Source organism: Pseudomonas sp. NBRC 111127, from assembly GCF_001320345.1.
GTDB lineage: Bacteria > Pseudomonadota > Gammaproteobacteria > Pseudomonadales > Pseudomonadaceae > Aquipseudomonas > Aquipseudomonas juntendi.
On sequence record NZ_BCBD01000021.1, the window covers coordinates 1 to 49258 of the forward strand.

Annotated in this window: 43 protein-coding genes, 4 tRNA genes and 2 pseudogenes; 21 read left to right on the forward strand and 28 right to left on the reverse strand. The window is 62.0% G+C overall.

The window, feature by feature from the left end:
* The 3 genes and pseudogenes from APH30_RS06190 to APH30_RS27575 all read left to right on the forward strand — a co-directional run.
* Positions 1–1132 (forward strand): TonB-dependent receptor domain-containing protein (locus APH30_RS06190; protein WP_082416116.1); only part of this gene is annotated, 1132 nt, incomplete at its 5' end.
* Between the two features lie 151 nt (positions 1133–1283).
* Positions 1284–1703 (forward strand): annotated as a pseudogene (locus APH30_RS29430) (IS630 family transposase); the annotation flags it as partial.
* A pseudogene (locus APH30_RS27575) lies at positions 1704–2073 on the forward strand (transposase); the annotation flags it as partial.
* A gap of 337 nt (positions 2074–2410) precedes the next feature.
* On the opposite strand, the gene APH30_RS06200 reads toward APH30_RS27575, so the two are convergent.
* From APH30_RS06200 to APH30_RS06285, 18 genes are all read right to left on the reverse strand, one after another.
* Positions 2411–2486: transfer RNA gene (locus APH30_RS06200), tRNA-Lys, on the reverse strand.
* A gap of 57 nt (positions 2487–2543) precedes the next feature.
* Positions 2544–3218, reverse strand: a complete 675-nt coding sequence (gene queC, locus APH30_RS06205) for a 7-cyano-7-deazaguanine synthase QueC (protein WP_009684061.1) — start codon at positions 3216–3218, stop codon at positions 2544–2546.
* A gap of 17 nt (positions 3219–3235) precedes the next feature.
* The gene (queE, locus tag APH30_RS06210) at positions 3236–3883 is read right to left on the reverse strand and encodes a 7-carboxy-7-deazaguanine synthase QueE (protein WP_009684060.1); all 648 of its coding nucleotides are present in this window, start codon (positions 3881–3883) and stop codon (positions 3236–3238) included.
* 168 nt (positions 3884–4051) lie between these two features.
* Positions 4052–4855: a tol-pal system protein YbgF gene (gene ybgF, locus APH30_RS06215; RefSeq protein ID WP_029887417.1), complete on the reverse strand. Its 804-nt coding sequence runs from the start codon at positions 4853–4855 to the stop codon at positions 4052–4054.
* A gap of 6 nt (positions 4856–4861) precedes the next feature.
* Positions 4862–5362, reverse strand: a complete 501-nt coding sequence (pal, locus tag APH30_RS06220) for a peptidoglycan-associated lipoprotein Pal (RefSeq protein ID WP_029887416.1) — start codon at positions 5360–5362, stop codon at positions 4862–4864.
* Positions 5363–5416: 54 nt separating this feature from the next.
* Entirely contained in the window at positions 5417–6718 is a 1302-nt protein-coding gene (gene tolB / locus APH30_RS06225; protein WP_009684057.1) for a Tol-Pal system beta propeller repeat protein TolB, read from the reverse strand.
* Positions 6715–7824, reverse strand: coding sequence for a cell envelope integrity protein TolA (tolA, locus tag APH30_RS06230; protein ID WP_054911978.1), 1110 nt, complete (start codon positions 7822–7824; stop codon positions 6715–6717). Before tolA ends, tolB begins: the two co-directional genes overlap by 4 nt.
* Complete coding sequence (gene tolR / locus APH30_RS06235; RefSeq protein ID WP_003254760.1) at positions 7824–8276, reverse strand: protein TolR; 453 nt, start codon at positions 8274–8276, stop codon at positions 7824–7826. The genes tolA and tolR overlap by 1 nt, the downstream gene beginning before the upstream one ends.
* Positions 8277–8290: 14 nt before the next feature.
* Positions 8291–8986, reverse strand: coding sequence for a protein TolQ (gene tolQ, locus APH30_RS06240; protein ID WP_009684054.1), 696 nt, complete (start codon positions 8984–8986; stop codon positions 8291–8293).
* Positions 8987–8988: 2 nt separating this feature from the next.
* On the reverse strand, positions 8989–9441 hold the full coding sequence (gene ybgC / locus APH30_RS06245) for a tol-pal system-associated acyl-CoA thioesterase (RefSeq protein ID WP_054911979.1): 453 nt from the start codon (positions 9439–9441) through the stop codon (positions 8989–8991).
* 125 nt (positions 9442–9566) lie between these two features.
* Positions 9567–10613 carry a Holliday junction branch migration DNA helicase RuvB gene (gene ruvB, locus APH30_RS06250; protein WP_029887414.1) on the reverse strand — a complete coding sequence of 349 codons (1047 nt, stop codon included), beginning with the start codon at positions 10611–10613 and terminating at the stop codon, positions 9567–9569.
* Positions 10610–11227 (reverse strand): Holliday junction branch migration protein RuvA, encoded by a 618-nt coding sequence (ruvA, locus tag APH30_RS06255; protein ID WP_054911980.1) that lies wholly within the window; start codon positions 11225–11227, stop codon positions 10610–10612. The genes ruvB and ruvA overlap by 4 nt, the downstream gene beginning before the upstream one ends.
* A gap of 109 nt (positions 11228–11336) precedes the next feature.
* Positions 11337–11861: a crossover junction endodeoxyribonuclease RuvC gene (ruvC, locus tag APH30_RS06260; RefSeq protein WP_029888028.1), complete on the reverse strand. Its 525-nt coding sequence runs from the start codon at positions 11859–11861 to the stop codon at positions 11337–11339.
* 188 nt (positions 11862–12049) lie between these two features.
* Positions 12050–12796, reverse strand: a complete 747-nt coding sequence (locus APH30_RS06265; protein ID WP_054911981.1) for a YebC/PmpR family DNA-binding transcriptional regulator — start codon at positions 12794–12796, stop codon at positions 12050–12052.
* A gap of 113 nt (positions 12797–12909) precedes the next feature.
* A complete protein-coding gene (gene aspS / locus APH30_RS06270; RefSeq protein ID WP_029888030.1) occupies positions 12910–14685 on the reverse strand; it encodes an aspartate--tRNA ligase in 1776 nt (591 codons plus the stop codon).
* A 93-nt stretch (positions 14686–14778) separates the two neighbouring features.
* Positions 14779–15000: an FmdB family zinc ribbon protein gene (locus APH30_RS06275; protein WP_003254776.1), complete on the reverse strand. Its 222-nt coding sequence runs from the start codon at positions 14998–15000 to the stop codon at positions 14779–14781.
* Between the two features lie 92 nt (positions 15001–15092).
* Positions 15093–15422, reverse strand: coding sequence for a ribbon-helix-helix domain-containing protein (locus APH30_RS06280; protein ID WP_009684046.1), 330 nt, complete (start codon positions 15420–15422; stop codon positions 15093–15095).
* A gap of 297 nt (positions 15423–15719) precedes the next feature.
* Positions 15720–16193 (reverse strand): Dps family protein, encoded by a 474-nt coding sequence (locus APH30_RS06285; RefSeq protein ID WP_009684045.1) that lies wholly within the window; start codon positions 16191–16193, stop codon positions 15720–15722.
* A gap of 281 nt (positions 16194–16474) precedes the next feature.
* Here APH30_RS06285 and APH30_RS29790 point away from each other — a divergent pair, with 281 nt between their 5' ends.
* On the forward strand, positions 16475–17068 hold the full coding sequence (locus APH30_RS29790) for a cold-shock protein (protein ID WP_009684044.1): 594 nt from the start codon (positions 16475–16477) through the stop codon (positions 17066–17068).
* 88 nt (positions 17069–17156) lie between these two features.
* Here APH30_RS29790 and APH30_RS06295 read toward each other — a convergent pair whose 3' ends face one another.
* On the reverse strand, positions 17157–17363 hold the full coding sequence (locus tag APH30_RS06295) for a SlyX family protein (RefSeq protein WP_029885229.1): 207 nt from the start codon (positions 17361–17363) through the stop codon (positions 17157–17159).
* 1 nt (position 17364) lies between these two features.
* Positions 17365–17784: an HIT domain-containing protein gene (locus tag APH30_RS06300; RefSeq protein ID WP_054911982.1), complete on the reverse strand. Its 420-nt coding sequence runs from the start codon at positions 17782–17784 to the stop codon at positions 17365–17367.
* A 690-nt stretch (positions 17785–18474) separates the two neighbouring features.
* Between APH30_RS06300 and APH30_RS06305 the strand changes: the two genes are divergently transcribed.
* The 3 genes from APH30_RS06305 to APH30_RS06315 all read left to right on the forward strand — a co-directional run bounded on the left by APH30_RS06305 (position 18475) and on the right by APH30_RS06315 (position 22607).
* Entirely contained in the window at positions 18475–19758 is a 1284-nt protein-coding gene (locus APH30_RS06305; protein ID WP_054905824.1) for an OprD family porin, read from the forward strand.
* Positions 19759–19917: 159 nt separating this feature from the next.
* Entirely contained in the window at positions 19918–21633 is a 1716-nt protein-coding gene (locus tag APH30_RS06310; protein WP_054911983.1) for a proline--tRNA ligase, read from the forward strand.
* A gap of 20 nt (positions 21634–21653) precedes the next feature.
* Positions 21654–22607 (forward strand): hypothetical protein, encoded by a 954-nt coding sequence (locus APH30_RS06315; protein ID WP_054911984.1) that lies wholly within the window; start codon positions 21654–21656, stop codon positions 22605–22607.
* A 135-nt stretch (positions 22608–22742) separates the two neighbouring features.
* Here the strand turns inward: APH30_RS06315 and dinB are convergent, their stop codons facing one another.
* The gene (gene dinB / locus APH30_RS06320) at positions 22743–23801 is read right to left on the reverse strand and encodes a DNA polymerase IV (RefSeq protein WP_177333713.1); all 1059 of its coding nucleotides are present in this window, start codon (positions 23799–23801) and stop codon (positions 22743–22745) included.
* Positions 23802–24022: 221 nt separating this feature from the next.
* On the opposite strand from dinB, the gene APH30_RS06325 reads away from it, so the two are divergent.
* The 5 genes from APH30_RS06325 (at position 24023) to APH30_RS06345 (ending at position 28697) form a co-directional block, all read left to right on the forward strand.
* Positions 24023–24099: transfer RNA gene (locus APH30_RS06325), tRNA-Met, on the forward strand.
* Between the two features lie 135 nt (positions 24100–24234).
* Positions 24235–24311 (forward strand) — tRNA-Met (locus APH30_RS06330).
* A gap of 121 nt (positions 24312–24432) precedes the next feature.
* A tRNA-Met gene (locus APH30_RS06335) sits at positions 24433–24509 on the forward strand.
* A gap of 253 nt (positions 24510–24762) precedes the next feature.
* Positions 24763–27405, forward strand: coding sequence for a bifunctional lysylphosphatidylglycerol flippase/synthetase MprF (mprF, locus tag APH30_RS06340; protein ID WP_054911986.1), 2643 nt, complete (start codon positions 24763–24765; stop codon positions 27403–27405).
* Positions 27405–28697 (forward strand): virulence factor family protein, encoded by a 1293-nt coding sequence (locus APH30_RS06345; protein ID WP_054911987.1) that lies wholly within the window; start codon positions 27405–27407, stop codon positions 28695–28697. The genes mprF and APH30_RS06345 overlap by 1 nt, the downstream gene beginning before the upstream one ends.
* Before the next feature lie 34 nt (positions 28698–28731).
* Here APH30_RS06345 and APH30_RS06350 read toward each other — a convergent pair whose 3' ends face one another.
* Positions 28732–30642, reverse strand: coding sequence for a potassium transporter Kup (locus tag APH30_RS06350; RefSeq protein ID WP_009682553.1), 1911 nt, complete (start codon positions 30640–30642; stop codon positions 28732–28734).
* A gap of 235 nt (positions 30643–30877) precedes the next feature.
* On the opposite strand from APH30_RS06350, the gene rimO reads away from it, so the two are divergent.
* From rimO to tsaA, 5 genes are all read left to right on the forward strand, one after another.
* Positions 30878–32209 carry a 30S ribosomal protein S12 methylthiotransferase RimO gene (gene rimO / locus APH30_RS06355; RefSeq protein ID WP_009682554.1) on the forward strand — a complete coding sequence of 444 codons (1332 nt, stop codon included), beginning with the start codon at positions 30878–30880 and terminating at the stop codon, positions 32207–32209.
* 156 nt (positions 32210–32365) lie between these two features.
* Positions 32366–32833, forward strand: a complete 468-nt coding sequence (locus APH30_RS06360) for a GNAT family N-acetyltransferase (RefSeq protein ID WP_054911988.1) — start codon at positions 32366–32368, stop codon at positions 32831–32833.
* A gap of 108 nt (positions 32834–32941) precedes the next feature.
* Positions 32942–33652, forward strand: coding sequence for an rRNA pseudouridine synthase (locus APH30_RS06365; RefSeq protein ID WP_054911989.1), 711 nt, complete (start codon positions 32942–32944; stop codon positions 33650–33652).
* A 49-nt stretch (positions 33653–33701) separates the two neighbouring features.
* On the forward strand, positions 33702–34163 hold the full coding sequence (locus tag APH30_RS06370; protein ID WP_029887591.1) for a DUF1456 family protein: 462 nt from the start codon (positions 33702–33704) through the stop codon (positions 34161–34163).
* A gap of 6 nt (positions 34164–34169) precedes the next feature.
* Complete coding sequence (tsaA, locus tag APH30_RS06375; protein ID WP_054911990.1) at positions 34170–34862, forward strand: tRNA (N6-threonylcarbamoyladenosine(37)-N6)-methyltransferase TrmO; 693 nt, start codon at positions 34170–34172, stop codon at positions 34860–34862.
* A 202-nt stretch (positions 34863–35064) separates the two neighbouring features.
* On the opposite strand, the gene APH30_RS06380 is transcribed toward tsaA, so the two are convergent.
* The 4 genes from APH30_RS06380 to APH30_RS06395 form a co-directional block, all read right to left on the reverse strand.
* Positions 35065–36387 carry a dicarboxylate/amino acid:cation symporter gene (locus APH30_RS06380; RefSeq protein WP_054911991.1) on the reverse strand — a complete coding sequence of 441 codons (1323 nt, stop codon included), beginning with the start codon at positions 36385–36387 and terminating at the stop codon, positions 35065–35067.
* A gap of 297 nt (positions 36388–36684) precedes the next feature.
* Positions 36685–38031 carry an ATP-binding protein gene (locus tag APH30_RS06385; protein WP_054911992.1) on the reverse strand — a complete coding sequence of 449 codons (1347 nt, stop codon included), beginning with the start codon at positions 38029–38031 and terminating at the stop codon, positions 36685–36687.
* Entirely contained in the window at positions 38028–38705 is a 678-nt protein-coding gene (locus APH30_RS06390; RefSeq protein ID WP_054911993.1) for a response regulator, read from the reverse strand. The genes APH30_RS06385 and APH30_RS06390 overlap by 4 nt, the downstream gene beginning before the upstream one ends.
* Positions 38706–38854: 149 nt before the next feature.
* Positions 38855–39460 carry an outer membrane protein gene (locus APH30_RS06395; RefSeq protein ID WP_054881146.1) on the reverse strand — a complete coding sequence of 202 codons (606 nt, stop codon included), beginning with the start codon at positions 39458–39460 and terminating at the stop codon, positions 38855–38857.
* Between the two features lie 129 nt (positions 39461–39589).
* Between APH30_RS06395 and APH30_RS06400 the strand changes: the two genes are divergently transcribed.
* Together APH30_RS06400 and APH30_RS06405 are read left to right on the forward strand one after the other, a co-directional pair.
* A complete protein-coding gene (locus APH30_RS06400; RefSeq protein WP_054905937.1) occupies positions 39590–40381 on the forward strand; it encodes a dienelactone hydrolase family protein in 792 nt (263 codons plus the stop codon).
* Positions 40382–40537: 156 nt separating this feature from the next.
* A complete protein-coding gene (locus tag APH30_RS06405) occupies positions 40538–41239 on the forward strand; it encodes a 4'-phosphopantetheinyl transferase (RefSeq protein ID WP_054911994.1) in 702 nt (233 codons plus the stop codon).
* Between the two features lie 3 nt (positions 41240–41242).
* On the opposite strand, the gene APH30_RS06410 is transcribed toward APH30_RS06405, so the two are convergent.
* Entirely contained in the window at positions 41243–42850 is a 1608-nt protein-coding gene (locus tag APH30_RS06410) for an ATP-binding protein (protein WP_054911995.1), read from the reverse strand.
* Positions 42847–43545, reverse strand: a complete 699-nt coding sequence (locus APH30_RS06415; protein WP_009682568.1) for a response regulator — start codon at positions 43543–43545, stop codon at positions 42847–42849. The genes APH30_RS06410 and APH30_RS06415 overlap by 4 nt, the downstream gene beginning before the upstream one ends.
* Before the next feature lie 746 nt (positions 43546–44291).
* Between APH30_RS06415 and APH30_RS06420 the strand changes: the two genes are divergently transcribed.
* Together APH30_RS06420 and APH30_RS06425 are read left to right on the forward strand one after the other, a co-directional pair.
* On the forward strand, positions 44292–47171 hold the full coding sequence (locus tag APH30_RS06420) for a ribonucleoside-diphosphate reductase subunit alpha (protein WP_054905934.1): 2880 nt from the start codon (positions 44292–44294) through the stop codon (positions 47169–47171).
* A gap of 648 nt (positions 47172–47819) precedes the next feature.
* Complete coding sequence (locus APH30_RS06425) at positions 47820–49070, forward strand: ribonucleotide-diphosphate reductase subunit beta (RefSeq protein WP_029885549.1); 1251 nt, start codon at positions 47820–47822, stop codon at positions 49068–49070.
* The last annotated feature ends 188 nt before the right edge of the window (positions 49071–49258 follow it).

The following is a 49258-nucleotide window of genomic DNA, read 5'->3' on the forward strand; positions in this document are numbered from 1 at the left end:
CACCAGATTCCTCAACAACAACACATACGACCAAAGCCATGCTGAGTTCGACAAAGTGGGCGCCAAGTTTAGCGTGACCTCTCCCGGCTTCTTGGATGACAGCATGCGAGCTACTGTGGGCCTGGACATGATGCACGAAAAGTCCAGCCAATCGCTGCTCTACAGCAAGCTTGCCTGGGTGCCCAATATTGTCTACAACGATGTTTCACCCTTTGCACAACTGGAATACTCGCCCACATCGACCGTGAAAATCCTGGGAGGAGTCCGCCATGAACGCGCCAATATCGACGTCGACAGCTTTACCACCCTGCCGCGCTATGGCAGCCGATATGTCGAAGGCGCGGACCTCAGCTTCGGCAAGACGCTTTACAACTTCGGAGCCTCTTGGTCACCGCTCGAATCGCTAAACCTGTTTGCCAATTACTCTCAGGGTTTCAAGGTTCCGGACATGGGCAAGGCCATTCGCGGCATTTCGGTGAACGGCGCCAAGCTATCCGAGGTGTCCTACTTTGAGCCAGATATTGCCGATAATTATGAAGTCGGCCTGCGCATAAACAAGGATAAACTGGCACTGCAAGCCAGCTACTTCCATACCACGGTCAAGCCCGGCACGGTCATCTCTTACAGCAACGACCAATGGGTTGCAAATCGCTACAGAAGTGAAATCGACGGGGTAGAACTGGCAGCGACCTACCAACTCACTGACAAACATCAGGCGGGGCTCAGTTACTCCCACTCGCAAGGCCGGTATGACCTCGATGGGGACAGCAAGGTCGACACCAAACTGGATGGTTCCAACATCGCGCCGGACCGGCTGGGCCTGAGCTGGAATGCGAGCTGGAGTGAGCGCCTGAGCAGTCTGGTACAGGCTAACTGGTACATGAAACGCAGCTTTGACGGCAATAATGTGGTCAACACCTATGCGCCTCAGGACTATCATTTCTCTGGTTATGTGCTGGTCGATGCGGCCATGGGCTACTCGCTTCCTTATGGCAAGTTGACGTTCGGCGTCTCCAACCTGCTCGACAAGCAGTACATCACCTACTACTCGCAGAGTGCGATTGTTGGTGATGACTACTACTTCTCCGGTCAAGGCCGTACCGCAACGGTGGGTTATAGATATGACTTTTGAGCCCTCGATCCTCCAGCAGAGGTGAAGGGCCTGAGTAACACCTGAAAAAAAACATTTGAAAGGAAACGTGTTACTTTTTCAGAAGTTAAATCTCAGGAATTCTCCGCTCAAGTCAGCATAGGTGAAAACCTGTGCTGACACATCGCACACGATTTCGCGTTGGCAAGTACGACTCAGTCGGCTGCGACTCGATGGTATAAATGACGAACATCGCTCAGGTCGGAGTCGCAGCATTACTGATGAGAAAGTACAGACCGTGGTCAATCAGGTACTGCAATCCAAACCCGAAGATGCCAGTCAATGAAACACCCGCTCGATGAGCCAGGAAACCGGGATTTCTCCACCCAGCGTCATGCGAATATGGCACGCCTTCGGGCTCAAGCCTCATCTGGAAAAGACTTTCAAGGCGTAGACCGATCCGCTGTTTGTCGACAAGGTTTAGAGTATCGTTGAGCTCTATCCCAACCCACCCAAAGAGACCCTGTAGCTCTGTACCGACGATGGAAGCCACATTCAGGCCCTGAACCATATCCAGCCAGGCTTACCCCTTCCACCGGACAAGCCCGTCACTATACGGCAAGAAAAGGCGGTACCGGTGATATGCATTGCATGCCTGGATGGTTGCCCAGCGCGATATTGTGCACACCGGTTCGGCCATGAGACGGCGTTGTCGCGCTACCTCAATGACGGGGCTGTATCCATTGATAATAATTGGTGTGAGAACCAGATACGGCCTTGGGCGCTAGGAAGCAAGAACTGGCTCTTCGCGGGGGGGGCTACGCAGCGGTAAACGCGCCGCTGCGATCATGATTTTGATCCAGTCGGGGCGGAACAACGGGCACGACCAGTACGCCTACCTGAAGGATGTGCTAATGCGCCTGCCTACGCAGCGGGCACGTGAGATTGCTGCGCTGCTGCCGCATAGGTGGCGTCCGGCTTAGTGGTGCAAGACGGTTTGCCCGTACGCTTACGTTCAATCCCCCTACCAAAGGGGATCAATCCACCTCACCAAAGCGTGACCGGCTTAGAGGAAAAAATTCCACGTACCTCAGATAACTATTTTTTGAGGCACCCCTCCACCTAGTCTCGGCATCCTGACGCCCACAGTCAGTATTGCCAGAGCCCAGCCGTGAAAAAGCCCGCGAACCTGTGCAGGCTGCGGGCTATTTCATATTGACATCACGCTGAAGCGCGCCTAAGGTTCGCTCCAGACGGCAGCACGACTAGATTGGCTGTGACAGGCCTTCCCTTCCTAGTACATACGAACCGCTGTGAATATGGTGGGTCGTGTAGGATTCGAACCTACGACCAATTGGTTAAAAGCCAACTGCTCTACCAACTGAGCTAACGACCCGTTGGATGGCGCGTATAATACTGATTTCTAACGGGAAATCAATACCCTCTGATCAGTTCAAGCGTAGCGCGTCGGATCGTCGACACCGGCAGCCCTGAAGCCATCGGCACGCAGGCGGCAGCTGTCGCACTTGCCGCAGGCACGCCCTTCATCGTCGGCCTGGTAGCAGGAAACAGTCAGGCTATAGTCCACGCCGCGGGCCATACCGGCCTGCACGATTTGCGCCTTGCTCATGTTCTGCAGCGGCGCCTGGATCCGGAAGCCCTGCCCTTCGACCCCGGCCTTGGTCGCCAGGTTGGCCATGCGCTCGAACGCTTCGACGAACTCAGGGCGGCAATCCGGGTAGCCGGAATAGTCCACGGCGTTCACGCCAATGAAGATATCACGCGCCTCCAGCACTTCTGCCCAGCCCAGCGCCAGCGACAGGAACACGGTATTGCGCGCTGGCACATAGGTCACCGGAATACCTTCACCGGGGGTTTCCGGCACGTCGATGCTGCTGTCGGTCAAGGCCGAACCACCGATACCGTCCAGGTTCAAGCCAATGACCTTGTGCTCGACCACGCCCAGGTCGCGGGCCACGCGGGCGGCGGCGTTCAGCTCGGCGCGATGGCGCTGGCCGTAATCGAAGCTCATGGTATAGCAGCTGTAGCCGTCGGCCTTGGCCATGGCGACCACCGTGGCCGAGTCCAGGCCACCGGACAACAGGATGACTGCGCGTTTTTCTGTCATGTGTATCTACTCCTCAATCAACGCCCGGGTTCGTCGTTCCACAGCAGCTTGTGCAACTGCAGCTGGAAGCGCACGGGCAGGTTGTCGGCGACGATCCAGTCTGCCAGGTCGCTGGCGCTCACCTGATGATGGCTGGGTGAAAACAGCACTTCACCGGCACGCTCGGCCAGGTTGTATTGGATCAGCTTGGAAACTGCCCAGTCGTAATCCTCGCGGGAACAGATGACGAACTTGACCTGGTCGTTGCGGGTCAGCTGGTCGATGTTCGAATAGAGGTTACGGTGCGACTCTTCGGAACCTGGGGTCTTCAGGTCTACCACACGACTGACCCGGGTGTCGGTGCCGGCGATATCCAACGCGCCACTGGTCTCCAGCGACACCTCGTAGCCGGCATCGCACAGCCGCTGCAGCAGCGGCAGCGCATTCGGTTGGGCCAGCGGTTCGCCACCGGTGACACACACGTAGCGCGGCCTGAAGCCGGCCACTTGCTCAAGGATCGAATCGAGGGTACGAACGGTACCGCCACTGAATGCGTAGGCACTGTCGCAGTACTGGCAGCGCAGGGGGCAACCGGTGAGCCGCACGAATACCGTGGGCAGCCCAGCCGTTCGTGTTTCACCCTGCAAAGAGTAAAAGACTTCGGTGATGCGTAATGTGTCTTGCATGCTCGCCACGGGCGTGACAGCTAAACAGGCTGCCCGCCTCCGTCAGGCACTGCCGCGGACTCGACATCGCGTTATCCGCAGCAGCGTGTTTACGAAAAAAGGGCCGTGATTCTAACGAAAAAACCCGCGACTGGCGCGGGTTTATTTCAAACGCTACTGCAAAGGGCCTTAGAGCTTTTGCAGGTCACGCTGTGCCAATTGCGCGGCAGAGGTGCCGGGATACTGGGTGATGACCTGTTGCAGGATGCTCTTGACCTTGTCGGTGTGGCCCATGCGGCGCTCGACGTCGGCCAGTTTGTAAAGCGAGTCTGGCACCTTGCTGTGCTTGGGGTACTTTTGGCTGACTTGGGCAAACGCCTGGCTGGCGCCTTGCAAGTCACCCTTGGCCAGGTTCACCTCACCCAACCAGTACTGGGCATTGCCGGCGTACTGGCTGTTCGGGTATTTGCGCAGAAAGGCGGTGAACGCCTGGCTGGCCTTGTCGAAGTCTTTTTGCTTGATCAGGTCGAAAGCTGCATCGTAGTAGAGCTTCTCTTTCGCCGGATCACCGGGCTCGCTACTGGCGGCCGGTTGTTGCGCAGCAGCACCGGCTGCTGCACCGGAGGCGGCATTGGATGCACCACCGGAGGAATTGTCAGGGGTTGCGGCAGGTGCGGCACCACTGTTGATGCGACGGTCCAGGTCCTGGTATCGCTCCAGGTTTTCCTGCTTCATGCGCGACACATCGTTTTGCAGCTCTTCGATGATGCCTTGCTGGCGGGAAAGCTGGTCCTGCATCTGTTGCAGCTGCATGAACAGCTGGCCCTGTGCAGAGGCAGGGGCCGAAGCCCCCGACCCGGCATAGGCGCCGCTCGTGCCATAACCCGCGGGCGGATAACTGCCTGCGTTGTCATCTACTACAGGGACCTCAGCCCAGGCCGCGAGCGGCAGGCTGAGTGCGAGGACGGTTACTACACGGCGGCACATACGCATAAGAACTTACTTACGCAGTTCTACGCGACGGTTCTGAGCCCAGGACTGCTCGTCGTTGCCGGTAGCAACTGGACGCTCTTCGCCGTAGGAAACCACTTCCAGCTGAGCAGGGGAAACACCCTGCAGAACCAGGTAGCGCTGAACGGCTTTCGCACGACGCTCACCCAGAGCCATGTTGTACTCGCGGGTGCCGCGCTCGTCGGTGTTACCTTCCAGAACAACGCGGTTGCCGTTGGCTTTCAGGTCCTTGGCGTGAACGTCCAGAGCGCGCATGGCTTCTGGCTTCAGGTCCGAGCTGTCGTATTCGAAGTAGAAGGTGGTGATTGCGCGCAGGGCGGCTTCTTCGCTCAGGGAACCGTCGACAGCGCCAGTGTTGGCACCGTAGCCAGCGTTAGGATCTACAGCAGCGCCTTCGCCTGCGTTGTCACCGCCCTTCGAGGAGCAACCTACAGCTACAGCCATGGCCAGAGCCAGCGCAGCAAATTTACCAAACTTCAGCATTTCCATCGTGAAACTCCTAATGAAACCCCAGTGTGTTAAGCAAAACGTATTACGCCGCAATCAGTTCAGGTAAGGGGACCAGGACGGTTCTCTGACTTCGCCTTGAGCGGTAGGAAGTGGGAGCCTCACGCGGCCATTAAGCGACACGAGCATCAAGACTCCCCGGCCCTGCTGGCGGGTGGCGTAGATTAGCATGGTGCCGTTTGGCGCAACAGTGGGAGACTCATCAAGACTTGTTTCCGAGAGAATCTTTACACTTCCGCGCTGCAAGTCCTGTGCCGCCACTTTGAAGTTGGTAAAGCCCTGTTGGCGATGAATCATCACCAGGGTTTTCTCGTCTGCCGAAAGTTTCGGGTTGGCGTTGTAGTTACCCACGAAGGTTACGCGCTCGGCACCACCCCCACTGACCGACTGTTTATAGATCTGCGGTTTGCCGCCCCGGTCGGAGGTGAAGTAAATGGTGTTGCCGTCTTTACCCCAGAACGGCTCGGTGTTGATACCAGGGCCGGCGGTTACGCGGCTGATCTGGCGCGAGGCCATGTTCATCACGTAGATGTCCGGGTTGCCGTCCTTGGACAGCACGAAGGCCAGGCGCGAACCGTCAGGCGACCAGGCTGGCGCGCCGTTCAGGCCCTCGAAGTTGGTCACCTGTTCGCGGCGGCCGGTATCGATGTTCTGCACGAAGATGCGCGGGCGCTTCTGTTCGAACGATACGTAGGCAATACGCTTGCCATCCGGTGCGAACCGCGGCGACAGGATAGGCTCGCGCGATTGCAGCAGGGTGACCGCACGTGCACCGTCGTAGTCCGAGCGCTGCAGGGTGTAGCGGGTATTGTTGGTGGAGAAGCGCTCGGCAGTCACGTACAGCATGCGGGTCGAGAACGCACCCTTGATGCCGGTGAGCTTCTCGAACGACTGGTCTGCAATGTAGTGCGCCATGTCGCGCAACTGGTCGGTGCTGCCCGCCACGCTACCGGTCAGCACTTGCTGCTCGGTGGCGACGTTGAACAGCGCGTACTGCACCTGCAGGCGACCACCCGACGGCACGATGCTACCGACCATCACGTACTGGGCGCCCAGGGCTTTCCAGTCACGGAAGATCACTTCGCTGGCCTGCGACGGCTGGCTGATCATGTTCTGCCGCGGAATCGGTGAATAGTAGCCAGAGTTGCGCAGGTCGTTGCCGATGATGTCGGCAATGTCTTCAGGCAACACGCTACCGCCCTGCATACCGAACGGTACTACCGCGATGGGCGTGGCCCGGTCGCTGCCGCTGGTGACCAGGATGTTCTTTTCCTCTGCCACCGCCAAGCCTGCCACGCAGCAGAGCAAGACCAGCAGTCCTCTCAGACGTTTAATCACAACGCTAGATCCTCAGGTGTAAATGTCATCTTGAACGAACGATAACGATTGAAATCGCTCGGCTTCATACCCTGCATCTCGGTCAAACGACCAATGTTCTTGACCGCAGCCACCGCCGAATTGTCGAACGGGCCGTCACCACTGGAACGGACCACGCTGACACTGGTAACGGTACCGTCCGGCAACATGCTTACCTGCAGGGTCACCGTCATGCCCTTGCGCGCGGAAGGCGGACGCGCCCAACCCTCGGCCGCGCGCATGCGGATCAGGTCGTCGAAATCGCCGGCCACCTGGTCACCTTGCTCGTCAGCCAGGGCCTGCTGCCGCTCGGTGGTATCGGACAACAGCTCGGCCAGGGCCTGGGCTTTCTTGTCTTCTGCCGCCTTGCGAGCCGCTTCCTGTGCCTTTTTCTTCTGGGCGTCTGCAGCGGCCTTCTTCTTGGCCTCTTCAGCTGCCTTCTTCTTCGCGTCCTCGGCCGCCGCTTTCTTCTTGGCGTCCTCGGCTGCTTTCTTCTTGGCCTCTTCGGCTGCCTTCTTCTTGGCGTCCTCGGCGGCTTGTTTCTTCGCCTCTTCAGCGGCCGCTTTCTTGGCCTCTTCTTCGGCTTTTTTCTTCGCTTCGTCCTCGGCCTTCTTCTTGGCGATGTCAGCCTGCTGCTTCTCGGCGGCTTTCTTCGCCTCGTCGGCCTTCTTGGCTTCGGCGGCTTGCTTGGCCTTGGCGGCTTCGGCGGCCTTGGCCGCGTCCTCGGCTTTTTTCGCCTCGGCGGCTTCGCGCGCCTCTTCGGCCTTTTGAGCGGCGTCGGCTTTCTTTTGTTCCGCAGCCTTGATGGCCTCCTGCTCGACCTTCTTCTGCTCCAGCTGCTCGACTTCAGTCTGGCGCGACGCGGTTTTCTTCGCTTCCCCGGCAATCTTCTGGTTGGTCTGGGTGGTCGCCTGGCTCTTAGACTTGAGCTGGTACAGGGTAGCCTGGACGATTGGCTTGGAAGGCGGCAGCTCAGGCGTCATGGCAAAACTGACGAACAGCAAGCCGAACACCAGCACATGCAGACCGATGGCCCAGACACTGGGCCAGAAGTAGCTTTCCGAGGCGGATGGCTCTCGCTGTTGCATCAGGGCGCCTCGGTAATCAGGCCAACGTTACCGACACCGGCCTTCTGCAACCCGCCCATGGCACCCATGACCGCGCCATAGTCGACCGCCTTGTCACCCCGAATGAATACCTGGGTCTGCTTGCCCTGGTCACGGCCGGCGGCAATGATCTTGGTCACGGCATCGGTCATGGCCGGCAGGGTCATGGCCTTGTCCATCTGCTTGTCGGTATCGACTTCGCTGCCGAGGTTCCAGTAATAGGTCTTGTCGGCCTTGATGGAGATGGTGAGGATCTGGACGTTGTTGTCCTGCGGCAAGGCTTCGCTGGAAACCTTGGGCAGGTCTACCTTCACGCCCTGGTTGAGCATGGGCGCCGTCACCATGAAGATGACCAGCAGCACCAGCATCACATCGATGTAGGGCACCACGTTCATCTCGGCGACGGGCTTGCGTTTGTGGCGAACTCGGGCCATGGGCTTCTACCTGATTACTCTTCGCTGGTGTGCACTTTACGGTGCAGGATCGCCTGGAACTCGTCGGCGAAGGTGTAGTAACGGCCGATCAGCACTTCGCTGCGCGCGGCAAAACGGTTGTAGGCAATGACCGCCGGAATTGCCGCGAACAGGCCGATGGCCGTAGCCACCAGGGCTTCGGCGATACCCGGGGCAACGGTGGCCAGGGTCGCTTGCTGGGCGCTGGCCAGGCCGCGGAAGGAGTTCATGATGCCCCATACGGTACCGAACAGGCCGATGTACGGGCTGGTGGAACCGACGGTGGCCAGGAACGGCAGGCTCTGCTCGAGCTTTTCTTCTTCGCGCGAGATGGCCACGCGCATGGCACGGCCCACGCCTTCCATGACCGCATCCGGGTCTACACCCGGCTGCTGGCGCAGGCGCGAGAACTCTTTGAAGCCGGCACGGAATACTTGCTCCACGCCGGAATCCGGGTCTGGGTTGCTGCCTGCCTGACGGTACAGTTTGGACAGGTCGATGCCCGACCAGAAGCGCTCTTCGAAGGCATCCAGCGCACGACGACCGGCGCGCAGCATGGCGCTGCGCTGGAAGATCATGATCCATGAGGTGACCGAGGCGGCCACCAGGGTCAGCATTACCAGCTGAACCACCACGCTGGCATTACTGACCAGACTCCACATGGAGGTATGGTCGACGACGTTAGCTTCCACGCTTATTCTCCTGCGTTCGATTGATTACCCGAGCCGTCCGCCGCAAAAGCGTCGCGCAGCTGGGGGGGTATGGCTCGGGGTTTGAAAGTGTCAGCACGCACTGCGGCCACCAGGAACTGCCCCTCGCAGAGCAGCGTTTCATCGTTTTCGCGCCAAACCTGCTGGACGAAACGCAGGCTGGCGCGATTGAGTTCAAGTACTTGCGCGGTGACCCGCAGTTGGTCGTCCAGCCGCGCCGGCGCGTGGTAGCGCGCTTCGCTGGAATGGACCACGAACAGCAGATTGTCTTCGGCCAGTTGCGACTGGGAGAACCCCAGGTGCCGCAGGCGTTCGGTGCGCGCGCGCTCCATGAATTTCAGGTAGTTGACGTAATACACCACGCCACCGGCATCGGTATCCTCGTAATAGACGCGACAACGGTGTGCGAACGGTTCCAGGCCATTTTGCGCGCGCATACTCTAGTGCTTACTCCTCGGCTTGCCAATCCGCTGTGGCAACTGTTTTTACGTCATTAATGTCTTATTGCCAGCAACCATTCGGCGTGCCTGCGGTAGGACCACGAAAAGTCGGTTTCGATCTGTCATTCATCGCCCGGTTCCGAATAATCTGCGCCCTCCCCCAGGCGCCCTGGAATATTCAGGCCGAAGTGCAGGTAGGCATGCCGTGTGACGACGCGGCCACGCGGCGTGCGCATGATGTAACCCTGTTGAATCAGGTAAGGCTCGAGTACGTCTTCGATGGTATGGCGCTCTTCGCTGATGGCCGCCGCCAGGTTGTCGACGCCCACTGGGCCGCCATCGAACTTCTCGATCATGGTCAGCAACAGGCGACGGTCGGAATGGTCAAAACCGCGCTCGTCGACGTCCAGCAGGTTCAACGCCATGTCAGCCACGGCCTTGGTGATCTGGCCCTTGCCGCGCACCTCGGCGTAGTCACGCACGCGGCGCAGCAGGCGGTTGGCGATTCGTGGCGTGCCACGGGCGCGGCGGGCAATTTCGTAGGCACCCAGGTCCTCGATGGCCAGGCCAAGAATATTGGCCGAGCGGCTGACGATGGTGGCCAGGTCCTTGTCGCTATAGAACTCCAGGCGCTGGACGATGCCGAAGCGGTCACGCAACGGGTTGGTGAGCATCCCGGCACGGGTAGTTGCACCGACGAGGGTGAACGGCGGCAGGTCGAGCTTGATCGAACGGGCCGCTGGCCCTTCGCCGATCATGATGTCGAGCTGGAAGTCTTCCATGGCCGGGTACAGCACCTCTTCGACAACCGGCGACAACCGGTGGATCTCGTCGATGAACAGCACGTCGTGCGGTTCGAGGTTGGTCAGCATGGCCGCCAGATCACCCGGGCGCTCCAGAATCGGCCCAGAGGTGCTCTTCACCGAAACGCCCATTTCATGGGCGATGATGTTGGCCAGGGTGGTCTTGCCCAAGCCTGGGGGGCCGAAGATCAGCGTGTGGTCGAGCGACTCGCTGCGCCCGCGAGCAGCCTGGATGAACAACGACATCTGCTCGCGCACCACCGGCTGACCGATGTACTCGCTCAGGCTCAGCGGCCGGATCGCACGGTCCTGGACTTCTTCACGGTCGCGGCCACTGGCGGCGATCAGGCGGTCGGCTTCGATCACTTGGCAATCATCCCTTTCAGGCTGCGGCGGATCAGTTCTTCACTGCTCAAGCCGGCCTTGTCCTTGATCGCGGCAATCGCCTTGCTGGCTTCCTGCGGCTTGTAGCCCAGCGAGACCAGGGCACTGACTGCATCGGCCTCGGCGCTTGATGCGCTGGCGGCCGGCAACGGCCCATCCGACACCAGGGTAAACATGGCCGGCGAGGTTTCCCAGGCCTTGAAGCGGTCCTTGAGTTCGACCAGCAGGCGTTCGGCGGTTTTCTTGCCGACCCCCGGCACGCGTACCAGGGCCGAAGTATCCTGGGCCTGGACGCAACGTACCAGCTCGTCGACCTCCAGCCCGGACATCAACGCCAGGGCCAGCTTGGGCCCTACGCCGTTCAGGCGGATCAACTCGCGGAACAGCTCGCGCTCGCGCTTTTCGGCAAAACCATAGAGCAGGTGGGCGTCTTCGCGCACCACCAGATGGGTATGCACTGTAACGGTGTCGCCCACTTTGGGCAGACGGTACAGCGTGGTCATGGGCACTTCGAGCTCGTAGCCCACGCCATTGACGTCGATAATCAGGTGCGGCGGCTGTTTTTCCGCCAGGGTGCCGCGCAAACGTCCAATCACGTTCCGATCCTTCCTCTCGGGGAGCCGGTCAACGACCGCTCAACCCTATCAGCAAATGCGGCGGGTGAATGCTTCACCCGGACAAATTTTGTATCTGCGCATGAAGCGCTCAAAGACGCAAGCGCCCGCCGCGTCGGCGTGCGGTGGCCAGGCCATGGGGCACCAGGCTGGAACGGGTATGGGCATGGCACAGGGCAATGGCCAGCGCATCGGAGGCATCGATCTGCGGCTTTTGCGTCAGTTTCAGCAGGTGCATGACCATCATCATCACCTGTTCCTTGTTGGCCCCACCGGTGCCGGCCACGGCTTGCTTGACCTGAGTGGCGCTGTATTCAGCGATTTCCAGGCCGGCTTCGGCAGCGGCAACGATAGCAGCGCCACGCGCCTGGCCGAGCTTCAGCGCCGAGTCGGCGTTGCGGGCCATGAACACCCGCTCGATGCCCATGGTTACCGGGCCGTGCTGGGTGATGATTTCACTGACACCACGAAAAACGATCTGCAGCCGCTCGTGCAGCTCGCCGCTGCCGGTGCGGATACAACCCGACGCCACGTACTCGCAACCACGGGCGGTCTGGCGGACGACGCCGTAGCCGGTGATTCGCGAGCCGGGGTCGATACCTAGAATCAGAGTCATAGTGCCTGTCGTAAAGAACTAACGTTGCAAGACCATAGGGGCCGCTGCGCGGCCCATCGCCGGCAAGCCAGCTCCCACAGGTACAGCACAAGCTTCAAGAAAAGCGCGGTACCTGTGGGAGCTGGCTTGCCGGCGATGGGCTGCACAGCAGCCCCAATAGCAGCCTTGACTCGGCGAGTCTGCAGACCTTAGCCGAGGTTTTCCATGATCTCGTCGGAAATCTGGGCGTTGGAGTAGACGTTCTGCACGTCATCCAGGTCCTCGAGCATGTCGATCAGCTTGAGCACCTTCTCGGCACCCTCCTGGTCGAGTTCGGCACTGGTGGTCGGCTGCATCACGATTTCCGCGTCAGCGGCCTTGAAGCCGGCCTCTTCGAGGGCGTTACGCACGGCATAGAAACTGTTGAACGAGGTGAATACCTCGAACGAACCGTCGTCGTTGGCTACCACGTCGTCGGCATCGGCCTCCATCGCCGCTTCCATCAACGCGTCTTCGTCCGCGCCCGGCGCAAAGCTGAGCTGCCCCTTGCGCTCGAACAGGTAGGCCACCGAGCCATCAGTACCGAGGTTGCCGCCACACTTGGTGAAGGCATGGCGCACGGCGGCGGCGGTACGGTTGCGGTTGTCGGTCATGGCTTCGACCATGATCGCCACGCCACCCGGGCCGTAACCTTCGTAGCTGAGCTCCTCGACGTTGTCGCTTTCGTTGGTGCCAGCACCACGGGCCACGGCGCGGTCGATGATGTCGCGGCTCATGTTGGCGCCCAGGGCCTTGTCCAGCGCCAGGCGCAGGCGCGGGTTGGATGCCGGGTCAGGGCCGCCCTGCTTGGCAGCGACCGTCAGTTCGCGGATCCACTTGGTGAAGACCTTGCCTCTCTTGGCATCCTGGCGCTCTTTGCGGTGCTTGATGTTCGCCCACTTGGAATGACCAGCCATAACGACTCCGTTTTCCTTGAATCACAAACAGCCCCGCCCCATGACGGGGCGGGACGGGAAAATGCCTGCGCCGAAACGCAAAGGCGCATCCATGTGGATGCGCCCGGGACTGCTTATTCGACCTTGGTCTGTTCACGCAGTCGGATGTGCAGCTCGCGCAGGGCCTTGGCGTCGACCAGGCCAGGGGCCTGGGTCATGACACACGCGGCGCTCTGGGTTTTCGGGAAGGCAATCACTTCACGAATGGACTGGGCGCCAGTCATCAGCATGACCAGGCGGTCCAGGCCGAAGGCCAGGCCACCGTGAGGCGGTGCACCGAACTTCAGGGCGTCGAGCAGGAAGCCGAATTTCTCTTCCTGTTCTTCGGCTTCGATACCCAGCAGGCGGAACACGGCCTGCTGCATCTCTTTGCGATGGATACGGATCGAACCGCCACCCAGCTCGGTACCGTTCAGGACCATGTCATAGGCACGCGACAGCGCGGTAGCCGGGTTGGCCTCGAGCTCTTGCGGGGTGCACTTCGGCGCGGTGAACGGGTGGTGCAGCGCGGTGAAGCTGCCGTCTTCGTTCTCTTCGAACATCGGGAAGTCGACGACCCACATCGGTGCCCACTCGCAGGTCAGCAGCTCGAAATCGTGGCCCAGGCGGATACGCAGCGCGCCCAGCGCTTCGCTGACCACCTTGAACTTGTCGGCACCGAAGAACACGATGTCGCCGTCTACGGCGCCAACGCGGTCGAGGATGGTGTTGAGGTTGGCCTCGGGGATGTTCTTGACGATCGGCGACTGCAGGCCTTCGACACCCTTGGCGCGCTCGTTGACCTTGATGTAGGCCAGGCCCTTGGCACCGTAGATGCCGACGAACTTGGTGTACTCGTCGATCTTGCTGCGCGGCATGCTGGCGCCGCCTGGCAGGCGCAGGGCGGTTACACGGCACTTCGGATCGTTGGCCGGGCCGGCGAACACCTTGAAGTCGACATCCTTGAGCTGGTCGGCAACGTCAACCAGTTCCAGCGGGTTACGCAGGTCTGGCTTGTCGGAACCGTAGCGGCGCATGGCTTCTTCGAAGGTCATGTGCGGGAATTCGCCGAATTCCAGGTCGAGCACTTCCTTGAACAGCTTGCGGATCATGCTTTCGGTCAGGCCCATGATCTCGTTTTCATCGAGGAAGCTGGTCTCGATGTCGATCTGGGTGAATTCCGGCTGGCGGTCGGCACGCAGGTCTTCGTCACGGAAGCACTTGGCGATCTGGTAGTAACGGTCGAAGCCGGCCACCATCAGCAGCTGCTTGAACAGCTGTGGCGACTGCGGCAGGGCGAAGAAGCTACCGGCGTGGGTACGGCTAGGTACCAGGTAGTCGCGCGCGCCTTCCGGGGTAGCACGGGTGAGGATTGGGGTTTCGACGTCGAGGAAGCCATTTTCGTCAAGGAAGCGACGGATGCTGCTGGTGATGCGCGAGCGCAGGCGCAGCTTGTCGGCCATTTCCGGGCGACGCAGGTCGATGAAGCGGTAGCGCAGGCGGGTTTCTTCGCCGACGTCGGAGTACTCGTTCAGCGGGAACGGTGGCGTTTCTGCTTCGTTGAGCACGGTCAGCTGGTAGCCGAGGATTTCGATGGCACCGGACGCCATGTTGGCATTCACTGCACCCTCAGGGCGCTTGCGAACCTTACCGGTCAGCTGCACGACGTATTCGCTGCGCACGCGGTCGGCAGCGGCGAAAGTTTCGGCGCGATCCGGGTCGAACACGACCTGGGCCATGCCTTCGCGGTCACGGATGTCGAGGAAGATCACCCCGCCGTGGTCGCGGCGCCGATGGACCCAGCCGCAAAGGGTGACTTCCTGGCCGTCCAGGCTCTCGTTCAGTTGGCCGCAATAATGGCTGCGCATCATGATGGTGGTTTCGCTTCTCGTGATTCGTGTATTCGGTGGAGGCCTTGGCCGCCCGGAGGGCTAATACTGCAAGACCCGGTCACAGCATTCAACTCAGTCGGCCTTGTCGCCGCCTGCCAGATTCTTTTTCGCCCCGGTCTTGAAGTCGGTTTCGTACCAACCATTACCGCTCAGGCGGAAGCCTGGGACCGACAGCAGCTTCTTCAGCGCTGGCGCCTGGCAGGCCGGGCAATCGGTCAGCGGCGCGGCGCTGATCTTCTGCAGCACTTCCATACGGTGCTCGCAGGATGCACATTGATAGTCATACAGGGGCATGGGTGTCTCTCGTCAACCAAAACGCTGGCTGCGGGGGCAGCAAAAAGCGGGATTATATATGGTTAGCAAGCACTGCGCAGCCCGCCAGGCGATCAGCGCGCACTTGGCGGGTTCTGCAGCCACGCCACGCAGATGACCCGGATCAGGCCGCTGAAGTTGCGCACGCCACCCTGGCGCAGGTGGATCTCGCGGTCAACGTAGGACAGCACCGCGCTGACCGAGCAACGGTTGGCAGCGGCAATGCGCTCGAGGATCTGCCAGTAGACGGCCTCCAGGCGCAGGCACGTGGAAAAGCCGTTGAGGCGCACGGAGCGCGACACCGGCTGGATCTGCAACATGTCGAAATCCGCCTTGAACGGATCGATGCACGGTTTCCCCGGCCAACGCCCCTGGCCATTCACACGCTTGCTCGCTTGCATCATGCGCCACACTTCCTCGTCACAGGTACCAGGTGGCCTATGAAGCGCTGATGGGCGCGGTTAAAGCAGCGGCAAAGTGTTCCTGCACAAACACTGATTGTCATGCACGACGCGGCCCCTGTGGGAGCGGACGAGCCCGCGAACACCGGCGTAGCCGGTGCCAGCCACCGCGCTGGATTCTTCGCGGGCACGCCCGCGCCCACAGGGTCCGCGTCGTGCTTATGAATCGAGTTCTCTGCGCGACAGCGCAGCCCGTAGGGCTGTGTTATCTCCCACAGGGTTATGTGACAGCCTGGGTAATTATTTGCCGTCGAGCAGCACCCGCAGCATCCACGCGGTCTTCTCGTGCACCTGCATGCGCTGGGTCAGCAGGTCGGCGGTCGGTTCGTCACTGACCTTGTCGACTACCGGGAAAATACTGCGCGCCGTGCGCACCACAGCCTCCTGCCCTTGCACCAACTGGCGGATCATCTCTTCCGCAGCGGGTACCCCTTCCTCCTCCTTGATGGACGAGTGCCGGGCATAAAATGCGTACGACCCCGGCGCCGGGAAGCCCAGGGCCCGGATGCGCTCGGCAATGGAATCCACCGCCAGCGCCAATTCGTTGTACTGCTCTTCGAACATCAGGTGCAGGGTGCGGAACGACGGCCCTGTGACGTTCCAGTGAAAGTTATGGGTTTTCAGATACAGCACGTAGGTATCCGACAACAAGCGGGACAGCCCATCAACGATGGATTTGCGATCTTCTTCACTGATACCGATATCGATTGCCATGAAGTTCCCCTTTGCATAAGGCTTGAGACTCAAGCGGGCGACGACCACTGTAGCAATACTTGGCGCCTGTCGCATGTGACATGGCGCAACACATCGCCCGCCGGGCGGCCTGCGGTTTGAGTAGCCTGCGGCTTTACTGTTAAATAGGCAGCGTGCCACCCGTGCGGACTGTTATTGCCGGGTGCATAGGCTGGCCTGCCACGTGTTTGCGCTCTACACCTCATGCGCACCGTGCTGCCCGCTCTTCCTGTGATCGGCCTTATCAACTGTGAGCCAACCCCATGTTCAAGATCGTCCATCTGGTGACGGGCGTGGCAGCTTTGCTGCTATCGCTCATACCCAGCCTGAAAACCGAAGCAACCCCCTTCCTCCTGCAACCCGACGCGGTCTACCTGGCACTGCTTGGCCTGCTCAACCTGGTCCTGGCGCCAGTCGTGCCCCTGTATTACCGAGGCGCGCGCCAGCAACTGCAGCACCTGGCCTGCGCCTTGCTGGTAGTTGCCGTGGTGCTACAGACCCTGACGCTGCTGGCCCGCCCGGAAATGGGCAACCTGGCAGCACTGGTCTGCGCCACGCTGGCCGTCGCCTTGCACCTGGCCGTGGGCTTTGCGCGCAGCCCGCGCAAGCCACGCAACAGCCAGCACACCGCCCCAGATACCGGTAACCGCGATACCGGCACCGTGAAGTGGTTCAATACGTCCAAAGGCTTTGGCTTCATTTCCCGTGATTCGGGTGATGATATCTTCGTGCACTTTCGCGCCATTCGCGGGGAGGGTCACCGCATCCTCGTCGAAGGCCAGCGCGTGGAATTCTCGGTGATGCACCGCGACAAAGGCCTGCAGGCCGAGGATGTGGTGGCCGTGACCCGCCGCTGATACCGCCAGCCCCAGCACGAATGCCCCCACAGGCCTGACTACCGCCCTGTGGGGGCCCCTGCAACCGATCAGAACAGTGATCAGCGCATCAATAATGCGGCGGCGGCGCCTCGTCCCCTTCGCTACCGAATTGCCCCACCATCTCTTCATGACGCTTTATCAGCTCGGCCACCTGCAGCTGCAGGCGCTCGATCACCTTCGCCTGCTCGACCACCACATCATTCAATGCCTGGAGAGTGTCATCCTGGAACGCCTGGCGGGTTTCCAGTTCGATCATGCGCATTTCCAGTGACATGTCAGGCCTCCTGATAACCGGCCAGCCCCAGGTCGCGCACACGCTGGCGTAGCGCCTGCAGCTGGGCATCGGTATAGGCCACTGGCGGGCACTTGCCCCAGACCGGGGCGGGCCAGGCAGCGTCGTCACGGCGGCGCACGATCACGTGCATGTGCAACTGGCTTACCACATTGCCCAAGGTTGCCACGTTCATCTTGTCGGCGCCGTAGCTGGCCTTCAACGCTTCTGCCAACAGGGTGGTCTCCTGCCACAGTTGCTGCTGCTCGTGCACATCCAAATCGAACAACTCACTCACCTCAGCACGCTTGGGCACCAGGATGAACCACGGGTAATTGGCATCCTTGCTCAGCAGCAGCTGGCACAGCGCAAACTCCCCCAGCACCAGGGAATCCTGCTGCAGACGCGAATCGAGGACGAACACGGCATATCTCCTTAAGACAAAACGACCCGCATGGCGCGGAAAACATGGGTGGCAAGAATACCCTGCACAATCCCGGTAACACAGCGCTACTTTTCGCACCAAAATGAGGCCATCTACCCACCCCTGCCGCACCTGCCACCCCACAAACGACTCTGGATGAACAAATGGCGGTAACACATTGACTTTTATGAGCGCGCTTTAAATTTTAATGATTCTCAAACTCAACAATACCAAAACGGCGCTCGACCCCGTGTTTACGGCACTTTCCGACCCTCGGTAGGGGGTTTTGTGAAAATTTCATGAACTGTTGCGAATTTTGAGCACGCTTGTTGCATTCCTTTCACGCCAAGTCGGCACGGCATCTGCAATGGCAGGTGTACGCGACAAATAACAACAGCGGCATTGGTTACCAGGGAGTTTCTTAAGCTGGCGTCGGTAGTTACCGATTCATGGCGGCTAAAGAAGCAGCGCTGGGGTTATACGGCCCTATATTGGGGCGTGATTTGCGACATGGAAATACCTGAACGCGACATGGTGGAAAAGTTCCGTAAAGAGTCTCTATCGCCGTATCGCCAAGAACAGTCAGCGTGCTATACATTTTCGCCGACATAACAAGAAAGAGCTGCTCCATATAACTAAAACACTTGCACGCAGCGGTACTCTTCCTAAAAACCAAAGGAGCAAATCACGATGCGCGTGATGAAGTGGAGCATGATCGCCCTGGCCGTTACGGCAGGGACCTCGCAGTTGGCAATGGCCTCCGCACAAGATGAGTCCAAAGGTTTCATCGAAGACAGCAAGCTGAACGTCAAGACCCGCATGCTGTATTTCAGCCGTGACTTCCGCAACAACGCGCCTGGCAGCCAGAGCCGCGTGGAAGAAACCGGCCTTGGCTTCCTGGGCACCTTCGAATCCGGCTTCACCCAAGGCACCGTAGGCTTCGGCGTCGACGCCATCGGCATGCTCGGCCTGAAACTGGACAGCGGCCGCGGCCGCGCCGGCACCGGCCTGTTCCCGACGGGCTCGGACGGTCGCTCGCAAGATGACTACTCGGAAGCGGGCGGCGCGGTAAAAATGCGCATCTCCAACACCGTACTGAAGTGGGGCGACCAGTTCACCGCACTGCCAGTATTCGCAACCGACGACAGCCGCTTGCTGCCAGAAGTTGCCGAAGGTGGCCTGATCACCAGCAACGAAATTGCCGGCCTCACCCTGCACGCCGGTCACTTCACCGCACTGAACGCCCAGGCCCAGACTTACCACGACAGCCTGCGGCTGACCGAAGCCAATGTCTTTGGTGGCACCTACGCCCTCTCCGACAACCTCAGCACCAGCGTTTACTACTCGCGCGTCGAAGACCACTTCCGCAAGTGGTACGGCAATATCAACTGGGCGCTGCCGATCAGCGACAAGCAAGGCCTGGTGTTCGACTTCAACATCTATGACACCAAGTCCATCGGCAACAACCTGACCGGTGCATTCGTCAGCAAGTCCGACGGCAGCAACGAACTGGACAACATCGCAGCCAGCCTCTCGGCCGCGTACAACGTCGGCGCCCACACCTTCACCCTGGCCTACCAGAAGGTCACCGGTGACGGCGACTACGCCTACGGTGTAGACGGTGGCGGCACGGTCTTCCTGGCCAACTCCGTGGCCCGTTCCGACTTCAACGCCGAAGACGAAAAATCCTGGCAGGCTCGCTACGACCTGAACTTCGCTGAGTTCGGCGTACCCGGCCTGAGCTTCATGACCCGCTATGTACGTGGTACCGGTGCAACCACCCGCACCACCGACAGCGGCAAGGAATGGGAACGCGACATCGACGTCAAGTACGTGATGCAGAGCGGCCCGGCCAAGGACCTGAGCTTCCGCGTCCGTCAAGCCACCTACCGTTCGGCCGATGGCGTTTACTACGGTTCGCCTTCGATCGACGAACTGCGCCTGATCGTGGAGTACCCGCTGAGCATCCTGTAAGCCTGGCTTGCAGTGCCCCGCACCTGAAAAGCCCGGCGACCTCGCCGGGCTTTTTCTTGGCTGACAAGCGTCACGCCCTGGGGCATCCTGTACGCCTTCGTTTCACCCCCGTACAATGCGGGGCTATTTCAACGTCTTAGGCAATCGACACGGCTAACCATGCGCACCAGTCAATATTTGCTCGCCACCCAGAAAGAAACCCCTGCCGATGCAGTGGTCATCAGCCATCAGCTCATGCTGCGTGCCGGCATGATCCGCAAACTGGCCTCCGGCCTGTACACCTGGCTGCCGATGGGCCTGCGGGTAATGCGCAAGGTCGAGGCCGTGGTGCGTGAGGAAATGAACGCCGCCGGTGCCCTCGAAGTGCTGATGCCAAGCATCCAGCCCGCCGAGCTGTGGCAGGAGTCCGGCCGCTGGGAACAATACGGCCCGGAACTGCTGCGCCTCAAAGACCGTCATCAGCGTGACTTCTGTGTTGGCCCAACCCACGAAGAAGTGATCACCGACCTGGCCCGTAACGAGCTGTCCAGCTATAAACAGCTGCCGCTCAACATGTACCAGATCCAGACCAAATTCCGCGATGAAATCCGCCCGCGCTTCGGCCTGATGCGTGGCCGCGAGTTCATCATGAAAGACGCCTACTCGTTCCATGCCGACCAGGCTTCCTTGCAGGAAACCTATGACCGCATGCACCAGGCCTACAGCAACATATTCACGCGCCTGGGCCTGGACTTCCGCCCAGTGCAGGCCGACACCGGCTCGATCGGCGGCAGCTACTCGCATGAATTCCACGTACTGGCCGAGTCTGGCGAAGACGACGTGATCTTCAGCGACAGCTCCGACTACGCCGCCAACATCGAAAAGGCCGAGGCCATCCCACGGGAAACCGTGCGCCCCGCGCCTACCGAAGAGCTGCGCCTGGTCGATACGCCAAACGCCAAGACCATTGCCCAGCTGGTGGAAAACTTCGGCCTGCCGATCGAGAAAACCGTCAAGACCCTGATCGTGCGCGGCGCCGAAGAGGGCAAGCTGGTGGCCCTGATCGTTCGTGGCGACCACGAGCTGAACGAAATCAAGGCCACCAAGCTGGAGCAGGTTGCCGACCCGCTGGTAATGGCCACCGAAGCCGAACTGCGCGAGGCGATCGGTGCCGGCGCCGGCTCGCTGGGCCCACTGAACCTGCCGCTGGAATGCATCATCGACCGCTCGGTGGCGCTGATGAGCGACTTCGGTATTGGTGCCAACATCGATGACAAGCACTATTTCGGCGTGAACTGGGAGCGCGACCTGCCAGTGCCACAGGTAGCCGACCTGCGCAATGTGGTTGAAGGCGACCCGAGCCCGGACGGCCAAGGCACCCTGATCATCAAGCGTGGCATCGAAGTCGGGCATATCTTCCAGCTGGGCACCAAGTACAGCGAAGCGCTGAAGTGCCAGGTGCTGGGCGAGAACGGCAAGCCGGTCGTGCTGTCGATGGGTTGCTACGGCATCGGCGTATCGCGCGTGGTGGCAGCCGCCATCGAGCAGAGCTACGACGACAAAGGCATCATCTGGAACGACGCCCTCGCCCCGTTCCAGATCGCCCTGGTACCGCTGCGCTACGAAACCGAAGCGGTTCGCGAGGCAACCGACAAGCTGTACGCCGAACTGACCGCCGCCGGCTACGAAGTACTGCTGGACGACCGCGACAAGAAGACCAGCCCCGGCATCAAGTTCGCCGATATGGAGCTGATCGGCATCCCGCACCGCATCGTGGTCAGCGATCGCGGCCTGGCCGAAGGCAACCTGGAGTACAAGCACCGCACCGAGCAGGACGCCCAGCCGTTGCCGCTCAATGAAGTGCTGACCTTCCTGCAGGCCCGCGTTCGCCGCTGATAACCAATGCACGAGTAATCATGTTCAAGCGAAGTACCTTTACCCGGGGGGGCGCCGCACTGTGCGGTGCCCTGCTCGTCAGCGGCTGCGCCAACCAGATGTCCCAGCGCAGCGACCATGAAGAGCGCGTGGAGCGCAAACTGCTCGCCCACACCCTGCAGATCGATGTCGGCGAGCCGAAGGTGATGGAGCTGCCGCAACGGCGTGTGCGCGTGCATGAGCAAAAGCGTTTCGAAGTGACCGAATTCGAAGTCACCCGCCGCTATGATCGCTACACGCCTTACCAGCCCTGGCGGGAGATCTACGAGATCCCGCTGGGTGCGGTGGCCGTTGTGGCGGGGGTTGGCGCCAACGTGGTCAATGTCTTCGCCTTGGGCAACCTGCCGCAAAGCATGACCCACGACTGGCTCAGCTATGGGGTGGACGGGCTCAACCCGTTCATGAACGTAGCGTCCAATGGCCGCGCCCAGCAGAACCTCGCCGGGATCAGCGAAGTGCAGAAAGGCCAGCGTGAAGAATCCACCAGCATGCCGTGGAGCGAACGCTTGGTCGAGGTCAAGGCTGGCAAAATGACTCACGAGCTGACCACCGACCGTAGCGGCGTACTGCGCCTGAACCTGCTGGACAGCCCGTTTTCGGAGCAGAACCTCAACCACGTCGGCACCCTGCACCTGCAAGTGCTCGACGAGGACAACGGGGTCCGTGGCGACGCCAGCCTGCTGGTCAGCGCCACCCTGCGCAACAAGCTGCATGAGGCCCATGAGCTGATCTTCGATGACCTCGAAGATGACGATGTCAGCCAGTGGGTACACCGGGTCAAGCGCCTGTCCGAGCTGGGCCTTGAAGAAGAAGCCAGCGAAATGGAACAGAGCCTGATCGAGCTGACCCGCAACGACCCGGAACTGCAGCAGGAGTTTCTGCAGTCGCTGACCAAGGCTACCGGGCGATTGGTGGCTGACCCGGGGGCGCAATAACCCGGCCTCTATCGCGATTACCCTGTAGGAGCGGCCTTGCGTCGCGATGGGCTGCGCAGCAGCCCCAGGCATTCGGCATTGCTGCTTGAATTGCCGGGGCTGCTGCGCCGACCACCGCGGCGCAAGGCCGCTTCTTTATATAGGCGCAAACAGCTCCAGCTGTTCATGCGCCCCGCGCAGATCGCGAAACCTTACCCCTACCCCCAACAAACGCACCGGCTTGCCACCGCGGGCGAACGCCTGCCCCAGCAATTGCCGGTAACTTTCCAGGTCCCTGCCCGCCCCGGCCTGTTCCAGCGTGGTTTGGCTGAAGTCATGGAACTTGACCTTGACGAAAGGTTTCTCTGGCCGGTAACTGCTGTCCATGCGGGCGATGCGTTCGTTCAGGCTTTCCAGCAGTTCCGGCAAACGCGCCAGGCAACTGGCCAGGTCCGGCAGGTCGGTGTCGTAGGTATTTTCCACGCTGACCGACTGGCGCCGGCTATCGTTGTGCACCGCACGCTCGTCAATACCTCGCGCCAGCCCCCACAACCGCTCACCGAAACTACCGAACTCGCGCACCAGCGCCAGGCGCGACCAGTCACGCAGTTGCAGGCAGGTTTCGATACCCAGGCGCGTCAGTTTGTCTGCCGTGACTTTGCCCACGCCGTGCAGCCTGGCCACTGGCAAGGCCGCAACGAATGCCTCGACCTCATCGGGGGTAATCACGAACAGCCCGTTGGGCTTGCGCCAGTCGCTGGCGATCTTGGCCAGGAACTTGTTTGGCGCCACCCCCGCCGACACGGTGATATGCAGGGTACGCGCGACTCGCCGGCGAATATCCTCGGCAATACGGGTGGCGCTCCCCGAATACCATTGGCTGTCGCTGACATCCAGGTAGGCCTCGTCCAACGACAAGGGCTCGATCAGCTCGGTGTAGTCTCGAAAGATGGCATGAATTTCCCGCGAGGCTTCGCGATAGGCCTCGAAACGCGGCTTGACGATCAACAAGTCCGGGCACAGTTTCAGCGCGTGGCGCGATGCCATGGCCGAGCGCACACCGTAGGCACGCGCTTCATAATTACAGGTGGCGATCACGCCACGGCGCTCTGCCGAGCCGCCCACTGCCATGGGCCGCCCGGCCAGGCGCGGGTCGTCACGCATCTCGATCGCGGCATAGAAGCAATCGCAGTCAACGTGGATGATCTTGCGCAAAGACATGGATGACCGTCAGCACTGTAAATTCATACAGATAGTATCGCATGGGGCCGCCCGTTCAACAGCTGGCCCGCATGCCCACGCGATAATCGGCCTGAAAGGCCCGCCGCGCCTGAGCCGCATGCGGGTGTGATGCGCTAAGGGTTTGAACAAAAAAGGTTTTTTCAAAAAAATTGCTTGACACCAGCGCGCAAATCCGTAGAATTCGATCTCACAGGCGCGGGATGGAGCAGCCTGGTAGCTCGTCGGGCTCATAACCCGAAGGTCGTCGGTTCAAATCCGGCTCCCGCAACCAGTTTCGAGAAAAGGCCACTGTTAACGCAGTGGCCTTTTTCTTTGCCCATGAAAAAGCGATTTTCCAAAAAGTCTCGGTAAATCAAAAAGTAGCGCTTGACACACACGCTGCAAACTGTAGAATTCGCCCCACTGACGCGGGATGGAGCAGCCTGGTAGCTCGTCGGGCTCATAACCCGAAGGTCGTCGGTTCAAATCCGGCTCCCGCAACCAGATTCAAGATAAGGCCACTGTTAACACAGTGGCCTTTTTCTTTGCGCTTGAAAAAGGTCTCGAGCCAGAGTGTGAAAACACTTGACACCAGACCGGCACACTGTAGAATGCGCACCTCTGACGCGGGATGGAGCAGCCTGGTAGCTCGTCGGGCTCATAACCCGAAGGTCGTCGGTTCAAATCCGGCTCCCGCAACCATATTCGTCAGAACAAACCCCGCCTGTGTAACAGCAGCGCGGGGTTTGTTGCGTTTGTCTCCTGCCACTCGTATGACCGGGTCTACCGACCCAACCTGCGGTGTTGAGGGCTCATCCTCAGGATGAACTATCTTTAACGCTGCCGGACGACTGCAAGTCATGTTGTCCGGAGTAATATCCGGATACGTTTTCCAAAGGGACTTTCACTTGGCCGCACCTCTCCTCCACCTCGCGCTGCTTGCCCGGGGCAATTCATGACTACGCACAACCCCGAACCCCAGGTACCGCTCGCCACGGTGCTGCCAGGTGCGGTACAGCGCCTGCCGTTGCTCGAACGCCTGAGCCGCTACCGCCAGCCCATCGGCCTTGCGGTGACCCTGCTGCTGTTCACCATGGCCCTGATCGCTTGCCGCCACTTGCTCAGCGAGCTGGACATTTACGCCTTGCACGACGCCATGCTCAGTGTGCCGGCGCAGTCGCTGCTGGGCGCTTTTGTCGCGACGGTGGTGGGCTTCGTGATCCTGCTGGGCTATGAGTGGTCGGCCAGCCGCTATGCCGGGGTGAAGCTGCCGGCACCTACCCTAGTGCTGGGTGGTTTCAGTGCGTTCGCCATCGGCAACGCCATCGGCCTGTCGATGCTCTCGGGCGGCTCGGTGCGCTACCGCTTGTACGCCCGCCATGGGCTGGGCGCTGGCGAGGTCGCACGCATGACCGTTTTTGCCAGCCTGTCGCTGGGCTGCGCGCTTCCGCCCCTGGCCGCCCTGGCGACCTTGAGCGACCTGCGGGCTGCATCCAGCGCACTTGGCCTGGCCCAGGGCCTGCTGGCAGGCATCGCCAGTGCGGTGCTGGTCGCCTCTGCCCTGCTGGTCATCGGCTTGTACCGTCGGCGCCTTGCCGAACAGCCACTGGCCAATAACCTGCTGGTACAACTGGGGCGCCGCACCTTGCGCCTGCCGGATGCCCGCCTGACTACCCTGCAACTGCTGATCACTGCACTGGATGTGGCAGCTGCCGCTACCGTGCTGTACCTGCTACTGCCCGAAGCGCCCCCGTTCGGCGCGTTCGTGCTGGTGTATCTGCTGGCCTTGGCGGCAGGTGTGCTCAGCCATGTACCGGGCGGGGTCGGGGTGTTCGAGGCGATCCTGCTGGCGGCCTTTGCCAACCAGCTGGGTGCGGCGCCGCTGGCTGCCGCATTGCTGCTGTACCGGTTGATCTACGTAGTGGTGCCGCTGCTGCTGGCCTGCGTGTTGCTGTTGGCCAACGAAGCCCGACGCCTGCTGTTCGCCCAGCAGGCCATGAAGGCCGCCTCGGGCCTGGCTGCGCCTATCCTGTCGATCCTGGTGTTCCTGTCTGGTGTGGTGTTGCTGTTCTCCGGCGCCACCCCGGAAATCGACACGCGCCTGGAGCACATGGGCTTTCTGGTGCCACACCGGCTGATCGATGCATCGCACTTCGGCGCCAGCCTGATCGGCGTGCTGTGCCTGCTGCTGGCCCAAGGCCTGCGTCGGCGCCTGTCGGCCGCCTGGATGCTGACAATCGTATTGTTGCTGGTCGGTGCCCTGCTGTCGTTGCTCAAAGGCTTCGACTGGGAAGAGGCCAGCCTGCTGACCTTTACTGCCACCTTGCTCGCCGTGTTCCGGCGCTCGTTCTACCGCCCCAGCCGGTTGATGGAGCTGCCGTTCTCGCCGGTATTTCTGGTTGCAAGTGCCTGTGTTGTCGGGACCTCGGTGTGGCTGCTGCTGTTTGCCTACCAGGATGTGCCCTACAGCCATCAGCTGTGGTGGCAGTTCACGCTCGACGCTGACGCCCCCCGTGGCCTGCGCGCCGCCATGGGCAGCGCCTTGCTGTTGGCGGCCCTGGCACTGACCTGGCTGCTGCGCACCGCACCACCGGTGATCCACCTGCCTGACGAAGAAGAACTGCAGCGTGCCAACCGCATTCTGCTGGCTTCCGACCAGCCTGACGGCGGCCTGGCACTCACCGGCGACAAGGCCTTGCTGTTCCACCCACGGGACAATGCCTTCCTCATGTACGCCCGGCGCGGCCGTAGCCTGGTGGCACTGTACGACCCGATTGGCCCGGCCCAGGAACGGGCCGAGATGATCTGGCAGTTCCGCGACCTGTGCGACCTGCACCATGCGCGGCCGGTGTTCTATCAGGTACGCGCGGAAAACCTGCCGTTCTACATGGACATTGGCCTGACCGCGCTGAAACTGGGTGAAGAGGCCCGGGTCGACTTGCGCCGCTTCGACCTCGAAGCCAAGGGCAAGGAAATGAAAGACCTGCGTTATACCTGGAACCGCGGTGGACGCGATGGCCTGAGCCTGGAAATCCACGAGCCTGGCCAAGCACCGCTGGCAGAACTGAAGGAAATCTCCGATGCCTGGCTCGGCGGCAAGAACGTACGCGAGAAAGGCTTCTCGCTGGGGCGCTTCAGCCCGGACTACCTGCAGCACTTCCGGATTGCCCTGATTCGCTTCCAGGGCCGCCCGGTGGCCTTTGCCAACCTGCTTGAAACCCACAGCCACGAGCTGGCCAGCCTGGACCTGATGCGCGCCCACCCCGAGGCCCCCAAGCTGACCATGGAGTACATGATGATCGGCTTGATCTTGCACTATAAAAGCCGTGACTACGGGCGCTTCAGCCTGGGTATGGTGCCGCTCTCCGGCCTGCAGCCACGGCGTGGCGCGCCATTGACCCAGCGCCTGGGGTCATTGGTGTTCCGCCGTGGTGAGCAGCTTTACAACTTCCAGGGGCTCCGGCGCTTCAAGGACAAGTTCCAACCGGACTGGGAACCCCGCTACATGGCCGTGCCAGCCGGGCTCGACCCGCTGGTGGCACTGGCCGACACTGCCGCCCTCATTGCTGGCGGCCTGACTGGATTGGTGAAACGTTGATGACCCGACGCTATTGGCTGTACCTGCTGGTTCCCCTGTTGCTGGCTGCCCTGGGTGGCGGGCTGGCGTTCTGGCTGTGGACGCGCCCTGCCCCAGAGGCGCACCTGGAACAAATGAGCATCAATGACACCCCCATCACCCGGGTGACGCCAGGCGTGCACCCCAAAGTCAGCGTGGCCATCGGCGTGCCTCAGGACCAGGCGCTGAGCGACAAGCAACTGCTGGACCTGGCCCAGGCTGGCGAAGCGCAGCTGGTGCAGGTGATCCTGCCACCGAACGATTGCAGCAAGCAGCAACAGGCGCTGGACCAGGCCCTGAAGCAATTGCCGGCAAAACCCGACGTGGTCGCCGGTATCGGCCCTGGTGCCGCCCAGGCCTGGCGCTGGCTGGCCGGGCAGAGCGATGACAAGGCCCGCGCCATTTCCGTAGGCTTTGCCCTTGAGCAGCCCGGCTGCCAGGCGCCGTTGCCCAAATCGGCGGCGCATGGCCACTGGAGCGTGGCCTGGAACGACAACCCGGACGACGCCAGCGCCGCCTTCGTGCGTGACCAGGCCAATGCCGAAACCAGCATCAGCGATTACGACATCCACCTGCCGCAGGTGCTCAAGGCGCAACTGACCCAGGCCTTGCTCGGCCACGATGGCAACGCGCTGCCAGTCCCGGTAGTCGAGGTGCCGGCCGGGCAAACCACCGATACCGTCACCCTGTTCCTTTCCGGCGATGGCGGCTGGCGCGACCTGGACCGCGACGTCGCCGGCGAAATGGCCAAGCTGGGCTACCCGGTGGTGGGCATCGACACACTGCGCTATTACTGGCAGCACAAAACCCCCGAACAAAGCGCTGCCGACCTGTCCGAACTGATGCAGCACTATCGCCAGAAATGGGGCACCAAGCGCTTCGTGCTTGCCGGCTATTCATTCGGTGCCGATGTACTGCCGGCGATCTACAACCGCCTGCCGACCGAAGACCAGCAGCGTATCGACGCCGTGGTGCTGCTGGCCTTTGCCCGCAGTGGCAGTTTCGAAATCGAAGTCGAGGGCTGGCTAGGCAAGGAAGGCCAGGAAGCGCCAACCGGGCCGGAAATGGCCAAGCTGCCTGCCTCCAAGGTGGTGTGTGTGTATGGCGTCGAGGAAGCTGACGAAAGCGGCTGCACCGATGGCACGGCTGTTGGCGAGCGCATGAAACTGCCCGGCGGCCACCACTTCGACGAGAACTACCCGGCGCTGGCCAAGCGCTTGATTGGCGAAATCGAGACCCGCCAAGGCAAGGCAAGCGTGGCTGAGCAGAACTGACAAAAATCGGGGCCGCTTTGCGGCCCCTTGCCAATCAGATCTCGACCTGGGTCCCCAGCTCGATCACCCGGTTCAGCGGCAGGTTGAAGAAGCGCAGGTTGCCGTTGGCATTCTTCAGCAGGAAGGCGAACAGGTTGCCACGCCAGCGCGACATCCCCTCGAGCCGTGAGGCGATCACCGTCTCACGGCTGAGGAAGTACGTGGTGCGCATGGGGGTGAAGTCCAGGCCATCCAGATGGCACAGTTTCAACGCCGCCGGTACGTCCGGCTCGTCCATGAAGCCAAAATGCAGCAGCACGCGGAAGAAGCCGTCACCATAGGCTTCCACTTCGAAGCGCTCGTGCTCCGGCACCCGCGGCCGGTCCTCGCTGACCACCGTCAACAACACCACCTGGCTATGCAGCACCTGGTTGTGCAGCATGTTGTGCAGTAGCGCATGCGGCACGGCATCGGAACGCGCGGTCAGGAACACCGCCGTGCCTTCGACCCGGTGCGGTGGCTGAATGCGGATACTGCTGATGAACAACGGCAGCGGCAATGCCCCTTCATCGATGCGCTCGACCAGGATCTGCTTGCCACGCTTCCAGGTGCTCATCAGCAGGTACAGCACGCCCCCGGCCAGCACCGGGAAGGCGCCACCCTGGACAATTTTCGGCACGTTGGCGGCAAAGAACAGCCCGTCGACCAGCAGGAAACCGACCAGAATCGGCACCGCCAGCAGCGGCGGCCACTTCCACAGCAGCAGCATCACCGCCGACACCAGGATCGTGGTCATCAGCATGGTCCCGGTTACCGCAACGCCGTAGGCTGCCGCCAGCGCCCCGGAAGACTCGAAACCGATCACCAGCAGTACCACACCCACCATCAGGGTCCAGTTCACCGCACCGATATAGATCTGCCCTTGCTCGTCGCTGGAGGTGTGCTGGATCTGCATGCGCGGGATATAACCCAGCTGGATGGCCTGGCGGGTCAAGGAGAAGGCCCCGGAAATCACTGCCTGCGAGGCGATCACCGTGGCCAGGGTGGCCAGGCCGACCAACGGCAACAGCGCCCAGCCCGGTGCCAGCAGGTAGAACGGGTTGCGGGCCGCATCCGGATCCTGCAGCAGGAGCGCACCCTGGCCAAAATAGTTGAGCACCAGCGCCGGCAGCACCAGGATGAACCAGGCACGGGCGATAGGCTTGCGGCCAAAATGGCCCATGTCGGCATACAATGCCTCGGCACCGGTCAGCGCCAGCACCACCGCACCCAGAATGGCCACGCCCATCCCCGGGTGCACCACGAAGAAGTTGACCGCCCAGCCGGGGTTGAAGGCTTTGAGCACTTCCGGGCTTTGTGAAATGCCATGCACGCCCAGTGCACCGAGCACCACGAACCAGGTGACCATGATCGGGCCGAACAGCTTGCCGATCTTCTCGGTACCGTGCTTCTGCACCAGGAACAGGGCCACCAGCACCACCAGCGAAATCGGCACCACCCAGTGGTCGATACCGTCGAACGCCAGGCCCATGCCCTCTACCGCCGACAGCACCGACACCGCCGGGGTGATCATGCTGTCACCATAGAACAGCGAAGCGCCGATCAGGCCACAGATCACCATCAGTGTGCGCAGCCGCGGGTAGGCCGCCGTAGCCCGCCGCGCCAGCGCAGTCAGGGCCATGGTGCCGCCCTCGCCCTGGTTGTCGGCGCGCAGGATGAACATCACGTACTTGAACGACACCACCCACAGCAGCGACCAGAGGATCAGCGACAGGATCCCCAGTACGCCGTCATGGTTGACCGGCACCCCATAACCACCGGTAAAGACTTCCTTCAGGGTATACAGCGGGCTGGTGCCGATATCGCCATAAACCACCCCGACCGCTGCCACGAGCAGGCCCAGCGACCGCGTCGCACCCTGCTTACCCTCGTGCCCGCCCTCAGCGTGACTGCTTGCCTGAACCATCGACCACTCCCGCAGACGGCCATTACGGCCTTTCAGTATTCACTCTGCGACCAAGCACTCACTGCAGCTTGGCGCAACGGCGCGAAGCATAGCGCAGCGTTCGTCGTATTTCTGCTGGTCAAGCGTCCCTGCGCTCGCTAGAATTGCGCACTTTTTGATCAGAGGCGCCAAAAGCGCCCGTCAAGATCGCCCCCGATTCCGGCCGGGCGACCTGCATTCAATACCGAGGTTAGTCATGTCCACCACGCCCGCCACCCCCAAGGTAGGTTTCGTAAGCCTGGGTTGCCCCAAAGCCCTGGTCGATTCCGAGCGCATCCTGACCCAGCTGCGCATGGAAGGCTATGAAGTCGTGCCCACCTACGAGGATGCCGACGTGGTGGTGGTCAACACCTGCGGCTTCATCGACAGTGCCAAGGCCGAATCGCTGGAAGTCATCGGCGAAGCGATCAAGGAAAACGGCAAGGTCATCGTGACCGGCTGCATGGGCGTTGAAGAAGGCAACATCCGTGACGTGCACCCAAGCGTGCTGTCGGTCACAGGCCCGCAACAGTACGAGCAGGTGGTCAACGCCGTGCACGAAGTGGTGCCACCCCGCCAGGACCACAATCCGCTGATCGACCTGGTACCGCCACAAGGGGTCAAGTTGACCCCGCGCCACTACGCCTACCTGAAAATTTCCGAAGGCTGCAACCACAGCTGCAGCTTCTGCATCATCCCGTCGATGCGCGGCAAGCTGGTCAGCCGCCCGGTGGGCGAAGTGCTGAGCGAGGCCGAGCGCCTGGTGAAGGCCGGGGTCAAGGAGATCCTGGTGATTTCCCAGGACACCAGCGCCTATGGCGTTGACGTCAAGTACAAGACCGACTTCTGGAACGGCCGCCCGGTCAAGACCCGCATGCTTGAACTGTGCGAAGCACTGAGCAGCCTGGGTGCCTGGGTGCGCCTGCACTACGTGTACCCTTACCCGAATGTCGACGATGTGATCCCGTTGATGGCGGCCGGCAAGATCCTGCCGTACCTGGACATTCCGTTCCAGCATGCCAGCCCGAAAGTGCTCAAGTCGATGAAGCGCCCGGCTTTCGAAGACCGTACCCTGGCACGCATCAAGCAGTGGCGCGAACAGTGCCCCGAACTGGTGATCCGTTCCACCTTCATCGTCGGCTTCCCCGGCGAAACCGAAGAAGACTTCCAGTACCTGCTGGACTGGCTGACCGAAGCCCAGCTCGACCGCGTGGGCTGCTTCCAGTACTCGCCGGTGGAAGGCGCCCCGGCCAACGACCTGGGCCTGGATGAAGTGCCGGACGACATCAAGCAGGACCGTTGGGACCGTTTCATGGCCCACCAGCAGGCCATCAGCGCTGCCCGCCTGCAACTGCGCATCGGCAAGGAGATCGAAGTGCTGATCGACGAAGTCGAGGCGCAAGGTTCGGTAGGCCGCAGCTTCTTCGATGCCCCGGAAATCGACGGCAGCGTGTTCATCGATGGCGACCATGGCTTCAAGCCAGGCGACAAGGTTCGTTGCCGGGTGGTAGACGCCGACGAATACGACATGTGGGCCGAGCCGGTCTGACACCCACGCAGTACGCTGCGCACCATCGCCGGCCAGCAGCTCCTTTACCAGGGAGCTGCCTGGCCGATGATGGGCCGCGCAGGCGCACCGGCAATCCTTGGGCCTGTTGCGCTTTTAGCATCTATCGTTTCCTCAGCCCCAGAGGAACGTACCCCGATGCGCCAGCCATTGTCCCTGCAAACCCCGCACCTTAGCGACTACCCCGAACTGGCCCAGGTCTGGGAAGACTCGGTGCGCGCGACCCACGATTTTCTACCCGATGCCTATATCCGGCTGCTGCGTGAGCATGTGCTGTACCGCTACCTCGACGCCGTGATGCTGGTCTGCTGCAAGGACCGCCAGCGTATCTGCGGGTTCGCCGGGGTCGCCAGCAGCCGGGTGGATATGCTCTTCGTTGCCCCGGCCTACCGTGGCCAGGGCGTAGGCAGGCGCTTGCTGCGCTACGCCATCAACGAACTCAATGCCGAAACCCTGGACGTCAACGAGCAGAACCTGCAAGCCCTGGGCTTCTACCTGCATGAAGGTTTCGAGGTGGTCGGCCGCTCCCCTACCGACGGCCTTGGCCAACCCTACCCCCTGCTGCATATGCGCCTGCGGGGCACAGGCCAGTGCAGCGGCGACTGAATATGCCGCAGCAGGTCGCCGAAATGGCGCAAGTGACACAGATTCCCATCATCAACCGCGTAGGGGCAGGTACAATGGTCACCTTTCCCTGCCTCTGCGAATTGCGCCATGTCCGAACCCGTCCGCCTGTCCAAACGCCTCATCGAGCAGCTTGGCTGCTCTCGCCGCGAGGCCGAGCTGTACATTGAAGGAGGCTGGGTCACGGTCGATGGCGTGGTGGTCGAGCAGCCGCAGTTCAAGGTGGGGCAACAGCGCGTCGAGCTGTTGCCTGGCGCCCGCGCCGAGACCCTGGAGCCGGTGACCCTGCTGCTGAACCAGCCTGCCGACATGGACAGCGAAAGCGCCCGCGCCAGCATCAACATGGGCAGCCTCAGCGAAGCCCACCGCGAGGGCGTGCGTGCGCTGCACGGGCACTTTGCCCGGCAGGCTTGCGTCGCCCCACTGGAGCGCGGCGCCAGTGGCCTGCAAGTGTTCACCCAGGACTGGCGGGTGACCCGCAAGATCGAAGCCGACCTGCGCCGCCTGGAGCAGGAATTCATCGTTGAAGTGCGCGGCCAGACCACGCCCCAGGCACTGGAGCGCCTGGCCCGCGGTGCTACGCGCAATGACCGTGAGCTACCCAAGGCCAAGGCCAGCTGGCAGAACGAGACCCACCTGCGCATGGCCCTGAAAAACCCGCAGCCCGGGCAGATCGCCGAATTGTGCGCTTACCTGCGCCTGGAGCTGGTCGGCATGCGGCGCATTCGCCTGGGTGGCGTATCGATGGGCAAGTTGCCGCTGGGCCAATGGCGCTATGTGGCCACTACCGAACGTTTCTAAGTAATAGGCCGCGCTGGAACGCGCGGCACCTGAACAGGATTCAGCAGCAATGAACCACAACGACGTCCTGCGCAGCCTGCGCTACATGCTCAAGGTGAACGACGCCAAGATGGCCGAGATCATCGGCCTCTCCGGCCTCGAAGTGCACCCGCTGGTGCTCGCCACCTACCTGAAGAAAGAAGACGAAGAGGGCTTTGTGCGTTGCCCTGAGCGGGTGATGGCGCACTTCCTCGACGGCCTGGTGTTCTACCGTCGCGGCAAGGATGACAGCCGCCCGGCGCAACCGATCGAGCTGCCGGTGACCAACAACCTGATCCTCAAGAAGCTGCGGGTGGCTTTCGAACTCAAGGAGGACGACTTGCACGCGATCCTCAAGTCCGTGAACTTCCCGGTCAGCAAGCCGGAATTGAGTGCACTGTTCCGCAAAGCTGGCCACGACAACTACCGGCCGTGCGGCGACCAGTTGCTGCGCAACTTCCTCAAGGGCCTGACTTTGCGCGTGCGCGGCTGAGTGACCATGCAGCACACCGTTGCCCCGGTCGGTATCGTCCGTTCATGCTTCAAGGAAAAGTTTGCCATTCCACGCCAACCGCAGCTGGCTCCCGCCGCCCGCGGCGTGCTGGAGCTGCTGCCGCCGTTCGACCAGGGTGAGGCAGTCGAAGGCCTGGAGCAGGTCAGCCATGTCTGGCTGCTGTTCCTGTTCCACCAGGCGCTGGAAGACAAGCCACGCCTGAAGGTGCGGCCACCGCGCCTGGGTGGCAACAAGAGCATGGGCGTGTTCGCGACCCGCGCCACCCATCGGCCCAATGGCATCGGCCAGTCGGTGGTGCGCCTGGAGGGGGTTGAACCGGGGCGGCTGCTGCTGTCCGGGATCGACCTGCTGGACGGCACGCCGGTGCTGGACATCAAGCCCTACGTGCCTTACGCCGACAGCATTGCATGCGCCAGCAACCAGATGGCCAGCGCCGCGCCTGCAGCCATTGCCGTGCACTGGGTCGACAGCGCATTGGCGCAGGCCCGCGAGCATGCATTGCGGCTGGGTGAGCCGCTGGTGGCGCTGATCGAACAGTGCCTGGCCCAAGACCCACGCCCGGCCTACCAGGTACCTGCACCGGAACGGGTGTACGGGGTGAGGTTCTGGGATGTGCAGGTGCGCTGGCATTACCCGCAGCCGGAGGCGATCCGGGTGTTGGAGGTGGTGCTGGCCTGACCCGATTCAGGCTTGTTCGCTGTCCATTGTAGGAGCGGCCTTGCGTCGCGATGGGGCGCGTAGCGGCCCCGGGCCTTTAGCCATCCTGCAAGCTTGCCGGGGCTGCTACGCAGCCCTTTCGCGACGCAAGGCCGCTCCTACAAGGACCGCGCAGGCATGAAAAAGGCGACCCGAGGTCGCCTTTTTGCATTTCAAGCCGCTATCAACGAGCCGGGCCTTCAGCTACACCCAGGTCGTCGGTTGGGCGGGTATCAACCAGCGGTGCACCGCCGGACGCCAGCTCCGAGGCCAGCTTGTCGTTGTCCATTTCCTTGACCCACTTGGCCACGACCACGGTGGCAACGGCGTTGCCGACCAGGTTGGTCAGGGCGCGGGCTTCGGACATGAAGCGGTCGATACCGAGGATCAGCGCCAGGCCGGCAACCGGCAGGTGGCCCACCGCCGACAGGGTGGCAGCCAGCACGATGAAGCCCGACCCGGTGACGCCGGCAGCACCCTTGGAAGCCACCAGCAGCACCAGCAGCAAGGTGATCTGGTGGGTGATGTCCATGGTGGTGTCGGTGGCCTGGGCGATGAAGACCGCTGCCATGGTCAGGTAGATCGAGGTGCCGTCGAGGTTGAACGAGTAACCGGTCGGGATCACCAGGCCAACCACGGACTTCTTGGCACCCAGGCGTTCCATCTTGGCCAGCATGCGCGGCAGGGCCGATTCCGATGAGGAGGTGCCCAGCACGATCATCAGCTCTTCACGGATGTAGCGGATCAGTTTCAGCACGCTGAAGCCGTGGGCGCGGCAGATACCGCCCAGCACCACCAGCACGAACAACAGGCAGGTGATGTAGAAGCAGGCCATCAGGTAGCCCAGTTGCACCAGCGAACCCACGCCGTACTGACCGATGGTGAAGGCCATGGCACCGAAGGCGCCAAGCGGGGCCAGCTTCATGATCATGTTGATGATGTTGAACATGACATGGGCGAAGCGGTCGATCATGTCCAGCAGCGGCTTGCCGTAGCTGCCCAGGCGGTGCAGGGCGAAGCCGAACAGGACCGAGAACATCAGCACTTGCAGGATATCGCCGTTGGCGAATGCACCGACCACGGTGTTGGGGATGACGTTGAGCAGGAAGCCGACCGTGGTCTGCTGCGCGCCGGCGGCGGCATAGGCAGCCACACTGCTGGCGTTCAGGGTGCTGACGTCGATGTGCATGCCAGCGCCTGGCTTGACCACGTTGACGACGATGAGGCCAATGATCAAGGCGATGGTGGAGACGATTTCAAAGTACAGCAGCGCGTAGCCGCCAGTCTTGCCGACCGACTTCATGCTCTGCATGCCGGCGATGCCGCTGACCACGGTACAGAAGATGATCGGGGCGATGACCATCTTGATCAGTTTGACGAAACCGTCACCGAAGGGTTTGAGCGCGACGCCCGTTTCCGGGTAGAAGTGGCCGAGCAGGATGCCGATGGTGATGGCGACCAACACCTGGACATACAGGGATTTGTAAAGCGGCTGACGTGTCGTCATGGCTAATTTTCCTCAAGTGTGCCGGCTCACCCTTCCCAGGGTGATGGGGCACCTGAATCGCTAACCCTCCTGCACTTGGAGGGATTTGTCGTTGTGTTCGAGCTGCCTGGGCAGGCCTCTGCGTAGATCAATAGCAAGGGTGGTGCCAAAGTGCCCAGCAAGGGTGCAAATGCCTTGTGTACCAAGGATTAATGCCCAACGACGGGGCGATAAAGGTGAGGAAAGCTGGCGGATTTCCGCCCGGTGGCGGGTTTTGTACAGGCATGTTGGCGGGAATCCGCCCACCCGGGCCGTGAATCACTCGAGGTTGAAGGTAATCCTGAACGCAGCCCCACCCAGTGGTGAATCCCCCAGGCTGAGCACGGCGTCATAGCTGTCGACGATATCCTTGACCACCGCCAGGCCGATGCCCTGCCCCGGGTGCTGGCTGTCCAGCCGCTCACCGCGCTCGAGGATGCGCTCGCGCTGGTCGGCCGGCACGCCCGGCCCGTCGTCTTCGATGCACAAGGTCAGGCGCCCTGGCACTTGCTCAAGGCTCACCCGCACTTGGCCAAGGCTCAGCCGATAGGCGTTTTCCAGCAGGTTGCCGAGCATCTCCAGCAAGGCGCCCTGCTCCATCGGCACCTGGGCCGCCCCGGGTAACACCCGTTGCACCTCCACGCGTTTGTCCCGGTATACCTTGGCCAACGTGCTGCACAGGCTGTCGAGCACAGGCCGTAGCGGCACACTGTGGCGCACCAGGCCGCTCTTGCGCAGGCTGGCGCGCTGCAACTGGTAGTCGATCTGCTGGCTCATGCGTTCGATCTGGCTTTGCAGCACCCGCGCCTGTTCGCGTTCGCCACTGCGCTGCTGCAGGCTTTCGCCCACCCCCTGCAACACCGCCAGCGGGGTTTTCAGGCTGTGTGCCAGGTCGTCCAGCGAATCCCGGTAGCGCGTACGCTGCTCGCGTTCACTGCGCAGCAAACGGTTGAGCGAGCGGGTCAGGCGCAGCAGCTCGCGGGGGTGCTCGCCGCTCAGGCCATCGCGCGCCCCTGCTTCCACCTCATCCAGTTCGTGGCTGAGCCGGCGCAGCGAGCGCAAGCCCCAGGTCAAGCCGGCCCACAGCAACACCAGCAGCGCCAGCAAGGCAGCGCCGAAGCCCAGGTAGAGCTTTTCGCGCAGGCCGTCGAGGGTGGCCTTGTACTCGCTCACCGGCTGCAGGGCGACAATGCTGTAGGCTGCGCTCTGGCCACCCAGCAGCTTGATCTCGACGTCGTAGACAAAGAACTCTTCACCATCGGCCTGGTGGATGCGGGCAAATTCGTTGCCGCGCCCGTCATAGCGCGGCCGGTAGTTGATGTGCCGGTCGGCGGTGGCGCGGGACTGCCAGACCAGCTGGCCATCGCGGTCGAAGATATAACCGAGCAGGCCGGTGTACGGCAGGTTGTAACGCTCGTCCGGCAGCAGTTCGGGCATCTGCAACTGGCCGCCTTCGATGCGCGCGGCCGATATCAGCGTGGTCACGTCCGAGGCCAGGCGCTGCTCGATCGACTCCTGCAGGGCCAGGCTGAACGCCTTCTGCAACGCGGGCAGCAACCCCAGCATGAACAGCAGCGCCAGCACGGCGGCGGCCAGCATCAGGCGCACGCGCAGGGAACGAATCATCGGCAGCGCTCGGTGAACAGGTAGCCCAGGCCACGTACGGTATCGATGGGTTTGAACCCCTGCTCGCCTTCCAGCTTGCGGCGCAGGCGGCCGACCAGCACTTCGATGACATTCGGGTCACGCTCCTCATCGCCTGGGTACAGTTGCTCCATCAGGCGGTCCTTGGCCACCACTTGCTGATGATGGCGCATGAGGTATTCAAGGATACGGTACTCATAAGCCGTGAGCGCCAACGGCTGCGCATCGAGGCTGGCCTGCTTGCGGTTGAGGTCGAGCACCAGCGGGCCGGCAGCGATGGTCGACTGGGTGAAGCCGCTGGAGCGGCGCAGCAGCGCATTCAGGCGGGCTTCGAGCTCTTCGAACTGGAAGGGTTTGACCAGGTAGTCGTCGGCGCCTGCGGCCAGGCCTTCGACCTTGTCCTGCCAGTTGCCACGGGCCGTGAGGATGAGGATGGGGAAGGTCTTGTCCTGGCTGCGCAGGCGCGTGATCAGCTCCAGGCCACTGATACCGGGCAAGCCCAGGTCGATGATGGCCAGGTCGAAGTGGTACTGCCCGGCCTGGTACAGCGCCTCCTCGGCATCGGCGACCGCCTCGACCACGTGGCCGCTTTCGCCCAGGCGGGTGTAGAGGTGATGGCGAAGCAGGGCTTCGTCCTCGACCACCAGCAGTTTCATATGCAGCTCCTTTTCATCTATTGCCTGTACCGGCCTCTTCGCGGCTAAAGCCGCTCCCACAGGGAGCACACAGGTTTGCTGGACTGTGCGATCGCTGTGGCAGCGGCTTTAGCCGCGAAGAGGCCGGTACAGGATAACCCGGCAGGCCGTCAGAACTTGTAGGAGGCTGCCAGGTAAGTCTGCGCACTGCTGCTCAGGCGCAGGGTGCCATCCTTCGGCCCACCATGCGCGCCCACTTCGGTTGCCGCATTGGTGCGCAGGTAACGGTAGCCCAGCTCCACCGAAGCCTTGTCGGTGATGTCCTGGATCACCCCGGCCTGCAGCCCGTAGGCATAACCGTAGTCGGTATCGCGGCGGGCGCCTGGCGAGTCCTGGGTGAGCTTGGTCATGCCCAGGCTGCCACCGCCAAACAGTTTGGTGGTATCGCCCACCGGCAGGAACAGGTCATAACTGCCCAGCAGGTTTTCCTGACGCAGTTTCAGGCCGCTGTGGTCGCCCGAGACGTTGTCATAGGTCATGTAGTAACGGCCTTGGTCGTTGATCTTGCCCACACGCACACCCCAGGTGTCATCCTTGCCGATGATGCCGTCGGTGTTGAGGTTGTCGGTGTTGCGCTGCAACAGGCCGGACTTGCGGACCTTGTCGCTGGTCTGGCCGTAGGTGAGGCTGGCGAAGTTGTCATCGGCAGCCTGAGCGGTGGTGAGGCCAGCGGCGCAGACGGCCATGGCGGCAAGCAGGGTATTGAAGGTTTTCATGGCAGGTTACTCCAGTTGGGTGCGTTGTTTCGGTCTGGAAGCTAGAGTAAGCAGGGCACCCTGAACCGCGACTGAACCCTGACTGAACCTCGGCTGAACGACCCGATTGCCGAACAAGGAGTAGTACCCATGCGTGTCCTGCTGGCCCTGACCCTGATGTGCAGCGCTGCCCTTGCCCAAGCGGCAGTACAAACCCGCGAAATTCCTTACCAGGACGCCGACGGCAACCGCCTGGTCGGCTACTACGCATACGACGACGCCGTCGAGGGCAAGCGCCCCGGCATTGTGGTGGTGCATGAATGGTGGGGGCTGAACGATTATGCCAAGCGCCGCGCCCGTGACCTGGCAGCGCTGGGCTATAACGCCCTGGCCATCGACATGTACGGCGACGGCAAGCACACCGAGCACCCGCAGGATGCCCAGGCGTTCATGGCGGCCGCACTGAAAGACCCTGCCGCTGCAGCCAGGCGCTTCGATGCTGGCCTTGAGCTGCTGAAACTGCAACCGAACACCAACAAGCACGAGCTGGGTGCGGTCGGCTACTGCTTCGGCGGCAAGGTGGTGCTGGATGCTGCACGCCGTGGGGAGAAACTCGACGGCGTAGTGAGCTTCCACGGCGCACTGGCTACCGCTACCCCGGCCAAACCGGGCGTGGTACGCGCGGATATCCTGGTCGAGCACGGCGCGGCCGACAGCATGGTCACGCCGCAACAGGTCGAGGCCTTCAAGGCCGAGATGGAGGCGGCCAAGGTGAACTATCAGTTCGTCAGCATCGAAGGGGCCAAGCACGGCTTCACCAACCCGGATGCAGACCGCTTGAGCCATGGCGAGCATGGCGGGCCGGACATTGGTTATAACAAGGCCGCGGATGAAAGCTCCTGGGCGGATATGCAGGCGTTTTTCAAGAAGGTATTCAAATAGCGATTGTACGGCCCGCTTTGCGGCCCATCGTCGGCAAGCCAGCTTCCACAGGCACTGCATAGATCGTCGGGCCTGCAGGCTTGCCGCGATGGGCTGCACGGCAGCCTCGGCTATTGCATCTCCCACACCGTCGCCGCGGCTGGCACAATAGCCGCCATGAACACGCTCCCCGCCTGCTGCGCCCCACTTCAGTACCACTGGCCCCTGCCCCGCCCATTACCCGGTGCGGTGCTGGTCAGTTGCGCCTTCGACCCCGCCCAGCTAGGGGCCGACGACTTCCAGCGCGCGGGGGTAGTGCCAAGCGCCAGCCTGCTGCGCTCGGTGCCCAAGCGCCAGGCCGAGTACCTGGCCGGCCGTGCCTGCGCACGGGCCGCGCTGCAGCGCCTGGACGGTCGCTATTATGTGCCTGGCACCCATGACGACCGCTCGCCCATCTGGCCCGCCGGCATTCATGGCTCGATCACCCATGGCCAAGGCTGGGCCGCCGCGGTGGTCGCTGGCGCCCACAGCTGCCAGGGCCTGGGCCTGGATCAGGAAGCCCTGCTCGATGACGAACGCGCCGAGCGCTTGATGGGCGAAATTCTCACCCCGGCCGAGCTGGAGCGCCTGGACCCCGCTCAGCTTGGGCTGACGGTCACGCTGACCTTCTCGCTGAAGGAAAGCCTGTTCAAGACCCTGTACCCCCTGACACGCCAGCGTTTCTACTTCGAGCACGCCGAAGTGCTCGACTGGTCTGGCGAGGGTCTGGCGCGCCTGCGCCTGCTCACCGACCTGTCGCCACAGTGGCAACGCGGGGCAGAGCTGCACGGCCAGTTCAGCCTGCAACACGGCCATCTGCTTAGCCTGGTGAGCGTCTGACGCCTACAGCGGTGCCTGCTGGCGCGGCCAGTTCAGGCTGAAGCAGGCGCCCCCCAACGTCGCACTGCGCCCTACCGTGGCTCGCCCGGCATGCCAGTAGATGATCCGCCGCACGATCGAAAGGCCCAGGCCATGCCCGCCCGAGGCGCGGGTGCGGCTGTCGTCCAGGCGGGTGAACGGCGTGAAAATGCGGTCCCATACCCCCTCCGGGATGCCTGGGCCATCGTCTTCCACATCGATGCGGCAGCGTTGCTGCCCCAGCTGGTAGCTCAGGCGTACCTGCGACTCGGCGTGGCGCATGGCATTGCCGACCAGGTTCTGCAGCGCCCGGTGCAGGTAGCGCGGCTCCGCCTCGACCCAGGCGCCATCGGCATCGGCCCCCTGGCACTCACCCCGCTCGACGCGCACATCGGCACGCAGCGGCGCCAACTCGTCGATCACCCGGTCGAGCAAGGCATCGATGTCGATCCGCTGGAACTGCAAGGCCGGCGCGCCTTGCTCCAGGCGCGCGTAAGTGAGCATTTCGTCGACCAGCTTGTCGAGGTCCTGGATGTCGCCGTCCATGCCAGCCAGGTGCTTGGCGCGCGCCTGCTCGGTGCTGGCACTTTCGATCATCTCCAGGCCAAAGCGCAGGCGCGCCACCGGCGTGCGCAACTCGTGGGATACCGCGCGCACCAGCTCACGCTGCATGGTCAGCGAACGCTGCAAGTGCTCGGCCATGCCATTGAATGCGGCGGCCAGGCGCCCTACCGAGTCGGTGTCGCCAGCCGGTACGCGTGTGTCCAGGCTGCCTTGGGCGATGCGTGTGGCGGCAACTTCCAGGCCCGACACGCGGCGCTCCAGCTGGCGGACCAGCAAGTAGACCACCAGACCGATCAGGCACAGGCCCAGAAACGCGATCAGGACCAGCAACTGCGGCGGATACGGGTTGAGCTGGTACAGCGGGCCGATCTCCAGCACCCAGGGCGAGCCGGTCAACCCGGCGAACACCCGGATCGAATCGCCATCCTTGCCCAGCGCCATCACCGTGTCGCCCTCCTCGACCCTGTGCCGCTGGTCATCGTCCAGGCTGACGCGCTCGATCCGTTGCAATGCAACGCCAAAGCCGAAGCCTTTTTCCTGCGTCAACTGGGCCAGGCGCTGCTGTTGTTCGGTGACCGGGTAGCGCACCAGCTCATCGGCCAGCAGATAAAGCGTCGCGCGTGCCAACTGCTCGCTGATCTGGTTGATCTGCGCCACCAGCATCAGGTCTTCCTGGCCAACCTTGCGCAGCACCTGTGCCGCATGCGGGCCGGTTTTTTCCACCACCACCAGGCCACGGGCCAGGCGCGCCCGCTGGCTGCCATCAAGCCGGCGGGCGCTCATCGGCTGCAGCGCCAGTGGCACGCCGAGCAGGCGCTCCCAGATCAACAGCGAGCGCTTGCGTTCGGTTGCGTTCTGCACCGCCAGGTTGTCCGCCATCAGGCTGAAGGTGCCTTGCGCCAGGCTCTCACGGTGCTGGGCGGCGCGCACCTCGTTGACCAGGTGCAGGCTGAGCACGCCCAGCAGCGCCACCAGTACCAGCACCGCCAGCATGCCGCCATAGATGCGCAGGAAAATCGAATTGTTCATGGCGCCTCGCCGACGAACAGGTAGCCCTTGCTGCGCAGGGTCTTGATCAGCCGCGGCTGCAGCGGGTCATCGCCGATCTTGGGGCGGATCCTGGAAATGCGGATGTCGATGGAACGGTCCTGGCCGTCGTAGCCAACACCACGCAGCGCAGTGAAGATCTGTTCGCGGCTAAGCACCCGCCCGGCATTGCTGGCCAGCAGCCAAAGCAAGTCGAATTCGGCGCCGGTCAGTTCGATCAGTTGCTCACCGAGGCGCGCCTCGCGCAGCCGGTTGTCGATGTGCAGGGCACCGAACGCCAGGTCCTGGCGCTTGCTGTCCAGGGCTTCGCTACGGCGCAGCAAGGCCTGGATACGCGCCAACAGCAGGCGTGGGCGCACCGGTTTGCAGACATAGTCGTCGGCGCCCAGGTCCAACCCGTGGATCTGGTCGAGTTCGTCGCTGCGTGCGGTGAGCATCAGGATCGGCCCAGGGTACTGGTTGCGCGCCCGGCGGCAGATGCTCAAGCCGTCCTCGCCCGGCAGCATCAGGTCGAGAATGACCAGATCAGGTTGGCTGTCGACGATCCGACGCACGGCACGCGCGCCATCGCCCTCGACCGCGACCTCGAAGCCGTTGGCCTGCAGGTACTCGGCGGTCAGCTCGGCCAGGCGCGGGTCGTCCTCGACGATCAGAATGCGGGGTTGGGTCTGGTCCATGGCTTTGGTCTTTTTATTCTCTGGATCGCAATCAGGGCCTTCGAGCGTATGACTGTAGATGTTTGCTGTCCATGAAATCGATCGTGGCCCGCGCGGTGCTCGATCTGACAGGCAGCAACCCGCTACAGCCACGCACCTGCCCCCTTGGCTCAAGCGTTTTTTGTGGTAGGGTGCGCGCCCGCAAAAACTGCGACGGGGCGGCGAACGGCCGAAAAATACTGCAAACCACTTGGCACAAGGCCTACAGCGAATACTCACCTTTCACCCACAAAGTACCCACACGTTATCCACAGACGCTCGCCTTGCAAAGACCCCAATACCGCATTATCTTGTATCCCGATCGCAGCGAACCACTAGATATAGGGGTTCGTGCAAAATCACACACAAAAGTCAACCCGCAAGGTCAAGCGATCTTCGGGGTGGAACTTCAAGTGATTTCAGCAGCCAAACCGCTCCTGCGGAGGCGACCGAGGCAAGCCCACCCAGGGCCTTGTTCGGGCATGGGTGTTGCAGGCCAGCCTGGCACTCATCAGCAACAGTTTTTGGGCCCAGCCCAGAACCTTTGACTTCGGCCAGGGAGCGGCAAGCCATTGCCCCTTATTCCTGAGTCTGTCCCGAAGTCGGTACGCCCGCGCGGGCGGGTGCGCATGCAGTGCGCATCCCCGTGAGGTTATCGAGCAAGTGGACGGAACGGTGGGCGCTCAAAAGGCGCCTGTACAATATAGAAACTGTGGAGACACCCACCCATGCAAACCGACACAACTCGCGAGAACCCGCAGGCCAAGGTGCCGCAGGCCGCCGATTCCCAGCAGGATCTGGCTGCTACCGCCCCTGGCCAACTGCGCGTGATCAAGCGTAACGGCACTGTCGTCCCGTACACCGACGACAAGATCACCGTTGCCATCACCAAGGCGTTCCTCGCAGTTGAAGGCGGCACCGCCGCCGCCTCGTCGCGCATCCACGACACCGTCGCGCGCCTGACCGAGCAGGTTACCGCCACGTTCAAGCGTCGCATGCCATCGGGTGGCACCATCCACATCGAAGAAATCCAGGACCAGGTCGAGCTGGCCCTGATGCGCGCCGGCGAGCAGAAAGTCGCCCGCGACTACGTGATCTACCGCGACCAACGTGCCAAGGAGCGTGCGACCCGCGCCAACAACGACGCCGTGGTCGAGCCACACCCGAGCATCCGCATTACCCTGGCCGACGGCAGCCTGGCACCACTGGACATGGCCCGCCTGAACACCATCATCAGCGAAGCCTGCGAAGGCCTGGCCGAAGTCGATGGCGACCTGATCCAGCGCGAAACCCTGAAGAACCTCTACGACGGCGTAGCCATCAAGGACGTCAACACCGCCCTGGTGATGACTGCCCGTACCCTGGTAGAGCGCGAGCCGAACTACTCGTTCGTCACTGCCCGCCTGCTGATGGACACCCTGCGCGCCGAAGGCCTGGGCTTCCTGAACGTCGCCGAAAGCGCCACCCACCACGAAATGGCCGACCTGTACGCCAAGGCGCTGCCGGCCTATGTCGAGAAAGGCGTCGAATTCGAGCTGCTGGACCCTGCCCTGAAAGGCTACGACCTGGAGCGTCTGGGCAAGGCCATCGACCACGAGCGCGACCAGCAGTTTACCTACCTGGGCCTGCAAACCCTGTACGACCGCTACTTCATCCACAAGGATGGCGTGCGCTTCGAGCTGCCACAGGTGTTCTTCATGCGTGTGGCCATGGGCCTGGCGCTGGAAGAGAAAGACAAGGAAGCCCGTGCGATCGAGTTCTACAACCTGTTGTCGTCGTTCGACTACATGGCCTCGACCCCGACCCTGTTCAACGCCGGTACCCTGCGCCCGCAGCTGTCCAGCTGCTACCTGACCACCGTGCCAGACGACCTGTCGGGCATCTACCACGCGATCCACGACAACGCCATGCTGTCGAAATTCGCCGGTGGCCTGGGCAACGACTGGACCCCGGTCCGTGCACTGGGCTCGTACATCAAGGGCACCAACGGCAAGTCCCAGGGCGTGGTGCCGTTCCTGAAAGTGGTCAACGACACGGCCGTTGCCGTGAACCAGGGTGGCAAGCGCAAAGGCGCCGTGTGTGCCTACCTGGAAACCTGGCACCTGGACATCGAAGAGTTCATCGAGCTGCGCAAGAACACCGGTGATGACCGCCGCCGTACCCACGACATGAACACCGCCAACTGGATCCCTGACCTGTTCATGAAGCGTGTCTTCGATGACGGCAAGTGGACCCTGTTCTCGCCATCGGAAGTGCCCGACCTGCACGACCTGACCGGCAAGGCCTTCGAAGAGCGCTACGAGTACTACGAAGCCCTGACCGAGTACAACAAGATCAAGGTGTTCAAGACCATCCAGGCCAAAGACCTGTGGCGCAAGATGCTGTCGATGCTGTTCGAGACCGGCCACCCATGGCTGACCTTCAAGGACCCGTGCAACCTGCGTTCGCCGCAGCAGCACGTGGGCGTGGTCCACAGCTCGAACCTGTGCACCGAGATCACCCTGAACACCAACAAGGACGAGATCGCGGTCTGCAACCTGGGCTCGATCAACCTGCCGAACCACATCAATGATGGCAAGCTGGACACCGCCAAGCTGCAACGCACCGTGAACACCGCCGTGCGCATGCTCGACAACGTAATCGACATCAACTACTACTCGGTGCCGCAAGCGCGTAACTCGAACTTCAAGCACCGCCCGGTCGGCCTGGGCATCATGGGCTTCCAGGATGCGCTGTACCTGCAGCACATCCCGTACGGCTCCGACGCGGCCGTCGAGTTCGCCGACAAGTCGATGGAGGCGGTCAGCTACTTCGCCATCCAGGCTTCGTGCGACCTGGCCGACGAGCGTGGCGCCTACGAGACCTTCCAGGGCTCGCTGTGGTCCAAGGGCATCCTGCCACTGGATTCGCAACAGATCCTGATCGAGGCCCGTGGCCAGAAGTACATCGACGTCAACCTGGAAGAGTCGCTGGACTGGGCCCCGGTGCGCGAGCGCGTCAAGAAAGGTATCCGTAACTCGAACATCATGGCCATCGCGCCAACTGCAACCATTGCCAACATCACCGGCGTGTCGCAGTCGATCGAGCCGACCTACCAGAACCTGTACGTGAAATCCAACCTGTCGGGCGAGTTCACCGTGATCAACCCGTACCTGGTGCGCGACCTGAAAGCCCGCGGCCTGTGGGACTCGGTCATGATCAACGACCTGAAGTACTACGACGGTTCGGTGCAGCAGATCGAGCGTATTCCGCAAGAGCTCAAAGACCTGTACGCCACCGCGTTCGAAGTCGAAACCAAGTGGATTGTCGATGCGGCCTCGCGTCGTCAGAAGTGGATCGACCAGGCGCAATCGCTGAACCTGTACATTGCCGGCGCCTCGGGCAAGAAGCTGGACGTGACCTACCGCATGGCCTGGTACCGTGGCCTGAAAACCACCTACTACCTCCGTGCCCTGGCCGCGACCAGCACCGAGAAGTCGACCATCAACACCGGCAAGCTCAATGCCGTTTCCAGCGGTGGCGACAGCGCCCCGGTTCAGGCAGCCGGCCCAGCGCCAGTGCCGAAGGCCTGCGCGATCGACGAGCCAGACTGCGAAGCCTGCCAGTAAGGCCTGAATGCCGCACGGGGTGCCCTTGGGTGCCCCGCGCGGCATTTTTGTATCTGCACCCCGGAGAAACCTTGCCCTTTGCCCGGCGCTCACGCGGCTCGGCAAAAGAACAGGACTTCTCACAAAACGCGGTCACTGTGGGAGCGGCCTTGTGTCGCGATTGGGGTGCGAAGCGCCCCCAAGATTGCAGCTTCGCCGCATGATTCGCGGCGCCGCTTTGCGGCCCGTTCGCGACACAAGGCCGCTCCCACAAAAATCACGCCAACACCACATAATGTGGCTTAAAAATAAAAATCCACAACATGTAGTGCCATCCGCGTTTTGCCGCTACACTCCCTTCCCATAGCAAGCCACACAAACCCGGTGAACGGACGCACGCATTTCCGGTCGAAAAAGTTACCCTCGCCCGCAAGAGACGCGCCCCGATCCAAGGCGAAATCCGATATACTTCGCCCCCTCTGAAAAGAGCACCATTCAATTGTCCTGGCCCCTCCCCGAGGCCTGGCCAGGTACAAGCCAGAACACATTCAGATGTAAACGAGAGTCAGCCTCTCGAGCTGTCCATTCGCCGTTACGGCCTTGCGTCAGGCATCACATTCTTTAAATCCAAGCGGTTGCCCAGGGCAACCCTCAAGCAGGAGCCAAACCATGCTGAGCTGGGACGAATTCGACAAAGAAGACGGCGAAGTAGCCGCCAAAGGCAATAACCCTGCGCAGGCCGCTGCCGCCGCCACCCTCGACAAGCTCGACAGCGCCGGCGGTGCCGCCGCCCTGGAAGCCCGTGCGGCCACCGCTGCTGACTCCGACGCCGTCAAACGTGCCAAGGCAGCCCTCGACGCCCTCGACGTTGCCGAAGGCCTGGCCGAACTGGAAGGCTCCTCGGCCCGTGTTGCCGTTGACGAAAAGCGCATGATCAACTGCCGCGCCGACCTGAACCAGCTGGTACCGTTCAAGTACGACTGGGCCTGGCAGAAGTACCTGGACGGCTGCGCCAACCACTGGATGCCGCAAGAGGTCAACATGACCGCCGACATCGCCCTGTGGAAGAGCCAGGACGGCCTGACCGAAGACGAGCGCCGCATCGTCATGCGCAACCTGGGCTTCTTCTCCACCGCCGACTCGCTGGTTGCCAACAACCTGGCCCTGGCCGTGTACCGCCTGATCACCAACCCGGAGTGCCGCCAGTACATTCTGCGCCAGGCCTTCGAAGAGGCGATTCACACCCACGCCTACCAGTACTGCATCGAATCGCTGGGCATGGATGAAGGCGAGATCTTCAACATGTACCACGAGATCCCGTCGGTCGCGAAGAAAGCCGCCTGGGGCCTGAAGTACACCCGCGCCATCTCCGACCCGGAATTCAACACCGGCACCGTCGAAACCGATAAGGAGCTGCTGCGCAACCTGATCGCCTACTACTGCGTACTGGAAGGCATCTTCTTCTACTGCGGCTTCACCCAGATCCTGTCCATGGGCCGCCGCAACAAGATGACCGGCGTTGCCGAGCAGTTCCAGTACATCCTGCGTGACGAGTCGATGCACCTGAACTTCGGTATCGACGTGATCAACCAGATCAAGATCGAGAACCCGCACCTGTGGGATGCGGCGATGAAGGAAGAAGCGACCCAGATGATCCTGCAAGGGACCCAGCTGGAGATCGAATACGCCCGCGACACCATGCCACGCGGCGTACTGGGCATGAACGCAGCGATGATGGAGGACTACCTCAAGTTCATCGCCAACCGTCGTTTGACCCAGATTGGTCTGAAGGAAGAGTACCCAGGGACTACCAACCCGTTCCCGTGGATGAGCGAGATCATGGACTTGAAGAAAGAGAAGAACTTCTTCGAGACGCGGGTGATCGAGTATCAGACTGGTGGGGCGTTGAGCTGGGATTGATCGTCCGGGCTGAGCATCGAAAAGGCTGCCGAATGGCAGCCTTTTTTGTTGCCTGCGGAAGGCTTATACACCTCCCGGCATTGTCCCTCTCTGTCCATCACGATAACGTTTCAGGGCACTTGAGGCCGCCCATGGACAGGTGGATGGTGAAGCCGATTCGCCAGACACCGCGTCGCCTGCTTCGCGGG

Bases quoted from the DNA above. Each gene is read 5' to 3' on its own strand.
- queC (WP_009684061.1), bottom strand. From the start codon at position 3,218: ATGACAGAAAAACGCGCAGTCATCCTGTTGTCCGGTGGCCTGGACTCG.
- queE (WP_009684060.1), bottom strand. From the start codon at position 3,883: ATGCAAGACACATTACGCATCACCGAAGTCTTTTACTCTTTGCAGGGT.
- ybgF (WP_029887417.1), bottom strand. From the start codon at position 4,855: ATGCGTATGTGCCGCCGTGTAGTAACCGTCCTCGCACTCAGCCTGCCG.
- pal (WP_029887416.1), bottom strand. From the start codon at position 5,362: ATGGAAATGCTGAAGTTTGGTAAATTTGCTGCGCTGGCTCTGGCCATG.
- tolA (WP_054911978.1), bottom strand. From the start codon at position 7,824: ATGCAACAGCGAGAGCCATCCGCCTCGGAAAGCTACTTCTGGCCCAGT.
- tolR (WP_003254760.1), bottom strand. From the start codon at position 8,276: ATGGCCCGAGTTCGCCACAAACGCAAGCCCGTCGCCGAGATGAACGTG.
- ybgC (WP_054911979.1), bottom strand. From the start codon at position 9,441: ATGCGCGCGCAAAATGGCCTGGAACCGTTCGCACACCGTTGTCGCGTC.
- ruvC (WP_029888028.1), bottom strand. From the start codon at position 11,861: ATGACTCTGATTCTAGGTATCGACCCCGGCTCGCGAATCACCGGCTAC.
- APH30_RS06265 (WP_054911981.1), bottom strand. From the start codon at position 12,796: ATGGCTGGTCATTCCAAGTGGGCGAACATCAAGCACCGCAAAGAGCGC.
- aspS (WP_029888030.1), bottom strand. From the start codon at position 14,685: ATGATGCGCAGCCATTATTGCGGCCAACTGAACGAGAGCCTGGACGGC.
- APH30_RS06275 (WP_003254776.1), bottom strand. From the start codon at position 15,000: ATGCCCCTGTATGACTATCAATGTGCATCCTGCGAGCACCGTATGGAA.
- APH30_RS06280 (WP_009684046.1), bottom strand. From the start codon at position 15,422: ATGATGCAAGCGAGCAAGCGTGTGAATGGCCAGGGGCGTTGGCCGGGG.
- APH30_RS06285 (WP_009684045.1), bottom strand. From the start codon at position 16,193: ATGGCAATCGATATCGGTATCAGTGAAGAAGATCGCAAATCCATCGTT.
- APH30_RS29790 (WP_009684044.1), top strand. From the start codon at position 16,475: ATGTTCAAGATCGTCCATCTGGTGACGGGCGTGGCAGCTTTGCTGCTA.
- APH30_RS06295 (WP_029885229.1), bottom strand. From the start codon at position 17,363: ATGTCACTGGAAATGCGCATGATCGAACTGGAAACCCGCCAGGCGTTC.
- APH30_RS06305 (WP_054905824.1), top strand. From the start codon at position 18,475: ATGCGCGTGATGAAGTGGAGCATGATCGCCCTGGCCGTTACGGCAGGG.
- APH30_RS06310 (WP_054911983.1), top strand. From the start codon at position 19,918: ATGCGCACCAGTCAATATTTGCTCGCCACCCAGAAAGAAACCCCTGCC.
- APH30_RS06315 (WP_054911984.1), top strand. From the start codon at position 21,654: ATGTTCAAGCGAAGTACCTTTACCCGGGGGGGCGCCGCACTGTGCGGT.
- mprF (WP_054911986.1), top strand. From the start codon at position 24,763: ATGACTACGCACAACCCCGAACCCCAGGTACCGCTCGCCACGGTGCTG.
- APH30_RS06345 (WP_054911987.1), top strand. From the start codon at position 27,405: ATGACCCGACGCTATTGGCTGTACCTGCTGGTTCCCCTGTTGCTGGCT.
- APH30_RS06350 (WP_009682553.1), bottom strand. From the start codon at position 30,642: ATGGTTCAGGCAAGCAGTCACGCTGAGGGCGGGCACGAGGGTAAGCAG.
- rimO (WP_009682554.1), top strand. From the start codon at position 30,878: ATGTCCACCACGCCCGCCACCCCCAAGGTAGGTTTCGTAAGCCTGGGT.
- APH30_RS06360 (WP_054911988.1), top strand. From the start codon at position 32,366: ATGCGCCAGCCATTGTCCCTGCAAACCCCGCACCTTAGCGACTACCCC.
- APH30_RS06365 (WP_054911989.1), top strand. From the start codon at position 32,942: ATGTCCGAACCCGTCCGCCTGTCCAAACGCCTCATCGAGCAGCTTGGC.
- APH30_RS06370 (WP_029887591.1), top strand. From the start codon at position 33,702: ATGAACCACAACGACGTCCTGCGCAGCCTGCGCTACATGCTCAAGGTG.
- tsaA (WP_054911990.1), top strand. From the start codon at position 34,170: ATGCAGCACACCGTTGCCCCGGTCGGTATCGTCCGTTCATGCTTCAAG.
- APH30_RS06380 (WP_054911991.1), bottom strand. From the start codon at position 36,387: ATGACGACACGTCAGCCGCTTTACAAATCCCTGTATGTCCAGGTGTTG.
- APH30_RS06385 (WP_054911992.1), bottom strand. From the start codon at position 38,031: ATGATTCGTTCCCTGCGCGTGCGCCTGATGCTGGCCGCCGCCGTGCTG.
- APH30_RS06390 (WP_054911993.1), bottom strand. From the start codon at position 38,705: ATGAAACTGCTGGTGGTCGAGGACGAAGCCCTGCTTCGCCATCACCTC.
- APH30_RS06395 (WP_054881146.1), bottom strand. From the start codon at position 39,460: ATGAAAACCTTCAATACCCTGCTTGCCGCCATGGCCGTCTGCGCCGCT.
- APH30_RS06400 (WP_054905937.1), top strand. From the start codon at position 39,590: ATGCGTGTCCTGCTGGCCCTGACCCTGATGTGCAGCGCTGCCCTTGCC.
- APH30_RS06405 (WP_054911994.1), top strand. From the start codon at position 40,538: ATGAACACGCTCCCCGCCTGCTGCGCCCCACTTCAGTACCACTGGCCC.
- APH30_RS06410 (WP_054911995.1), bottom strand. From the start codon at position 42,850: ATGAACAATTCGATTTTCCTGCGCATCTATGGCGGCATGCTGGCGGTG.
- APH30_RS06415 (WP_009682568.1), bottom strand. From the start codon at position 43,545: ATGGACCAGACCCAACCCCGCATTCTGATCGTCGAGGACGACCCGCGC.
- APH30_RS06420 (WP_054905934.1), top strand. From the start codon at position 44,292: ATGCAAACCGACACAACTCGCGAGAACCCGCAGGCCAAGGTGCCGCAG.
- APH30_RS06425 (WP_029885549.1), top strand. From the start codon at position 47,820: ATGCTGAGCTGGGACGAATTCGACAAAGAAGACGGCGAAGTAGCCGCC.